This window comes from Achromobacter sp. ACM05, assembly GCF_019218915.1.
GTDB classification, from domain to species: domain Bacteria; phylum Pseudomonadota; class Gammaproteobacteria; order Burkholderiales; family Burkholderiaceae_B; genus Achromobacter; species Achromobacter animicus.
This window is the reverse complement of record NZ_JAHUWQ010000003.1, coordinates 1-56,268: the sequence shown is the minus strand read 5'-3', so window position 1 is coordinate 56,268 and position 56,268 is coordinate 1. Positions and strand designations below refer to the sequence as shown.

Annotated in this window: 54 protein-coding genes and 1 rRNA gene (1 of these 55 only partly in view); 28 read left to right on the top strand and 27 right to left on the bottom strand. The window is 66.5% G+C overall.

Features of this window, described 5'->3' with window-relative positions; genetic code table 11:
* From KW836_RS18580 to KW836_RS18520, 13 genes are all read right to left on the bottom strand, one after another.
* Positions 1-1,095 carry the 5' portion of a glycine betaine/L-proline ABC transporter ATP-binding protein gene (locus tag KW836_RS18580; RefSeq protein ID WP_254595051.1) on the bottom strand. 189 nt of this gene lie to the left of the window's left edge, so only the first 1,095 of its 1,284 coding nucleotides appear in the window; the start codon lies at positions 1,093-1,095; its stop codon lies off the left edge, out of view.
* Positions 1,092-1,949: a proline/glycine betaine ABC transporter permease gene (locus tag KW836_RS18575; protein ID WP_218344358.1), complete on the bottom strand. Its 858-nt coding sequence runs from the start codon at positions 1,947-1,949 to the stop codon at positions 1,092-1,094. The genes KW836_RS18580 and KW836_RS18575 overlap by 4 nt, the downstream gene beginning before the upstream one ends.
* A 292-nt stretch (positions 1,950-2,241) precedes the next feature.
* Positions 2,242-3,243, bottom strand: a complete 1,002-nt coding sequence (locus KW836_RS18570; protein WP_175125229.1) for an ABC transporter substrate-binding protein — start codon at positions 3,241-3,243, stop codon at positions 2,242-2,244.
* A gap of 466 nt (positions 3,244-3,709) precedes the next feature.
* Positions 3,710-4,702 carry an ABC transporter substrate-binding protein gene (locus KW836_RS18565; protein ID WP_218344357.1) on the bottom strand — a complete coding sequence of 331 codons (993 nt, stop codon included), beginning with the start codon at positions 4,700-4,702 and terminating at the stop codon, positions 3,710-3,712.
* 136 nt (positions 4,703-4,838) lie between these two features.
* Positions 4,839-5,621 carry an ABC transporter permease gene (locus KW836_RS18560; RefSeq protein ID WP_218344356.1) on the bottom strand — a complete coding sequence of 261 codons (783 nt, stop codon included), beginning with the start codon at positions 5,619-5,621 and terminating at the stop codon, positions 4,839-4,841.
* Positions 5,622-5,625: 4 nt separating this feature from the next.
* Positions 5,626-6,387, bottom strand: a complete 762-nt coding sequence (locus tag KW836_RS18555; protein WP_218344355.1) for an ABC transporter ATP-binding protein — start codon at positions 6,385-6,387, stop codon at positions 5,626-5,628.
* On the bottom strand, positions 6,384-7,469 hold the full coding sequence (locus KW836_RS18550) for an ABC transporter substrate-binding protein (protein WP_218344354.1): 1,086 nt from the start codon (positions 7,467-7,469) through the stop codon (positions 6,384-6,386). Before KW836_RS18550 ends, KW836_RS18555 begins: the two co-directional genes overlap by 4 nt.
* Positions 7,466-9,022 carry a class I adenylate-forming enzyme family protein gene (locus tag KW836_RS18545; RefSeq protein ID WP_218344353.1) on the bottom strand — a complete coding sequence of 519 codons (1,557 nt, stop codon included), beginning with the start codon at positions 9,020-9,022 and terminating at the stop codon, positions 7,466-7,468. Before KW836_RS18545 ends, KW836_RS18550 begins: the two co-directional genes overlap by 4 nt.
* Positions 9,012-9,866, bottom strand: a complete 855-nt coding sequence (locus tag KW836_RS18540) for a VOC family protein (protein ID WP_218344352.1) — start codon at positions 9,864-9,866, stop codon at positions 9,012-9,014. The genes KW836_RS18545 and KW836_RS18540 overlap by 11 nt, the downstream gene beginning before the upstream one ends.
* A 12-nt stretch (positions 9,867-9,878) precedes the next feature.
* Positions 9,879-10,304, bottom strand: coding sequence for a PaaI family thioesterase (locus KW836_RS18535; protein ID WP_175125222.1), 426 nt, complete (start codon positions 10,302-10,304; stop codon positions 9,879-9,881).
* Positions 10,305-10,326: 22 nt separating this feature from the next.
* Complete coding sequence (locus KW836_RS18530) at positions 10,327-11,331, bottom strand: zinc-binding dehydrogenase (RefSeq protein WP_218344769.1); 1,005 nt, start codon at positions 11,329-11,331, stop codon at positions 10,327-10,329.
* Between the two features lie 51 nt (positions 11,332-11,382).
* Positions 11,383-12,186 (bottom strand): ABC transporter permease, encoded by an 804-nt coding sequence (locus tag KW836_RS18525; protein ID WP_218344351.1) that lies wholly within the window; start codon positions 12,184-12,186, stop codon positions 11,383-11,385.
* Between the two features lie 4 nt (positions 12,187-12,190).
* A complete protein-coding gene (locus tag KW836_RS18520; RefSeq protein ID WP_218344350.1) occupies positions 12,191-12,997 on the bottom strand; it encodes an ABC transporter ATP-binding protein in 807 nt (268 codons plus the stop codon).
* Between the two features lie 231 nt (positions 12,998-13,228).
* Between KW836_RS18520 and KW836_RS18515 the strand changes: the two genes are divergently transcribed.
* Both KW836_RS18515 and KW836_RS18510 read left to right on the top strand, forming a co-directional pair.
* Entirely contained in the window at positions 13,229-14,551 is a 1,323-nt protein-coding gene (locus KW836_RS18515) for an acyl-CoA thioester hydrolase/BAAT C-terminal domain-containing protein (protein ID WP_218344349.1), read from the top strand.
* Positions 14,548-15,717 (top strand): CaiB/BaiF CoA-transferase family protein, encoded by a 1,170-nt coding sequence (locus tag KW836_RS18510; RefSeq protein ID WP_218344348.1) that lies wholly within the window; start codon positions 14,548-14,550, stop codon positions 15,715-15,717. Before KW836_RS18515 ends, KW836_RS18510 begins: the two co-directional genes overlap by 4 nt.
* Before the next feature lie 4 nt (positions 15,718-15,721).
* Here the strand turns inward: KW836_RS18510 and KW836_RS18505 are convergent, their stop codons facing one another.
* On the bottom strand, positions 15,722-16,747 hold the full coding sequence (locus KW836_RS18505) for an ABC transporter substrate-binding protein (protein ID WP_218344347.1): 1,026 nt from the start codon (positions 16,745-16,747) through the stop codon (positions 15,722-15,724).
* Positions 16,748-17,041: 294 nt separating this feature from the next.
* Here KW836_RS18505 and KW836_RS18500 point away from each other — a divergent pair, with 294 nt between their 5' ends.
* The 5 genes from KW836_RS18500 to KW836_RS18480 all read left to right on the top strand — a co-directional run bounded on the left by KW836_RS18500 (position 17,042) and on the right by KW836_RS18480 (position 22,933).
* The gene (locus tag KW836_RS18500) at positions 17,042-18,082 is read left to right on the top strand and encodes an ABC transporter substrate-binding protein (RefSeq protein ID WP_218344346.1); all 1,041 of its coding nucleotides are present in this window, start codon (positions 17,042-17,044) and stop codon (positions 18,080-18,082) included.
* A gap of 4 nt (positions 18,083-18,086) precedes the next feature.
* Entirely contained in the window at positions 18,087-18,857 is a 771-nt protein-coding gene (locus tag KW836_RS18495) for an ABC transporter ATP-binding protein (protein ID WP_218344345.1), read from the top strand.
* Positions 18,854-19,768 carry an ABC transporter permease gene (locus tag KW836_RS18490; RefSeq protein WP_218344344.1) on the top strand — a complete coding sequence of 305 codons (915 nt, stop codon included), beginning with the start codon at positions 18,854-18,856 and terminating at the stop codon, positions 19,766-19,768. Before KW836_RS18495 ends, KW836_RS18490 begins: the two co-directional genes overlap by 4 nt.
* Position 19,769: 1 nt before the next feature.
* Positions 19,770-21,467 carry an amidohydrolase gene (locus tag KW836_RS18485; RefSeq protein WP_218344343.1) on the top strand — a complete coding sequence of 566 codons (1,698 nt, stop codon included), beginning with the start codon at positions 19,770-19,772 and terminating at the stop codon, positions 21,465-21,467.
* Between the two features lie 68 nt (positions 21,468-21,535).
* Entirely contained in the window at positions 21,536-22,933 is a 1,398-nt protein-coding gene (locus tag KW836_RS18480; protein WP_218344342.1) for an FAD/NAD(P)-binding protein, read from the top strand.
* A 52-nt stretch (positions 22,934-22,985) separates the two neighbouring features.
* On the opposite strand, the gene KW836_RS18475 is transcribed toward KW836_RS18480, so the two are convergent.
* The 3 genes from KW836_RS18475 to KW836_RS18465 all read right to left on the bottom strand — a co-directional run bounded on the left by KW836_RS18475 (position 22,986) and on the right by KW836_RS18465 (position 26,358).
* Complete coding sequence (locus KW836_RS18475) at positions 22,986-23,321, bottom strand: 4Fe-4S dicluster domain-containing protein (protein ID WP_218344341.1); 336 nt, start codon at positions 23,319-23,321, stop codon at positions 22,986-22,988.
* Positions 23,318-24,970: an FAD-dependent oxidoreductase gene (locus KW836_RS18470; protein WP_218344340.1), complete on the bottom strand. Its 1,653-nt coding sequence runs from the start codon at positions 24,968-24,970 to the stop codon at positions 23,318-23,320. The genes KW836_RS18475 and KW836_RS18470 overlap by 4 nt, the downstream gene beginning before the upstream one ends.
* A 119-nt stretch (positions 24,971-25,089) precedes the next feature.
* Positions 25,090-26,358: a class I SAM-dependent methyltransferase gene (locus KW836_RS18465; protein ID WP_218344339.1), complete on the bottom strand. Its 1,269-nt coding sequence runs from the start codon at positions 26,356-26,358 to the stop codon at positions 25,090-25,092.
* A 157-nt stretch (positions 26,359-26,515) separates the two neighbouring features.
* Between KW836_RS18465 and KW836_RS18460 the strand changes: the two genes are divergently transcribed.
* The 6 genes from KW836_RS18460 (at position 26,516) to KW836_RS18435 (ending at position 32,545) form a co-directional block, all read left to right on the top strand.
* Entirely contained in the window at positions 26,516-27,715 is a 1,200-nt protein-coding gene (locus KW836_RS18460; protein ID WP_218344338.1) for a Bcr/CflA family multidrug efflux MFS transporter, read from the top strand.
* 326 nt (positions 27,716-28,041) lie between these two features.
* Complete coding sequence (gene rpmB, locus KW836_RS18455; RefSeq protein ID WP_076515521.1) at positions 28,042-28,278, top strand: 50S ribosomal protein L28; 237 nt, start codon at positions 28,042-28,044, stop codon at positions 28,276-28,278.
* Positions 28,279-28,315: 37 nt separating this feature from the next.
* Positions 28,316-28,483: a 50S ribosomal protein L33 gene (rpmG, locus tag KW836_RS18450; protein ID WP_003810296.1), complete on the top strand. Its 168-nt coding sequence runs from the start codon at positions 28,316-28,318 to the stop codon at positions 28,481-28,483.
* A 185-nt stretch (positions 28,484-28,668) separates the two neighbouring features.
* Positions 28,669-29,904 (top strand): ABC transporter substrate-binding protein, encoded by a 1,236-nt coding sequence (locus KW836_RS18445; RefSeq protein WP_175139356.1) that lies wholly within the window; start codon positions 28,669-28,671, stop codon positions 29,902-29,904.
* Entirely contained in the window at positions 29,904-31,781 is a 1,878-nt protein-coding gene (locus KW836_RS18440) for an ABC transporter permease (RefSeq protein WP_175139357.1), read from the top strand. Before KW836_RS18445 ends, KW836_RS18440 begins: the two co-directional genes overlap by 1 nt.
* The gene (locus KW836_RS18435) at positions 31,778-32,545 is read left to right on the top strand and encodes an ABC transporter ATP-binding protein (RefSeq protein WP_218344337.1); all 768 of its coding nucleotides are present in this window, start codon (positions 31,778-31,780) and stop codon (positions 32,543-32,545) included. Before KW836_RS18440 ends, KW836_RS18435 begins: the two co-directional genes overlap by 4 nt.
* 71 nt (positions 32,546-32,616) lie before the next feature.
* Here the strand turns inward: KW836_RS18435 and KW836_RS18430 are convergent, their stop codons facing one another.
* The 4 genes from KW836_RS18430 to KW836_RS27940 form a co-directional block, all read right to left on the bottom strand.
* Positions 32,617-34,386 carry a SulP family inorganic anion transporter gene (locus KW836_RS18430; protein WP_218344336.1) on the bottom strand — a complete coding sequence of 590 codons (1,770 nt, stop codon included), beginning with the start codon at positions 34,384-34,386 and terminating at the stop codon, positions 32,617-32,619.
* Between the two features lie 103 nt (positions 34,387-34,489).
* Positions 34,490-35,038: a hemerythrin domain-containing protein gene (locus KW836_RS18425; RefSeq protein ID WP_218344335.1), complete on the bottom strand. Its 549-nt coding sequence runs from the start codon at positions 35,036-35,038 to the stop codon at positions 34,490-34,492.
* Positions 35,039-35,063: 25 nt separating this feature from the next.
* Positions 35,064-36,164 carry a D-alanyl-D-alanine carboxypeptidase family protein gene (locus KW836_RS18420; protein WP_255596073.1) on the bottom strand — a complete coding sequence of 367 codons (1,101 nt, stop codon included), beginning with the start codon at positions 36,162-36,164 and terminating at the stop codon, positions 35,064-35,066.
* Positions 36,106-36,243, bottom strand: a complete 138-nt coding sequence (locus tag KW836_RS27940; RefSeq protein WP_255596125.1) for a hypothetical protein — start codon at positions 36,241-36,243, stop codon at positions 36,106-36,108. Before KW836_RS27940 ends, KW836_RS18420 begins: the two co-directional genes overlap by 59 nt.
* Positions 36,244-36,643: 400 nt before the next feature.
* Here KW836_RS27940 and KW836_RS18415 point away from each other — a divergent pair, with 400 nt between their 5' ends.
* The 9 genes from KW836_RS18415 to KW836_RS18375 all read left to right on the top strand — a co-directional run bounded on the left by KW836_RS18415 (position 36,644) and on the right by KW836_RS18375 (position 46,245).
* On the top strand, positions 36,644-37,102 hold the full coding sequence (locus KW836_RS18415) for an HU family DNA-binding protein (RefSeq protein ID WP_063954526.1): 459 nt from the start codon (positions 36,644-36,646) through the stop codon (positions 37,100-37,102).
* Positions 37,103-37,279: 177 nt separating this feature from the next.
* The gene (locus KW836_RS18410; protein ID WP_175125202.1) at positions 37,280-37,792 is read left to right on the top strand and encodes a MarR family winged helix-turn-helix transcriptional regulator; all 513 of its coding nucleotides are present in this window, start codon (positions 37,280-37,282) and stop codon (positions 37,790-37,792) included.
* A 100-nt stretch (positions 37,793-37,892) separates the two neighbouring features.
* A complete protein-coding gene (locus KW836_RS18405; protein ID WP_191578798.1) occupies positions 37,893-39,053 on the top strand; it encodes an MFS transporter in 1,161 nt (386 codons plus the stop codon).
* A gap of 87 nt (positions 39,054-39,140) precedes the next feature.
* Complete coding sequence (gene leuS, locus KW836_RS18400; RefSeq protein ID WP_175125201.1) at positions 39,141-41,798, top strand: leucine--tRNA ligase; 2,658 nt, start codon at positions 39,141-39,143, stop codon at positions 41,796-41,798.
* Between the two features lie 11 nt (positions 41,799-41,809).
* Positions 41,810-42,469 carry an LPS assembly lipoprotein LptE gene (gene lptE / locus KW836_RS18395; protein ID WP_175125200.1) on the top strand — a complete coding sequence of 220 codons (660 nt, stop codon included), beginning with the start codon at positions 41,810-41,812 and terminating at the stop codon, positions 42,467-42,469.
* Between the two features lie 3 nt (positions 42,470-42,472).
* The gene (gene holA / locus KW836_RS18390; protein WP_218344333.1) at positions 42,473-43,528 is read left to right on the top strand and encodes a DNA polymerase III subunit delta; all 1,056 of its coding nucleotides are present in this window, start codon (positions 42,473-42,475) and stop codon (positions 43,526-43,528) included.
* Positions 43,529-43,658: 130 nt separating this feature from the next.
* A complete protein-coding gene (locus tag KW836_RS18385; protein WP_218344332.1) occupies positions 43,659-44,939 on the top strand; it encodes a glutamate-5-semialdehyde dehydrogenase in 1,281 nt (426 codons plus the stop codon).
* 135 nt (positions 44,940-45,074) lie between these two features.
* Positions 45,075-45,455, top strand: coding sequence for a hypothetical protein (locus KW836_RS18380; RefSeq protein ID WP_175185805.1), 381 nt, complete (start codon positions 45,075-45,077; stop codon positions 45,453-45,455).
* A gap of 4 nt (positions 45,456-45,459) precedes the next feature.
* Complete coding sequence (locus tag KW836_RS18375; protein WP_218344331.1) at positions 45,460-46,245, top strand: 2-keto-4-pentenoate hydratase; 786 nt, start codon at positions 45,460-45,462, stop codon at positions 46,243-46,245.
* Positions 46,246-46,385: 140 nt separating this feature from the next.
* On the opposite strand, the gene KW836_RS18370 is transcribed toward KW836_RS18375, so the two are convergent.
* Together KW836_RS18370 and KW836_RS18365 are read right to left on the bottom strand one after the other, a co-directional pair.
* Positions 46,386-47,801 (bottom strand): amidase family protein, encoded by a 1,416-nt coding sequence (locus tag KW836_RS18370; RefSeq protein ID WP_218344330.1) that lies wholly within the window; start codon positions 47,799-47,801, stop codon positions 46,386-46,388.
* 84 nt (positions 47,802-47,885) lie between these two features.
* Complete coding sequence (locus KW836_RS18365; RefSeq protein WP_218344329.1) at positions 47,886-48,755, bottom strand: LysR family transcriptional regulator; 870 nt, start codon at positions 48,753-48,755, stop codon at positions 47,886-47,888.
* A gap of 118 nt (positions 48,756-48,873) precedes the next feature.
* On the opposite strand from KW836_RS18365, the gene KW836_RS18360 reads away from it, so the two are divergent.
* Positions 48,874-50,271: an MFS transporter gene (locus tag KW836_RS18360; RefSeq protein WP_218344328.1), complete on the top strand. Its 1,398-nt coding sequence runs from the start codon at positions 48,874-48,876 to the stop codon at positions 50,269-50,271.
* Between the two features lie 20 nt (positions 50,272-50,291).
* Here KW836_RS18360 and KW836_RS18355 read toward each other — a convergent pair whose 3' ends face one another.
* Positions 50,292-50,918 carry a hypothetical protein gene (locus KW836_RS18355; RefSeq protein ID WP_218344327.1) on the bottom strand — a complete coding sequence of 209 codons (627 nt, stop codon included), beginning with the start codon at positions 50,916-50,918 and terminating at the stop codon, positions 50,292-50,294.
* A gap of 75 nt (positions 50,919-50,993) precedes the next feature.
* Complete coding sequence (locus KW836_RS18350) at positions 50,994-51,260, bottom strand: hypothetical protein (RefSeq protein ID WP_218344801.1); 267 nt, start codon at positions 51,258-51,260, stop codon at positions 50,994-50,996.
* Between KW836_RS18350 and KW836_RS18345 the strand changes: the two genes are divergently transcribed.
* From KW836_RS18345 to KW836_RS18335, 3 genes are all read left to right on the top strand, one after another.
* Positions 51,220-52,158, top strand: a complete 939-nt coding sequence (locus tag KW836_RS18345) for a 3-hydroxyacyl-CoA dehydrogenase NAD-binding domain-containing protein (protein WP_218344768.1) — start codon at positions 51,220-51,222, stop codon at positions 52,156-52,158. The genes KW836_RS18350 and KW836_RS18345 overlap by 41 nt on opposite strands.
* Positions 52,159-52,637: 479 nt before the next feature.
* A complete protein-coding gene (locus KW836_RS18340) occupies positions 52,638-52,910 on the top strand; it encodes a GNAT family N-acetyltransferase (protein WP_218344326.1) in 273 nt (90 codons plus the stop codon).
* Between the two features lie 38 nt (positions 52,911-52,948).
* Positions 52,949-53,353 (top strand): YchJ family metal-binding protein, encoded by a 405-nt coding sequence (locus KW836_RS18335; RefSeq protein ID WP_218344767.1) that lies wholly within the window; start codon positions 52,949-52,951, stop codon positions 53,351-53,353.
* Positions 53,354-53,377: 24 nt separating this feature from the next.
* On the opposite strand, the gene KW836_RS18330 is transcribed toward KW836_RS18335, so the two are convergent.
* Entirely contained in the window at positions 53,378-54,247 is an 870-nt protein-coding gene (locus KW836_RS18330; protein ID WP_218344325.1) for a LysR substrate-binding domain-containing protein, read from the bottom strand.
* Positions 54,248-54,398: 151 nt separating this feature from the next.
* Between KW836_RS18330 and KW836_RS18325 the strand changes: the two genes are divergently transcribed.
* A complete protein-coding gene (locus KW836_RS18325; protein ID WP_218344324.1) occupies positions 54,399-55,109 on the top strand; it encodes a haloacid dehalogenase type II in 711 nt (236 codons plus the stop codon).
* Positions 55,110-55,139: 30 nt separating this feature from the next.
* Complete coding sequence (locus KW836_RS18320; protein WP_175125186.1) at positions 55,140-55,880, top strand: aldolase; 741 nt, start codon at positions 55,140-55,142, stop codon at positions 55,878-55,880.
* 270 nt (positions 55,881-56,150) lie between these two features.
* On the opposite strand, the gene rrf is transcribed toward KW836_RS18320, so the two are convergent.
* Positions 56,151-56,263, bottom strand: a 5S ribosomal RNA gene (gene rrf / locus KW836_RS18315).
* Between the last annotated feature and the right edge of the window lie 5 nt (positions 56,264-56,268).

Here is a 56,268-nt window from a genome sequence, read left to right as displayed (position 1 = left end):
GACCGGCTGATCGCTGTGAACAAGTTGCGCCAGCACTTCGCCCAGGCCCGCGGTGGCAGGCACCGACGCCAGGTCCTCGACAAAGCGGGACACATCGCGTGCGCCTTCCTGCATCGCCTTCGCGGCTGCCTCGGCGGTCAACACGCCGGCGAGGCGCTTGCCGTCCAGCACCGGCGCGTACTCGTAGTTCAGCGCGCTCATGCGGTCTACGGCATGCGCGGGGCGCGAGCGCATGGTCAGCGTCAGGCGCGCCGGATTCACTGCGTGCGTGGCGTTGAGCACCTTGGTGCGGTTCACGTCCTGCAGGAACGACTGCACGTAATCGTTGGCCGGGTTCAGCAAAATGTCTTCCGGCGTGCCTTCCTGCACCAGCTCGCCATCCTTCAGGATGGCGATGCGGTTGCCCAGGCGCAGCGCTTCGTCCAGATCGTGCGTGATGAAGACGATGGTCTTGTTGAGCTTGGCCTGCAGTTGCAGCAGCTGATCCTGCATTTCGCGGCGGATCAGCGGATCCAGCGCGGAGAACGCCTCGTCCATCAGCAGGATTTCGGCGTCGGTCGCCAGCGCGCGCGCCAGGCCGACACGCTGCTGCATGCCGCCGGAAAGCTGATGCGGGTACTGGTTCTCGAAGCCCGACAGGCCCACCTGTTCCAGCCATTCGCGGGCGCGCTGCTCACGCTCGGCCTTGCCCACGCCTTGCACGGTCAGGCCGTACGCGGCGTTGTCCAGCACCGTGCGGTGCGGAAACAGGCCAAAGCGCTGGAACACCATGCTCATCTTCTTTTGGCGGAAGACTTCCAGATCGCGCTTGTTCAGGCTGACCACGTCCACGCCATCGACCAGGATGTGGCCCGCGCTGGGCTCGATCAGGCGGTTGAAGTGGCGGATCAGGGTCGACTTGCCCGATCCGGACAAGCCCATGATGACGTAGATGCTGCCTTCTTCGATGGACAGGCTGATGTCGCGCAGACCCAGCGTGTGGCCGCTTTTGGCCAGCAGCTCTTCCTTGCTCATGCCGCCCTGCGCGGCTTCCAGCCACTTCTTCGGATGCGCTCCGAAGATCTTGTAGATGTTCTTGACTTCGATCTTGCTCATCGCTGGCCTCCCATGCGCATGCGCTGTCCATACGATTGCGTGATCCGGTCGAACAGCACGGCCAGCACCACGATACCCAGGCCTGCCAACAGGCCCCGGCCCACTTCCAGGCGGTTGATGCCCAGCAGCACTTCATAACCCAGGCCGCGCGCGCCGATCATCGACGCGATCACGACCATCGACAGCGCCATCATCGTGGTCTGGTTGATGCCGGCCATGATGTTGGGCAGCGCCAGGGGCAACTGCACGCCGAACAGCTGCTGGCGCGGATTGGCGCCAAAGGCGCGCGACGCTTCCAGCACTTCGCGGTCGACCAGGCGGATGCCCAGGTCGGTCAGGCGGATAAGCGGCGGCACGGCGTAGATGACGGTCGCGATGATGGCGGGGATCTTGCCCAGGCCGAACAGCATGACGACGGGAATCAGGTACACGAAGCTGGGCATCGTCTGCATCACGTCCAGCACGGGCAGCATGCCGGAACGCAGCCAGTTCACCCGCGCCATCAGCACGCCCAGCGGGATGCCGATCAGCACCGACAGGCCGGCGGCCATGATCATCAGCGCCAGCGTCTGCATGCCGGCGTCCCACAGGCCCAACACGCCGATCACGCACAGCAGCGCGCCCATCGCCAGGCTCAGCCCGACGCGGCGGCTCACGCCATAGGCGATCGCAATGGTGACCGCGACAACCGCCCACCAGGGCGAGCTGCGCAAGAGTTGCTCCAACCACACCAACGCATGCAGCACGGGCTGGGACAACGTCTCCAGCGTGTCGGCATAGTTGGTGACCAGATGATCGACAAAGCCGTCGATCGCCCCCCGTACCTGACGGGCGGGAATAATTTCAGGAAACATCGTTTTGACTCCATTCTGGCGCGCTCGCCGCCCGTGTCGCCACCGGGCGCGCCGGCGCAGCGGAAAACAACGAGACTGAGACGGGTGCCTGGCACCTGGACGGATGATGGATCGCACAGATCACATCCGCATCGGTGCCCTGCACCGGTATCACTGCCACCGCGGGTGGCGGCACAAGCACGCTTGCCGGGCCGGACGCTTGCGCCCGGCCGGCGGCCATCCCGGCAAAGAGGTCCGGTCCCTCAAGGGGCCGGTACGCGCCACCGCGGCGCGCAGCCAGGATCACAGTGCTTTACAGCGCGCTTTGGACGCGCCCGGCGACGTCGGCGGGGACCCACTTGGTCCAGACGTCGGGTTTGTTCTTCAGGAACCACTTGGCCACGGCGGTGGATTCATCGCCGGACTCTTCCATGTGGGCCAGGGTTTCGTTGATGACCGGCAGCGGCACCGAGACCTTGGACAGGAATTCGGTCAGCTTGGGCGCATCTTCGGAGAACTTGGTGTTCACCGCGGTAAAGACGGGATTGTCGGGATAGGCGCTGGGCTCAGGCTTGGCGCACTTGGGCGACGTCAGGCACTTGTGCTTTTCGGCGTCGTAGGGCGGCAGGTCCAGCTTGACCAGATCCATGGCGCCGACCAGCGGCGTGGGGGACCAGTAGTAGAAGACAACGTTCTGCTTGCGCTTGTAGGCCGACATCAGGGCCGCCTTCTGCGCCGCGCCCGTGCCGGGCGAATACAGCGTGTAGGAGTCGTCAAGCTTCAGGGCATGGAACAGGTTGTTGCTGGTGACTTCGCAACCCCAGCCTGCCGGGCAGCCGTAGAAACGGCCCTTGCCGGGCTCTTCCGGATCCTTGAACTGGTCCTTGAACTTGGGCAGGTCGGCGGCGGACTTCAGTTCCGGCAGGCGCTCGGCCGTGTACTTGGGGATGTACCAGCCTTCGGCGCCCATGTACAGGTCACCGATGCGCTTGACCTTGCCGGTCTTCTCGGCGCGGGCCCAGGGGTCGGCCACGCTGTTCAGCCAGATTTCGGTATTGATGTCCAGATCGCCGCGCTCGAGGGCAGCCAGGGCGGGCAGCGTTTCAGTCGGCAGGGTTTCGGTCTTGCAACCGTAGCCCTTTTCCATGATGAAACGTTCGACGTCAACCAGGACCAGATTGGATTCCCAGTTCATGGCGCCGAAGGTGACCGGCCGCTTGATTTCGCATTGCGGCGCGTCGGCGGCTTGGGCCGAACCGGCAAACGCAAACAGAACGGCCGCGGCGGCCAGGGTCTTGACAGGGGTAAAACGCATTGGCTTTTGCCTCCATAGGTTCAGGCACGCACGCCGGGAACAAGCCCGGGAGGCACCGTGGAGCTAAGGGGGTTGTGCGGAAGACGGGCAGAACCGCCAATACAAACCGACACTAGCAACAAGACGGCCCGCGAGGGACGCGGCGTCTTGCAAGACAGGGAGCTTCAAAAACGGGTTTTTGAGAACTCAGAGAAAGAGAACAAACTGAACGAAGAAGGCGGCATCTTAAACGAAATTGAGATGCCGACCAACCCCGAGGGTGAATGAAACAGATACATTCGCCACGAAAAACGTCAGGGAAAACCCGGTATGCACTTGGGTAGATGGCCGTTTTCCCCAGGGGAAATTCGTCCGGGGATGTCCGATACATTTAGTTAACAATATGTTCGGATAAACACATATAGGGCGTTCCAAAACGGGCTTGGGAAGCCCGAAATGGCCGGTTTGCGCGGCCAGTTCGGCATCCTTACTTGCGGGCCAGCGACTGCTGGTACGGCCCGGCGTCCAACGCCCCCGCCGGCAAATCCCCCTTCAGCGTCCCGTTATCCTTGAAGATCTGGAACTCGCGCTCGAGCGTATCCAGATCCGCCGCGTTCAGCGACACCCGGTAATTTTCATCCCACAGGTCCGCGAACACCTGCGCATCCGCCTGCGGCAGATTGCCCGCTTTCTGCACCGCGCTCACCACCTGCGCGGGATTGGCCTGGCCGTATTCCAGCGCCTTGCGCAGCGCCACGATCGCCCGCACAACGGCGTCCGGATTCTTCTGCTGGTACTCCGCGCGGACCAGGCCCACGGCGTTGTAGGGCACGCTGTCGCTTTTGGTCAGCGTCTTCCACTGATCGCCAAACGTGGACAACGTGCGCACCTTCAGATCCTTCAACTGCGCGGTCGTGACATTGCGCAGCGCGGCGGCGTCCACTTCCTTTTGCGCCAGGAACTGCACCAGGCGCGGCTCATTGCCCGGCACCAGCGTGAAATCCTTCTCCTTGATCCCGTGGTTGCCGGCGAGCACGGCGCTGGCGATGGTCGCGGTGGAGCTGCCTGCGGGCGACATGCCGATCTTCTTGCCCTTCAGGTCGGCCAGCGTCTTGATCGGCGAATCTTGCAGCACCACGAAGGAAACGTTCGACGGCTGCGTCGCCAGCACGATCTTCACCGGGACGCCATCGGTCGCCAGCGCAAACGCGCCCGCGGCAGGAGATCCGAAGGCCAGGTCGATAGCGTTTGCGGCGATGGCGCGGGTCGGGCCATTGACGTCCGAGAAGTGCACGTACTCCACCTCCAGGCCTTGGTCCTTGAAGAAGGTGCCCGCTTCCAGCACCGCGCCGTAACCCAGCGTCAGCCCGCTGGGCCAGTAGCCGACGCGGATCTTTTCGGCATGCGCGGGCGCCGCGGCCAGGCCGCCGGCCAGTACCGCAAAGAGCGCGGCGCGTTTGATCAATTGCAAGGCTTTCATAAGTGCTCCAGGTGTGAGTCCTGCCCGGTCAACGCGCCGGCGGCAGGTGTCGGTAAGTGGAATCGGTGCGCGCGCCGCCAGCCGATGGCAGGCGGCGAGGTCGATGCGCGTCTGCGCGCGCGCGGCCGCCAACGTGTCAGGATCGGGCTTGGGTGTCTGCGCCACCGGCGGCCTCCCAGAAGACGATCTTGCGATGCAGCCAGCGCACCGTCTGCGCGCCGGCTACGCCGAATGCGGCCAGCAGGATCACGCCGGCGAACATGGTGCTGACGTTCAGATTGACCGCGGCCGATCCGATCAGGTAACCCAGCCCTGCCTCCGACGACACCAGCTCGCCCACCACGGTGCCGATCAGCGCGAGCGACACGCCGATCTGCAAGCCGGCAAAAATGTCGCCGGACGCCGCCGGCAGCTTCACGTGCCGGAAGATGTACCAGCGCGACGCCGAGAACGCGCGGCACGCGTCGATCAGGTCCGGGTCCACACGCCGGATGCCGACGATGGTGTTGATGAACAGCGGGAAAAAGCAGATCAGCACCACCAGCACCACCTTGGACGCCAGCCCGAAGCCGAACCACACCAGGATCAGCGGCGCCAATGCCACCTTGGGCGTGGCCTGGATGGCGACCAGCAGCGGATACACAAATTTCTCGAACGTGCGCGATTCCGCCAGCAACGCCCCCAGCACCAGCGCCAGCGCACTGCCGATGGCGTAGCCGATGAGCGTCGCGGCCACGGTATAGCCGATGTGGCGCCAGATCGTGCCGTCCTGGAATACCGACACCAGGGTGCGGAAGACGGCGCCGGGCGTGGTCAGGATGTAGTCGGGCACCTTGAAGTACGTCACGGAAAAATGCCAGGCCAGCAGCACCACGGCCAGCGTGGCCAGCGGGTACAGGACAGCGGTCAGTCGTTGCATGGATTCATCCGATGAAGTGGCGCCGAAGATGATCGGCAGCGGCGGTGAACGCGGGCTCGGCCAGCGTCGCCATCGTTCGCGGGCGCGGGATATCGACCTTGAAGTCCTCGACCACCCTGCCCGGCCGGGCCGACATGACCAGCACGCGGTCCGACAGCATCACGGCCTCGGGAATGCTGTGCGTGATGAACAGCACGGATTTGCGGTCGCGCATCCAGATCCGCTGCAACTCCAGCGTCAGCGCCTCCCGCGTCATCGCGTCCAGCGCGGCGAATGGTTCGTCCATCAGCAGCAGCCGCGGATCACGCTGCAGCATCCGCGCCAGCCCGACCCGCTGCTGCATGCCGCCGGACAGTTCGTTGGGATAGTTGCCGGCAAAGTCGCGCAGCCCCACGAGGTCCAGCAGTTCCCGCGCGCGGCGCTCGGCTTCGGCGCCGCTCGCGCCCGCGGTTTCGCTCGGCAGCAAGACGTTGTCCAGCACCGTGCGCCACGGCAGCAGCGTTGGCTTCTGGAAGGCAACGCCGATGTCGCGGCTGGGCCCCTCAACCGGCACGCCGCCGACTTCGACCTGGCCGAGCGTAGGGGTGAGCAGCCCCGCGGCAAGCTTGAGCAGCGTGGACTTGCCGCAGCCCGACGGCCCGAGAATCGTGACGAACTCGCCCTCGCCCACCGCCAGATCCACTTCGCGCAGCGCATCGATGCTGCCGCGCCGCGTCTGGTAGGACACCGACACCGCGCGCGCCTGCAGCAAGGGCGCTGCTGTCATTGGACCGCCTTCGCCTGCGCGCGCACGGCGGCGGCATCGAACGCCGAGAACTTCGGCACGAGCTGGTTGCTGAAGATCTTGTCGACGGGAATGTCGGCGGTGTTGAACTCGCCGGCCTCGTGCATCGCGCCCACGAACGACCGGATCACCCCCAGATCGAATTCGCCCGCCACGCGTTCAGTGCCATCGGGACGGCGCAACGTGCTGTCCATGCGCTTCTTGACCAGCACGATGGCTTCGTCCAGGTTCTTCTGATAGTCGCCATCCTTGGGCTTGGCCTCGGGTTGGTACTTCCAGAACGTCTCGGCGCACAACCGCGGATTGGCGTCGCACGCCAGCACTGCCTTGGTGTAGGCGCGCCCGAAGCGGGCCAGCAGCTCGGGCTGGTCGCGCAGCGTGTCTTCATGCGCGATGAAGCCGTTGCTGTTGATCTTCTGGAAAATCGGCGGGTACGGCAGGCGGCGGACCTTGGTGCCGGTCAGCTCCAGCATCGCGGTCCACGAGCTGTTGTAGTTCAGGGCGTCCACCCGGCCTTCCTTCAGCGCCAGAAAGCCGGACCCCAGCACGCCCACCGCCACGATGTCGACATCCTTGCCGGGCACCAGCGATTCCTGCCGCAGCAGCGCACGCGTCGACGGAATGGTGCCCCAGGTCAGCGCGCCGACCCCGATCTTCTTGCCCTTCAGGTCCTTGATCGTCTTGATCGGACCATCGGCCAGCACCGCCAGCTCCAGCTCGTTCGACGGGATGGTGTTGTAGAAGTAGCGCACCGGCAGCGGCGTCTTGCCGGTCTCGTAGCTGGCCAGAACGGGCTCGGGCAGCGGCAGCCCGATGGTGACCTTCTTGGACGCCACCTGGGGCAGCAAGGCGCCTGCGCCCTGGAACACGATCGTCTTGACCTCGATGTACTCCTGGTCGAAGTAGCCCAGGTCCTTGCCCAGCCCGTATACGCCGCCGCTGGCGACGGTGAGCGGAATGCCCAGGGCCACGGTGACGGTGTCGGCGGCCTGCGCGGCCGGAAAGGCCGCCAGCGCCACGGCAGCGGCAGCGAGGCGCGCAAGGGTTTGTGCGGGTTTGGTCATTGCAGTGCTCCGTTGTTGTTGGGGTGTCTTTCGGGGTGCGCCAGCGCGTCCCGCGCCCGCTGCTTGAGCAGGTTGCGGTCGACCTTGTTGGTGGAAGCCAGCGGCAACGCGTCCAGAAACCAGACGCGGCGCGGGTGCTGGTAGGCCGGCGCGTGCGTCAGCACGTGCTGCTTGACGGCGTCTTCGGTCAGCGCGCCGGGCGCGGCGGACACGACAAACGCCACCGGCTTGTGGCCCTTGATGTCGTCCGGCACCGGCACCACGCAGGCCTGCTGCACGCCAGGCAGCGTTTCCAGCACTTTCTCGACCTCGCCGGGAAAGATGTTTTCGCCGCCGGACACGAACATGTCGTCGTCGCGGCCCACGAAGTAATAGAAACCCTGCGCATCGCGGCGCAGCACGTCGCCCGTGACGTAATAGCCGTCGGCGGTGATGGCGGCGCGGATGTCGGGTCGGTTGTGATAGCCCAGCATGATGCCGGGGCTCTTGACGTGCAGCACGCCTTGATCGCTCTCGTTGCCCGCGGCGTCCACCAGCCGCACCTGCACCTGCGGATGCGCATGGCCGATCGACATGTCGGGCTGCGGCAGCCCGGCCGGGTGCGGGCCGAAGGTGACGGGGCCGGCCTCGGTGGTGCCATACGAATTGATCACGCGCGCTTGCGGCAGCGCGCGGCGGATCGCGGCCTGCAAGGCTTCGCTGACGGGCGCCGAACCCATGCGCACGACCTCCACGCTGCTCAGGTCGGCGCGGGCAAGCAGATCCTCTTCGCGCAGCACCATCGCCATCATCGGCGGCACGGACGTGAGCCAGGTGGGGCGATAGCGCGCGATGGCCTCGATGTAGGGCCGCGGCTTGAACTGCGGCAGCAGCACGATGGTCGCCTGCCCGGCCAGCGCAAGCTGGCACAGCGCCAGCGCGTTCATGTGATACATCGGCGCGGCGATCAGATAGCGCTGCCCGGCCAGGCTTTGGCCCGCGAGCCGCGTGCGCACCACCCACAGATGGCTGCGGTGCGACAGCACCACACCCTTGGGCTTGCCGGTGGATCCGGACGTGTACAGGAAGAACGCGGCTTCGTCCGGCGCCGGCGTCACGGCCTCGAACGGACCCGGGTCGAGCAAGGCATCCAGACCGGCCTCGCCCGGCGCGCCGAACTCCACGACGGGCAGATCCGACGGTGTCTGCGCGCGCCGCGCGGCATCGCAGAAGACCAGCCGCGCGCCGCTGTCCTGGATGACGAAGTCCGACAAGGCGCGCGGAAACTTGTAGTTCACCGGCACGACAACCAGGCCCGCCCGCTGCGCGCCCAACAGCACGGCCAGGAACTGCGCGCTGTTGGCGGCCAGCACCGCGACGCGATCGCCGCGTTGCAGCCCGCGACGCAGAAGCCCGCGCGCGACGGCATTGCACAGACCATCAAGCTCCCCGACCGTCAGGCGCGTCTCGTTCTGCGCATCGTCCAGCGCGATCACCGCCACATCGTCGGGATTGGCGCCCGGCGGGGTGAGCCCGCCCAGGTTGTAGGCATGAAAGCCGGGATCAGTGCTCATAGACGAAGTCCAGTAAGGTGTTCAAGCCCGGCAAAGCCACGGCCAGGCCGCTCAATCCGTCGCATTGCCAGGGCCGCGCGCGCAGGTCGTCGCCCAGCGCGGCGACGTGTCGTTCCAGCGCATCGGGATTACCGGCGCGCAAGGCGATGGCGCCGAAGAAGCTGTCGCGGCCCAGCGCATCGCACGCAAGATCGCCGTAGCGCTGGGCATAGGCGTCGGCATCCAGCAGATCGACCGAGAAGCCGGGGCTGGGGATCGAAAAGCCGCGCCCGTCCAGATGGACCTGGCCGAACGCCGCCTGCGCGTAGGCCTGCGCATCGGCCTGCGGGTGTGCGGACACCAGCGTCAGGCCCGCCAGGCCACGCACGCCATTGGCGTGCGACTGCCATTCGGGACGCCACACCAGTTCCGGCGTCAGGTGCTGGCAGTAATAGACGCGGCCGGCCTCGAAGGCGCCGGGCTGGTAGCGCACGGTGCGAAAGCTGGCTTCGTGCTGCACGCCGTCCAGTTCAAGCGGACGGGTGAAGGCGTGCAGCGGCGCCACCGCCGCGCCGGCGCGCGTCAGCGCGGCATGCACGGCGTCGGCCGAGGCCGGCTTGTAGACCAGCCCGTCGATGCCCGTCGGGTTGTCCAGGATCTCCTGGCGCAAGGTGCCGCCGTCGGTCGGCAGGCCGATCAGCTCCAGGTAATCGTCCTGGAACACCATCAGATGATTCACCGACCCGAACGCGTGGCGGCCTTGCGGCGTCAGCGTGAACCCCAGCGCCGCGAACAGGCGCGCGGCCGCATCGGTGCCAAAGCGCGTATTGATCACCAGGTGATCGAGCGGCAGAGCGCTGTTCATGCCCCTCTCCCCTCAGCCCTTGGGCGGCGCGGTCAGATACACGCCGCGCCCGCTGGCCAGCAGCGCGCCTTGGGCGTCCTCGATGCGCGCTTCAGCCACCGACAACTGCTTGCCGGCCTTGACGACCTTGCCGCGGATGGTGAGGTCGCCCTGGATCGCCGGCCGGTGATAGTCCACCCGCAGGTCCACCGTCGGCACGCCACGACCCGTGTGGGAGACGAGCGCCCAGTCCGCGGTCAGGTCGATCAGCGCGGCCAGAATGCCGCCGTGCGTGTAGGGGTTGTCGGGGTTGACCGACCATTCCTCGCGCCACGTGGCCTGCAGCACGATCTCGCCGTCGCCGACCGACAGCACTTTCAGGCCAAGCCACTGGTGATAGGGGCTGCGCAGGAGACGCGCCTGGATATCGGCCGCGGCGGGCAGGTTCTGTTCAGACATGTTCAAAGGTTCCGATTGGGATTCAGGGAGCGACGATGATCTTGCCGATGACCTTGCGGTCGCGGATGGCGGCCAGGCCTTCGGCCGCTTCTTCAAGCGGCACCACGCGGTCGATCAGCGGCGCGATCTCACCGCGGTCGACCTGGTCCAGCAGCGCGAGCAGGTTCTCGTCGTAGAAGCTGTTGGAACCCTTGACGGTCAGTTCAAAGCTCCAGATGTAGCGCAGGTCTTCCTTGGGGTCGTAGCCCGCGGTGGCCCCGCACGTCAGCAGGATTCCGCCTCGACGAATGCAGCGCAGCGACGGCACCCAGGTGTCGCCGCCCGTGAAGTTCACCACCACGTCCACCCCGCCTTCCGTGCCGCGGCGCTGCGGCTTGCCATACTGCTGGATCGCCCATTTGGAGAAGTCGGTCTCGCGGTAGTCGACAACGTGGTCCGCGCCGATCTCGCGCAGCCGCGTCAGCTTGTCCGCGCCGCTGGCGCAGGCAATCACCTCGGCGCCCAGGCGCTTGGCCAGGATGACGCTGGCCGTGCCGACGCCGCCGCTGGCGCCCAGGATCAACACCTTGTCGCCGGCCTGCACGGTGCGGTGCGTGACGAGCATCCGGTGGGCGGTGCCATAGGCCACCGGCAAGGCGGCCGCCTGTTCATACGTGACGTTGGCCGGCAACGGCAGAAGCTGCGCCGCCGACACCAGGCAGTACTGCGCCATGCCGCCGTCCAGCATTTCGCCCATCAGGCCCTTCTCGCGATTCAGCGGATTGACCAGCACGCGGTCGCCCGCCTTCCAGCCTTCGACGTCCGCGCCGACCTCGGCGATGTCGCCGGCCAGATCCAGGCCGATGATCACCGGCAGCGGCACCTTGATGCCGGGCATGCCCTGCACCGTGAAGACATCGTGGTAGTTGAAGGACGAGGCGCGCACGCGCACCACGACGTGGCCGGGAGTCGCCTGGGGCACAGGCTTGTCATGGACGACCGACAGTTGGTCCAGGCCGCCGTGCGCGTTGAGCACGAGCGCCTTCATGGTTTGGGACATGTGATTGGATCCGTGAGGGGAAAAAAAGCGGGAAGAAGATCAGTCCGCCGCGGCGCGGCGCCAGCGGAACAGGTGCGTCTCAAGCGGCTTGAGCACGCAGAACTCGATCAGCACCATCAGGCCGACCAGCGTGATCGTCCATGCAAACACCTGATCGGTCTGCACGAGATCGGCCGCCTGCCGCAGCCGATAGCCCACGCCGTTGGACGCGCCGATGGTTTCGGCCACCAGCGACACCCGCCAGCCGAAGCCGAACGCCAGGCGCGCGCCGGAAAAGAAGTCGGGCAGGATGGAGGGCAGATAGATCGTGCGCAGGATGCGCAGCGGCGGCATGCGGAAGCTGCGCGCCAGCTCGACCAGGTCGGCGCGCACCGAGCGGGCGCCCTGCCAGACGTTGGTCAGGATCAGCGGCAGCGCGGTCATGAACACCACGAAGATGGTCGTGGCGTTGGAGATGCCGAACCAGATGATGGCGAAGATGGCCCAGATGGCCGAAGAAATTGTGTTGGTGACGGCCAGCACGGGTTCAAAGAACTCGCCCAGCTTGCGGCGGCTGCCGAACAGCAGCCCCAGCGCCGTGCCCGCCACGGCGGCCAACGAGAAGCCCGCGATGACCCGCCAGAACGTCACGCCCAGGTCGCGCCAGAACGTATCGCTGGAAACCAGCCGTCCCAGCGCGTCGGCCACGCGTGCCGGACCCGGCAGGATGTACGCGGGCACGCCGCGCGCGGCGAACGCCCACGCCGCCAACAGCAGCGCCACCAGCAGCAGGCGCCGCCCCGCATTGCCGCCCAGGACACGCCATGCCGACGCGCGTTCGGCCGAAATCGAAGTCTGGGTCATGACGCTACACCCGCACGCGCAACTGACGGATCAGCTCGGCGACCTCGGGTTGCGACGGCGCGCGCGGCCTGGTCAGCGTCACGGGCGCGATCTCGCGGATGCGGCCGGGCCGCGGCCGCAGAATTACCACCTGATCGGCCAGCACCACCGCTTCCTCGACGTCATGCGTCACAAACACCACGGTCATGCCGCGGCTTGCCTGGATTTCCAGCAGCTCGGCGTGCATCTGCGCGCGGGTGCCGGGGTCCAGCTTGGAGAACGGTTCATCCAGCAGCAGAATGCGCGGCTCGTTCACCAGACTGCGCGCCAGGGCCACGCGGCTGCGCATGCCGCCGGACAACTCATGCGGGTAGGCCGACCCAAAACCGGCCAGCCCCACTGATTCCAGCGCGGCCAGCGCCCGCGCCTGGCGTTCGGCGCGTGGCAAGCGCGTGGCCTCCAGGCCGAAGCAGACGTTGTCCCGCGCGGTGCGCCACGGCAGCAGCCGGTCGTCCTGGAACAGATAGCCCACCGCGCGCCAGTCGGCGTACGCCGCCGTGCTGGCGCCTTCCACCAGGATGTTGCCCTCGTCAGGATGAGCCAGCCCCGCAATCAGATTGAGCAGCGTGCTCTTGCCGCAGCCTGACGCACCCAGTATGGCGACCACCTGGCCATGCGGTATGTCCAGGTCGATGCCCTCGAGCACCTGCAGCGGCGTGTCGTTGCGGCGCGCAAAGCGCTTGGACACCTTACGCAGCGAGATGGCGGCGGACGCGGGCTGGCGCTCGGGAGATATGCGATGGACGTGATGGATGGCGGACAGATCGGTCATGAAAGGCACGGTTGATGACGATGCCTTGCACGCCGGGCTTGGGGCGAAACGACATCATGCCTCGCAGCTTATGCGTCATGCACATGCATGGGAACGAACGATTTCCCATCTGCAAATGGCGTGCAGTCCTTAGGTGAAAACCGGCTATCGGCATGCGGAAATCTTCGTAGCCAGCGGAATGTTGCGCACCTATGTTCAGGGGCTTTCACGCCCCAATTGGATACTCGAAGCATGCCAGCCCGTCTTGCCGTCACCCCCGCCGCCGCGTTGATCGACGTGCCCCGCGTTTTCTCGCTGGATGGCTTTCAGCCGCACTCCGCCGTGACCCTGACGCTGACTTCGCGCCAGCTTGACGGCGCGGTCTGGCGCAGCCGCAACACTTACCTTGCCGATGCGGCGGGGACCGTCGACGTGTCCGGCCAAGCGCCCGTATCCGGCGGCTACCGCATCGCCGACGGCCAGGGTCCGATCTGGTCGCAGTCCCCGGCGCATGCCGGCGATGCTGGCGACACCGAGGACCTGCCCGCTCCCGAGGGCGCGGACGGCGTCATCCCTGTACGCGCCTCGGCCAGCGACACGCACGGCAATCACGCGGCAGCCCATTTCGGACAGCGCCACGTCGACAGCGGCGTCACGCGGCAGCCCTTGAACGAGGACGGGCTGGTGGGCGTGCTGTATACCCCCGCCGGTCCCGGCCCGCATCCGGCCATCGTCGTGCTGAACGGATCAGGCGGCGGCATCAACGAAGCACGGGCCGCGCTCTTTGCGTCGCGCGGCTATGCCGCGCTGGCGCTGGGCTACTTCGGCGCGCCCGGCTTGCCTGACTACCTTTCCGAAATTCCGCTGGAATACTTCGAGCGCGCGCTGCAATGGCTGCGCGCGACGGTCAGGCCTGTTGAAAACTTCATCGCCGTCAGTGGCCATTCGCGCGGCGGCGAACTGGCGCTGCTGCTGGGCAGCCTGTATCCGCAGGCCGTATCGGCGGTGATCGCCTACGTACCCAGCTCGGTCGTACATGGCGTGTTGAACGCGGGCAAGCCGGGCACGGGCCGCTTCGGTCCCGCCTGGACGCAGGCGGGCCAGCCGCTGGCGCACGTCTGGGAGAACAACGCCGCGCAGGATTGGGGCCTCGTCGACAGCCTGCCCGAGCCCCGCCGCCAGGCGCAGGCGTTCGTGAACGCCCAGCAGGATGCGGCCGCCGTCGCGCGCGCCCGCATTCCGGTGGAACGGATAGCGGGTCCGGTCCTGGTGCTGTCCGCGGGCGACGACGGCTATTGGCCATCGACCCGGTACGCCGCCGACGTGGCACAAGCCCTGCAAGCGGCCGGCCATCCGCACGCCGTGGCGCACCTGGACTATCCCGACGCCGGGCACGCCCTGCAGGCGCCCGGCGTGCCCACCACCGAGATTTCGCGCGCGCATGCGGTGTCCAGCATCGTGTTGACCGGCGGCGGCGACGCGGCCGCCAACGCGCGCGCCAACGCGGACTCGTGGGCGGCGGTGCAGCGCTTTCTGGCGGCCGCGGTCGCTGAACGCACCGCAGCCACCGCATGAGCGCGCAGCAGGCGCCCGGCGCGGGCGCACTGGCGGGCGTGACCGTCATTGAATTGGAAGGCATCGGTCCGGCGCCGATGGCGGCGATGCTGCTGGCCGACATGGGCGCGACGGTCCTGCGCATCCAGCGTCGGGATCCCGTCGAGCAAGGCATCCAGCGCGAACCGCGCTTCAACCTGCTGCTGCGAAACCGCACGTCGATTGAACTGGACCTCAAGCGGCCGGCATCCGCGGCGCTGGTGCTGGACCTCGTGGAAAGCGCCGACGCCCTCATCGAAGGCTTCCGTCCCGGCGTGATGGAACGGCTGGGCTTGGGGCCGGACGCGTGCCTCGCGCGCAATCCACGCCTGGTCTATGGCCGGGTCACGGGCTGGGGACAGTCCGGGCCGCTCGCCCAGTCGGCGGGACACGACATCAACTACCTGGCCATCACCGGCGCCCTTGACGCGATCGGCCGGCAGGGCCAGCCGCCCACGCCGCCGCTGGCGCTCCTTGGCGACTTCGCGGGCGGCGGGTTGTATCTGGCGCTGGGCATCCTGGCCGCGCTGATCGAACGCGCGCGCAGCGGTCTGGGACAAGTCGTGGACGCGGCCATGGTCGACGGCGTGGCGTCCCTGTCCACCGCTTTTCACGGGCTGGCTGCGGCGGGCGTGTGGCGGGCCGAACGCGGCACCAACCTGATCGACTCGGGCGCGCCCTTCTACGACGTGTACGCCTGCCGTGATGGCCGCTATGTTTCCATTGGCCCGTTGGAGGCCAAGTTCTTCAAGCAACTACTGACGCTGTTGGAACTGCCGCCGGAGCTGGCCGGTTGGCAATCCGACCGCGCCCGCTGGCCGGCGTTGCGCGAGCAGCTGGCGCAAGCCTTTGCCGCCCGCTCGCGCGACGAATGGACCGCGCGGCTGGAAGGAGCCGATGCGTGCTTTGCGCCGGTGCTGAATTTTGACGAAGCCCCGAATCACCCGCACTTGCGCGCGCGCGGCACGTTTATCGAGGTTGACGGCATTGCCCAACCTGCGCCCGCGCCGCGCTTGAGCCGCAACAAGGCGCCGCCGATCGCGCCGGTCGCGGCGCCATTGCGCGGCACGTCGGCGCTGGCTGCGCTGGGCCGCTGGCTGCCGCCCGCCGCGCTTGAGCGCGCGCAGGCGCAGGGCTTGCTCGACTAGACCCTCAGCTACCCGCCGTGGCGTGGGCCGGCGCGAAGAAGTAATCCTTCCAGCTGTCGGCCTGCCCTTGCAGCACGCCGATCTCGCGCAGCTTGTCGGCATACACCTTGGTCTGCTGCGGCGTGATCGTGAACTGGTTTTCGGGATCGTCCAGGATCTTCTTCACAAAATCGACCGGGAGCTTGGAATTCTGCTGGCGGATGAAGATCGCGGCGGCCTCGTCCTTGTGGCCGGGAATCCACGCCGCAGCCTCCGCCAGCGCAGCGTAGAACGCCTGATAGGTCTTGGGATTGGCGTCGTGGAATTTCTGGGTGGTGTACAGCACGTTGAACGTCGCGGGTCCGCCCAGGATGTCGTACGAACTGATCACCTTGTGCACCGCCGGATTGCGCTCCAGCGCCTGGTAGTAGAACGGCGCGCTGGAAAAATGCGCGTTCACTTCCAGGCCGCCGGAGATCAGCGCGGTGGTCGCATCCGGATGCGGCAGGCTGATGGAAATATCGTCGAAGCGCTTGAAGTTGTCCTTGCCATAACGCTTGGCCGCTTCGATCTGCAGGGTGCGCGACTGGAATCCGACGCCCGCGGCCGGCACTGCGATGCGATCCTTGGCGCCAAAGTCATCCAGCGTCTTCACTGCCGGATTGTTGCTCAGCAAATAGTTGGGCAACGACCCCAGCGCCGCCACCAGCTTCACGTTCTGCTTGCCGCGCGTGCGATCCCACAGCACCAGCGCAGGCGGCACGCCGGCCGACACCATGTCCAGCGCGCCCGCCAGCAGCGCCTCGTTCATGGCCGACGCACCGGAAATCTGCGCCCATTCCACCTTGATATCCACGCCGGCCTGCCTGCCGTGCTTCTCGATCAGCTTCTGGTCTTTGACTACATCAAGGATCAGATACGCGATGCCGAACTGCTGCGCCACGCGCAATGTGCCTTCGGCATGCGCCGGTGCAGCGGCCGCGACTAGCGTTGCGAAGGCCAGCGCCGAGGTCGCTGCAAAGCGCCGCAGGGGAAAGGGATTGATGGACATGAGGTCGCGGGCTCCTTGGGCCAATGGGTTCGCCACACCGCGCCATTCGCGATGTAGGGTGGCAACGTAGGTTGACCGGCGATCCTAGCAACGCGCGCGCGGCGGAGGAACGAACTATTTCTGCTATCCAAATAGCGTCGATGGCACGCCGTTCAGCGCAGCCGCAAAGCCCATGCCGCAAGCCCCAGCGCGGCCGAAGGAAACAAGCATATGTCCAGATATTCTTTGTCGGCGCAGCCTTCGCTCCGTAGCATGACCCCAAGCTATTTCACATGCATATCGGGGTTTGGAATCATGAGTTCGTACAAGAAGCTGCCTTCCATCGACGCCGCGCGCCGGCGTCTGTTGTTCCATATCGGCTCGGTGGCGGCCGCTGGCGCGCTGCCCGGCGTGACGTTCGCCCAATCCCGCGAGCAGGCCACGCTGGCCTCCGGCAGCGCGGGCTACACATGGGCCCTGCCGTTCGTCGCCGAAAGCGCGGGCTACTGGAAGGCGCGCAACGTGGATCTGAAGGTGCTGGATTTTCCGACCGGACGGGACTCGATGCAGGCCCTGCTGGCCGGCTCGGCGAACTTCTCCACCACCACGGATACGCCGCTGGTCTTTGCCGTGTTGCAGGGACTCAAGCCCGGCATCCTGGCCAACTTCAGCCGCTACTCGTACGACATGAAGATCGTTGCGCGTGAAGGCAGCGGCATCGCCGCCGACAAGCCCGCCAGCCTGAAGGGCAAGAAGATCGGCACGCCCGCCGGCACGTCGGGCCAGTATGCGCTGGCCAAATACCTGGAGTTCGCAAAGCTGTCCGCCAGCGACATCACGCAGGTGAATCTGGCGCCCACCGATCTCATCGGCGCGCTGGTGCGCGGCGACATCGACGCGTTTTCCTGGACCGCGCAGGCCGGCAACGCGGCGCTGCGCCAAAGCGGCGGCAAGGCGTTCTTCCTGACGCAGGACGGCTACGAGAAATTCTTCCGCAGCCACCAGTTGCTGCTGGTCAACCAGAACACGCTGGATACGCGCCAGGCGCTGATCAAGGACGCCATCGGCGCGCTGCTCGATGCCGAAAAGCGCATTGCGCAGGATCCGGCGTGGCCAGATCTGATCGCCACGCGCATCCGCAGCACGCCCGCGGAGGTCAAGCAGGCCACCTCGGTGTTCGAGTTCAAGGTGGGATTCGACGACAGCTTTGTGGACGATCTGGTGAACCAGGCCAAGTGGGCCATCGACGCCAAGCTGGCGCCCGCGCCCGCCGGCGACCTGCGCGCGCTGTTCCGCGCCGCGATCAAGGACGCGCCGCTGTCGGCCGCCGCGCCCGACCGCGTCAAACTGGCCTGATGGCATGGGCGCCCTGATCGAATTCCAGCGCGTGTCGCAGTTCTTTGCCACGCGCGGCAAGGCGCCCGCGCAGGCGCTGCACGAGGTGTCGCTGGACCTGGCGGCCGGCGAATTCACGTGCCTGATCGGCCCGTCGGGCTGCGGCAAGACGACGCTGCTGCACCTACTGGCAGGCTTTCTGCAGCCCACCGACGGCGCGGTCCGGTTCCATGGCGAACAGGTCGAACGCCCCGGTCCCGAACGCGGCGTGGTGTTCCAGGAATATGCCCTCTTTCCGTGGATGACCGCCCGGCAGAACGTGGAATTCGGCCTGCGCGCACAATCGGTGGCCGCACCGCAGCGCCGCCACCGCGCGCTGGCGGCGCTGGAGCGCGTGGGTTTGGCCGCGTCCGCGGACCGCTATCCGCACGAACTATCCGGCGGCATGCGCCAGCGCATTGCGGTGGCGCGGTCCCTGGTTGTCGAACCGAAAGTCCTGCTGATGGACGAGCCGTTCGCCGCCGTCGACGCGATGACCCGCGCCGCGCTGCAAAAGGACCTGCTGCGGCTGTGGCAGGAGACCGGCGTGTCGGTGGTGTTCGTCACCCACAACATCGACGAAGCGATCTTCCTGGCGCAACGCGTCGTCGTCATGGCGCCGCATCCGGGCACGATCAGCGACGACATCCGCATTGGCCTGGACTACCCGCGGCAGCGCGGGTCCATTGAATTCGCTCAACACTACAACCGGATCGAGGTCGCGCTGGCGGCCGGCGCCCAAAGGCAGGCAGCATGACTTCATTGACCCTGCGCCGCGAGTCCGTGGCCGAAATTACCGCCGATGTTCCCGTGCGAGGCGATCACACGGCCAGCGGCGATGCGCCGCCCGCGCGTGCCGAACTGGCCGACCGCTTTCAACAGGCGCATGCGCGATCCGAACGCGCCCGGCGCCGCCGCCGGCTGCTGTTGAACCTGGCCGGCATCGCGCTGTTCCTGTTGGGGTGGGAAGCCATCCCGCACGTCTTCTCGTGGATGAACCCGGCGCTCTTTCCACCGCCGTCACGCGTGCTGCAGGCCGCGTTGCCGCTGATCGAATCGGGCGAGTTGGCCGGGCACATCACCGCCAGCCTCACGCGGGCCGCGGCAGGATTTGCCATCGCGCTGGTCCTCGGCATCACCGCCGGCATCCTGACGGCGCGCATCGCGTTCCTGCATCACCTGAGCGAACCCGTGCTGCATGGCTTTCGCTCAGTGCCGTCGCTGGCGGTCGTTCCGCTGGCGGTGCTGTGGTTCGGCATCGGCGAGCTGCCCAAGATCGCGCTGATCGCCTGGGGTGCGTTCTTTCCCATCTGGATCACCACCTTCATCGGCGTGCGCGACACCAACATCGTCTACCTGCGTTCCGCGGCGGCGTTGGGCGCGGGCAGGCTGCGCACGCTCTTTCTCGTCATCCTGCCCGCCGCCCTGCCCTTCATCCTGGCCGGGGTGCGGCAGGCCATCGCCGTGTCGCTGATCGTGCTGGTGGCGGCCGAGCTATCGGGTTCGACCCGAGGCATCGCCTACATGATGTCGCTGGGCCATCAGCTATTTCAGGTGGAGATCATGTTCATTGGCCTGGTGCTGCTGGGCACGTTCGGCTTCCTGGCCGATCGACTGTTCGTGTGGGCGGCGCGGCGGCTCTTTCCCTGGTATCAAAGCGCCTCCTGACATGAGCCTTCCACACAAGCGGGCCGAACCCCGGACGGTGGTGCTGCGCAATGCGCGCATCCACACGTTTCATGACGCCCGCCCGTCGGCCCATGCCATCGCGCTGTCAAACGGCCGGGTCGCCGCCTATGACGAGGACGCCCTCGCGCTGGCCGACGGCAATACGCAGGTGCTGGACCTGCAGGGCGCGACCGTAATCCCCGGCATCAACGACAGCCATGCCCACATGGAGCGCGAGGGGCTAAAGACCCTGCGCCCCTCGCTGGCGCACGCGCGCAGCGTGGCAGACGTGTTGCAGGTGGTGCGCGAGCACGCGCGGTCGACGCCGCGCGGCGACTACATCGTCACCATGCCGGTGGGCACGCCGCCCTATTTCTTCGGCGGCGCGGCGCAGTTGGCGGAAGGCCGGCTGCCCAGCCGGCAGGAACTGGACGCCGCGGCGCCCGACCACCCCGTCTACATCCCCGCGCCCTTCGGCAATTGGGGCAAGCCGCCCGGCAGCGGCGCGCTCAACAGCCTTGCGCTGGCGCGCAATGGCCTGACGCCGGCATCGCAGCCGCGCTGCAGCGGCATCGAACTGGGCCGCGATGCCGCCGGAGAACTGGATGGCAGCATCGTCGAGCGCAATGCCCGCCCCGCCGTCGAATTCGACCTGCTGCCCGACGTGCCGCGCTTTGGCTTTGCAGATCGACTGAAGGGCCTGCGCATCTCGCAGCGGCTTTATCACGCCAAGGGAACCACCAGCATCTATGAAGGCCACGGCTGCGCGCCCGAGACCATCTCGGTCTATCGCAAGCTGTGGGAAGACGGCGAGCTGACCATGCGATCCACGCTGGTCGTCAGCCCGGCGTGGAGCGACCTGGCCGAAGCGGCGCGCGCCATGCGCGACTGGCTGGCCACCGCGCGCGGGCGCGGACTGGGCGACCCGTGGTTTCGGGTCAGCGGCATCCATATCGCGTATGGCGGCGATCCCGTCGTGGCCTGCTGCGCACGTGCCAACCTGCCCGACACCGGCTGGTCCGGCTTCGTCGAACAGGCGGTCACGCCATCGGATTTCCGGGCGCTGTGCCTGCTGGCTGCCGAACATGACCTGCGCGTCAACGTCATCGTCTCCGACAAGCTGCACGAGGTCGTTCCAGTGCTGCGCGAGGTCAATGCCCGGTTCCCGCTGGCCGGCCGCCGCTGGGTCGTCCAGCACATCGCCCGCTCGCGCATCGACGACCTGAAGGCGCTCAAGGCGCTGGACGTGCTGGTCACGACCATTCCCACGTATTTCCTGTGGAAAGGCGGTGCGGCGTACCTGGACGAACCAGATGGCGGTGAAAGCGTGGTGCCGCATGCCGAGATGCTGGCGCTGGGGCTGGACGTGTCGCTGGCGACCGACAACATTCCCTATGATCCGTTTCACACGCTGTGGGTCGCCGGCGTTCGGCAGGAGCGGTTGACGGGGCGCGTCATTGGCGCCGGGCAGACGCTGACGGCCCGCGCGGCGCTGCGCGCGTTCACCATGGCCGGCGCCCGGCTGAGTTTCGACGAAGACTGGAAGGGCCCGCTCGCGCCGGGATTTGCCGCGGACCTGGCGGTGCTGGATCAGGACCCGATCGAGTTGCCGGCCGCGGCGTGGCGGGAAGTTCGCTGCACGATGACCATCGTGGGCGGGCACATCGTGCACGGCGGGCCGGACGCGGTTTCATCGTGATGCCGGCATCGGGGTTACCGGCTTTGATCGCGATGGCTTCAATTTCGTCGGCTTCGATTCGATCCTCTTTGACTTCGCCTGCCTCGACTTCGCCGGTGGCGATCGTCGGCGGCGGCGCTGCGGGCACGCTGCTCGCCCTGCACCTGACCCGTTTGCACGGCATCCGCGTGACGCTCTACGACGGCGCGGGCGCTTTCGGCCGCGGCGCGGCCTATAGCGCCACCTCGCCCTGGCACCGCCTGAACGTGCCGGCGCACAAGATGGGCGGCTGGCATGCGGACGACGCCGACGGCTTTCTGCAATGGCTGGCCGACCGTGATGGCGGCACGGTGCAGTCGCATGGCCACCGGTATGTCGAGCGCGCCGTATACGGCGAATGGCTGTCGTCGCACCTGTTCGACGCAGTGCGCGCCGGCCATGTCCAGCTTGTGACCGCCCAAATACAAGGGCTTCGGGTCAAGCCGGGCGGCGTCGCGCGCTGGGAGCTGCTGCTGGACAACGGCCAACGGCACGACGCCCACGCCGTGGCGCTGTGCCAGGGCAACGCGCTGCCGCGTGCGCTGCCGGGCTTGGCGAACCATCCGCGCAGCATCGGCAATCCGTGGCTTGCACGGTCGCTGTCTCGCATCGGCAAGCACGATGCGGTCCTGGTGGCCGGATCGGGCGCCAGCGGTGTGGACGTCGTGCTGGAACTGCTGCACACGGGCCATTGCGGCCGCATCCATCTGGTTTCACGTCGCGCCTTGCTTCCGCAGCCCGAGACCATGCCCACTCACCCGGCCGCGCCGCGCCCCTTCCTGTTCGATCCGTCCCGCGATCCACCAGCCCTTCACGACCTCTACCGCACGGTGCGCGGCGCCATCGGGACCGATCTGGCCGCTTCCCGCCCGTGGCAGCCCACCATGGATGCCGTGCTGCGCCAGGCGGACGTGCTGTGGGACGGCCTGACACTTGTCGACCGTGCGCGCTTTCTGCGGCATGTACGCCCGTACTGGATGGTGTTCCGGCAACGCGCAGATCCGGCGGCCCTTGCGCATCTGCAGGCCTCGCAAGACAGCGGCCAGCTGCGCCGGACGGCGGCGCGCATCGCGTCGGCCGCCGCGCGGGACGAGCGGCTGCACGTCACGCTGCAACGCGCAGGCCAGCCGTCAGCAACCATTTCGGCGGACTGGGTCATCAACGCGACCGGTCCCGACGAACGCATCGCGCTGCGCGACGACCCATTGATCGCGAACCTGCTGCGCGACGGCCACGCTCGGATCAACGATCTGGGATTGGGGCTGCACGTGACGGCAGAAGGAGAAGTCCCGGCCACAAAGGGACGACAGACCCCAGCCCTGTTCGCGCTGGGACTGCCTACGCGTGGCGTGTTCTGGGAAGTGACCTCGGTGCCGGCCCTGCGCGCGCGGGCGGCGCCCCTGGCTGCGCGTCTGGCGGAACGCCTGCTGCGGGATGGACCGCGTTGATGACAACGGCCTGACTTGCGGGACTACCGGCCCAAGCCTCCGGGCCAGCGCGCTATCGTCCCGGCCCGCCCCCCAGCAGCTTGAACGACTGGTCAGCCGCGCGCAGATCGCGCGATTCGCGGTTCCAGCCGATCTGACGCCGATAGCTGCCCAGCAGGCCCGCGCGAACCAGTTCGTCTTCGGCCACCGGCGCAGGCGCATCGGCCTGGGGCGACACGTACATGGCGTCCTCGGGGCACCAGGCTTCGCACATGAAGCAGGTCTGACAGGCATCCTGGCGCGCGATGACCGGCGCGGCGCCTTCCACGATGTCGAACACATTGACCGGGCACACGCGGACGCAGATGTTGCAGCCCGTGCAACGGCTGTCGCTGATGAGTTCGATCATGCCGCCAGCCTCGTCTGCGGTGCGGATTGCGGCACAAACTGCGTCGCGGATTGGCCCCCGGCCCCGTCCAACGCACGAGGCTGCACCCACACCTCGTCCAGCCCGCCGGCGCTCAAGTGATGGTATTGCGCGGCGTCCTGCTCCAGGAAGTCGTAGCGCTTGTGCATGCCGCGTGTCTCGCGGCGGGCCAGCGCGCTGCGGTACATCCAGCGCGAGGTGGCCAGCATGGCCGCCGCTTCCCGCGTGGCCAGCAGATCCGCCGCAGCCACAGGCGCCGCCGAACGCAAGGCGTGCCACTGCGTGTCCAGTCGGGCGACCGAAGGCTCCAGCACGTCCGCCGTCCTGAAGTAGTTCCGCTCAAACGGCATGACCTCGTCCTGCACCGCCTTGACCAGCGCGGCCGCATCCACGGCGCGCGCGCCGTTTCCGCGCAGGCCCGCGGCGCCGGCGGCGATGGCGGTGCGTCCGCGGCCGCGCGCGGCCATCGCGTGGATGGCGGCGCCGGCGCCCGCCCAGGATCCGGACGAGATGGCCCAGGCGGCGTTATGGCTGCCGCCCCCGGTGAAGCCGCCGCAGATAAGCTCGCGCGTCGCCGCGTCGCCGGCGGCATACAGCCCCGGCACAGTGGTCGAGCAATCCGGCCCTGCCAGCCGCAGGCCGCCCGTGCCGCGCACGGTGCCCTCCAGCCGAAGCGTCACGGGAAAACGCTGCGTAAACGGGTCGATGCCGCTGCGGTCGAACGGCAGGAAGAAATTCGGTTGCGCTGCGCGCATCGCCTGCCGCGTGGGCTCGTCCGCCTGATCCAGGCGTGCGTAGACCTTCTGACGCAGCAGTTCGCGCGCGATGACCGAGCGCCCGCCCTTGGACGCCGCGCCGGGTATCGGCACGCCATCAATGTCGGTGAAGGTCGCCCAGTTGTAGAACAGCGTCTTGGTCACCGAGCCGAATTCCGGCGCGATGCCGTAGGCGTTGGAGAACTCCATGCCCGACAGCTCCGCGCCCAGTTCGGCCGCCATCAGCAGGCCGTCGCCGGTCAGCACGTTGCAGCCCAGCGCCCGGCTCAGAAAGGCGCAACCGCCGGTGGCGATGACGACCGCTCCCGCTCGCACGGTCCACGCGCCGCCCCGCTGCCGGTCCACGCCCGCCGCGCCAGCGACCGCGCCGTGCTCATCGCGCAGCAGCTCCAGCACTGGGTGATGATCGAGAATTTTGCCGCCGGCCTGCTTGACCTGCTTGCGCATTAGCCGCATGTATTCCGGGCCTTGCAGCGAATTGCGCCGCGACACGCCGTCGGCATCCACCGGAAAGGGATAGCCCCAGTCCGCCAGGGTATTGATGCCGTCCCACGTCCGGTCCAGCACACGGCCCATCCAGCCATGGTCCGCGAGGCGGCCGCCCATGTCGTAGCGGCTGGCCATCGCGGCGGCGCGCTTCTGCGGATCCGGATCAACATACCAGACCGCGGTGCCGGCCGCCGCCGTGGCGCCGGACGAACCGCAATAGCCTTTGTCCGCCAGGATGACGCTTGCGCCGGCCTGGGCGGCGCAGACCGCGGCCCACGTCCCGGCGGGGCCGCCGCCGATGACCAGCACATCCGCCTCGTAGCCCGAATTGGCGCTGCCTTGCGGCGCCGCGTGTTTGCCGGACATGGAACCCCCTGCTGTGATTGCTTGCAATAGGAAGGTTCGATGGTATGCCGCCAGTCCGCCGTCACGAACGACGGATCGGCGATTTGCAAATCACCGGGGTGATGCGCTTTGTCCGGCCATCACTGCCCGGGCGGGTCTCCGTACATATAGTCCCGCCGCCACGGATATGACAGATCGGCGGGAAAATCCAGTTCATCCGCGCGCCCCGTCGCGGGATGCTGCGCAAGAATCTGATGCAGCGCGATCCACCCATGCTCGAAGGCCATCGCGCAACCGGCCAGATACAGCCGGTAGGCGCGCAGTGAGCGCTCGCCCTGGTCCGCGCCCAGAATGCGCGCCGCGTCCGGCAACCGCGCTTCCAGCCGATCGCTCCACGCCCACAGCGTGCGCGCATAGTGCGGACGCAGGTTCTCCACGTCCAGGTCTTCCAAGCCGCCGTTGGCCAATGTCTGCATCACGACGCTGACGTGCGTCAGCTCGCCGCCCGGGAAGATGTACTTCTCGATGAACTCGCCCATGCCGTTGCCGAGTTCCGCGTTATCCACGCCGGCGGCGGTGATGCCGTGGTTCATGATGAGCCCGCCCGGCTTGAGCAGGCGGCGCAGCGTGGCGAAGTAGCTTTCCAGTTGCGCGCGGCCCACGTGCTCGAACATGCCCACCGACGCAATCTTGTCGTAGGGCTGCGACGCGTCCAGCTTGCGGTAGTCCAGCAGTTCGATGCGCACGCGATCTGACAGGCCTTTTTCCCCGATCAGCCGGCTGACGTGCGCATGCTGGTTGCGCGACAGCGTGATGCCGGTGGCGTCCACGCCATAGTGTTCGGCCGCCCACAGCAGCAGCCCGCCCCACCCCGCGCCCACATCCAGGAAGCGCTCGCCCGACGCCAGGCGCAGCTTGCGGCAGATGAGATCCAGTTTGGCTTCCTGCGCCTGCGCGAGCGTCATGCCCGGTTCGCGGAAGTATGCGCAGGAATACACGCGGCGCGGATCCAGCCACAGCGCGTAGAAGTCGTCGGACAGGTCGTAGTGAAATTCGATCTGCCGGGCGTCGCGCTCGATGGAATGGCGCCACACCGACATCACCTTGCGCACCAGGTCCGTCAGCCAGCCGCCGCGCGCCGCGTCCATCGGAGAGCCGGGCAGCAGCGCCGCGGCCGCCGCCATCACATCGCGCATGCTACCCTCGATATCGATGCGGCCTTCGACATAGTCCTGGCCCAGCACGCCAACGGCCCCTTCGGCCAGATGCGCCAACGCGGTCTTGTCATGCGTCACGAACCGCACGCGCGGGTCGGATGGGCCGAGCACGGCGCCATCGGGCAGCACAAGCTGAACGGAAACAGGCAAGGCCTGAAGTTTGCGCTCCACGACAGATAGCAAAGGATTCACGGCTTATCCTCCGGATGCATAGGGACACCAGGGACGCTAACGGAAAATGCCAGCAATCTTCCTGTAAGCCCGCCCATGATAAAGTCCCCGGCTTGGCGCGGCCAATACAGCCTCTGCACTGCCACGCGCCCTGTCCCTGCGTTTTACCGCGATCTACATGCCCCCAATGCAAACATCCCGCAGCAGCCTGCCCGGTTGGCTCATTCTCATGGGCGCGCTGACGGCCATCGGCCCGTTCGCCATCGACATGTATCTGCCCGCGTTCCCCACGATCGCGGCGAACCTTGGCGTGGCCCGCGGCGATGTCGAACGCACGCTGGCGGCGTACCTGATCGGCCTGGCGCTGGCGCAGGTGTTCTACGGCCCGATGGCGGACCGCTACGGCCGCAAGCCGCCGCTGCTGGTGGGCCTGACGCTGTTCATGATCGCCTCGCTGGGGTGCGCGCTGTCGGGTTCGGTCGAAGCCCTGACCGGCTGGCGCGTCGTGCAGGCCATGGGCGGCGCGGCCGGCATCGTGATCCCGCGCGCGGTCATCCGCGACCATTACGAAACCCATGAAGCCGCGCGCGCGATGTCGCTGCTGATGCTCATCATGGGCCTCGCACCCATCCTCGCGCCGCTGATCGGCGGCCAGCTGCTGGCCATCACCTCGTGGCGCAGCCTGTTCTGGGTGATGCTGGCGGGCGGTGCGATGCTGATGGCCGCAGTCATCATGATCATGAAGGAATCGCTCACGCCGGACCGCGTGGTGCCGCTGCGCTGGAGCACCATCCTGCAGAACTACCGCGGCCTCTTCGCGCACCGCGGCTTCATGGCGCACAGCCTGGCGGGCGGGTTCGGGCAGGCGGGCATGTTTGCGTACATCATCGGTTCGCCGCGCGTCTTCATCGAACTCTACGGCGTGCCGCCGCAGTACTACGGCCTGCTGTTCGGCACCAATGCGCTGTCGCTCATCATCTGCTCGCAGATCAGCGCCCGCCTGCTGCGCACCCACACGCCGCGACAACTGCAGCGCCGCGCGCTGGTGACGCTGGCCTGCGCCAGCCTCGCCGCCGTCGCCCTGACACTGGCCGGTCTGATGACGCTGCCGCTGCTGATGCTGTGCCTGATCGCCTACATGGGCAGCCAGGGCTTCGTGAACCCCAACTCGGCGGCGCTCGCGCTGTCCGACCAAGGCAAGCGCCTGGGCGCGGCGTCGGCGCTATTGGGGACGCTTCAATTGTCGTGCGGCGCCCTGGCGGGTTTTGCCGTCAGCGCCTGGCAGGCCGACACCGCCCTGCCCCTGACGACCACCCTGGCGGCCTGCGCCTGCCTGTCCTGGACGGCCGGCCGTGTGGCGCGTTCGCACACGTCCTAGCCCCTTTGGCTTGATTTATTTAAGAATTCCGTATTAGAATCGCGGTCTTCACATGAAGTTTCCCGTGCCGGACTACTATGCTTTGTAGTTCAGCACTCTGACCCCCAACCGCGTGTTGTGAATAAAAGCGTGAATTCAAGCGTGAATTCAAGCGGGTGGCAGGCAGCGGGTATAAGCACTGGGGTGAAATCACTTTCCCCCTCATCCACTAAGACTGGGTGGCCGGCCAAGGCAGCGCACAGCGCAGCCCACACAGCCCGGCGGCTAAACCCCCGTCTACCCCCCGAAGCGATGCGCGGCAAGAACGACACTAAAGAGGTGCATCCATGGCACGCGTATGCCAAGTGACCGGCAAAGGCCCGATGGTGGGCAACAATGTTTCGCACGCGAACAACAAGACCAAGCGCCGCTTCCTGCCCAACCTGCAATCGCGCCGGTTCTGGGTTGAAAGCGAAAACCGCTGGGTTCGCCTGCGTGTTTCGGCCAAGGCCATCCGCACGATCGACAAGAACGGCATCGAAGCCGTGCTGGCCGACATGCGTGCCCGCGGCGAACTGGCCTAATCGGCCGCCCCGCCAATCTACATACTAGGAGCACGACATGGCCAAAGGTATCCGCGAAAAGATCAAACTCGAGTCGACCGCCGGCACGGGTCATTTCTACACGACCACCAAGAACAAGCGCAACATGCCCGAGAAGATGCTGATCAAGAAATTTGATCCGGTCGCTCGCAAGCACGTCGACTACAAGGAAACCAAGCTGAAGTAATTCAGCCGGTATCCCGCAAAAAAGGCCCTGTCATGCAGGGCCTTTTTTATTGCCGTTATTTTCGTGCCATTCGTTTTCCACCGCCATTTGCCGCCGCGCTGAAGGCCATGTTTCAATTAGGCCGCACCCGCGGCGCCCCAGGCGCGCGCAGGGGCCCGATTCATTCAACGCTGCGATAACCCGCCATGATCCGTCCCTGCCTCACCCTGCTGCGCCGCGCCGTTGCGCCCGCCCTCATCGCCCTGGCGCTGGCGCCGGCCGCCCCCGCCGCCGCGAAAGACAAGGAACCGCCCATCCGCATCGGCGAGATCAACAGCTACAAGGCCATTCCCGCCTTTCTGGGCCCGTACAAGAAGGGTTGGCAGTTGGCGCTTGAAGAAGTCAACGCCGCGGGCGGCGTGCTGGGCAGAAAGCTTGAGGTCATCTCGCGCGACGATAACGGCAACCCCGGCGACTCGGTCCGCGCCGCGCAGGAACTGCTGGCGCGCGAAAAAGTCGAGCTGCTGTTCGGCGGCTTTCTTTCCAACACGGGTCTCGCACTGACCGACTTCGCCAAGCAGCAAGAGGTGTTCTTCCTGGCCGCTGAGCCGTTGACCGACAAGATCACCTGGCAGGAAGGCAACCGCTATACCTACCGCCTGCGTCCATCCACCTGGATGCACGTGGCGGCGCTGGCCCCTAAGGCGCTCGCGCTGCGCAAGAAGCGCTGGGCCATCGTCTATCCCAATTACGAATACGGCCAATCCGCCGTGGCCACGTTCAAGGCCATGATGCAGTCGTTCCAGTCCGACGTCGAATTCGTCGCCGAACAGGCCGTGCCGCTGGGCAAGGTGGATGCCGGCGCGGTCGTGCAGGCATTGGCCGACGCCAAGCCCGACGCCATCTTCAACGTGCTGTTCGCCGCCGATCTGACCCGCTTCGTGCGCGAAGGCAACACGCGCGGCCTGTTTGAAAACATGCCCGTCGTGTCGCTCTTGTCCGGCGAACCCGAGTACCTGGAACCGCTGGGCGCCGACACGCCTACCGGCTGGATCGTCACCGGCTACCCCTGGTACGCCATCGACACCCCGGCCAACAAGACCTTCGTCGAAGCCTACAAAAAGCGCTTCAACGAGACGCCCAAGGTCGGTTCCGTCGTCGGCTATGCGTCGCTGATGTCCATTGCGCAGGGCCTGAAGGCCGCCGGTTCCGTCGACACGGAAAAGCTCGTCGACGCCTTTGCCGGCCTGAAGGTGGACACGCCCTATGGTCCCATCCAGTACCGCAAGATCGACCATCAATCGACGATGGGCGTCTATGTGGGCGTGACGGCGGTCGAAGACGGCAAGGGCATCATGAAGGATTTCGCCTACATCGACGGCGCCCGCCTGCAACCGCCTGACGAGCAGGTGCGCAAGATGCGGCCGGCGCCTGCCCGCTGATGAATGTATCCGGGCTGCTGCTGCAGCTACTCAATGGCCTGGCCGACGCCAGCGCGCTGTTTCTGGTCGCCGCCGGGCTGTCGCTGATCTTTGGCGTGACGCGCGTGGTCAACTTCGCGCACGGCTCGTTCTACATGCTGGGCGTGTATCTGGCCTGGACCTTCACCAGCCACTTCGGCGGCGGCGCGGGCTACTGGTTCGGGCTGCTGCTGGCGGCGCTGGCCACCGGCCTGATCGGCGCCGCGGCCGAATTGCTGGTGCTCAAGCGCCTGTACCGCGCCCCCGAACTCTTCCAGTTGCTGGCCACTTTCGCGCTGGTCCTCATCATCGGCGACGTGGCCCTGGCGGTCTGGGGTCCCGAAGACCTCTTCTCCGCCCGCGCGCCAGGCCTGTCGGGCGCCGTGCAAATTCTGGGCCGGCGCTACCCCGAATACGACCTGCTGCTGATCGCCGCCGGTCCCATCGTGCTGGGCCTGCTGTGGCTGCTGCTCATGCGCACGCGCTGGGGCCGGTTGCTGCGCGCCGCCGCTGAAAACCGCACGATGCTCGCGGCCCTTGGCGTGAACCAGGCCTGGCTGTTCACGTCGGCCTTCACGCTGGGCGCCTTCCTTGCCGGCCTGGGCGGCGCGCTGGCCGCGCCGCGCGTGCCCGCCACGCTGGGCCTGGACCTGGAGATCATCGCCAGCGCCTTCGTGGTGGTGGTCGTGGGCGGGCTCGGATCGATACCGGGCGCGTTCCTGGCGGCCGTCCTGATCTGCTCGGTCAAGGCGCTGTTCGTGTTCCTGGGCCAGGTCGCCATCGGCCCCTGGGTATTCAACCTGTCCAAGCTCACGCTGCTGGCTGAATTCGCGGTGATGGCCGTGGTGCTGGTCGTGCGGCCTTGGGGCCTGATGGGCAAGCCGCCCGCGCCGGCCTCGCACGCCGGTCCGCCCGAACGCCCCATCGCCCCCGCTGGGCCTCGGCTGCGTCTGGCCTACGCCGTGCTGCTGGTTCTGTTGGCGCTGGTGCCCGTCGCCACGCTGTACTGGCCCTATCTCAGCATCCTGATGACCGAGATCCTGATCGCCGCGCTGTTTGCCGCCAGCCTGCACTTTCTGACCGGACTGGCGGGCATGACCTCGTTCGGCCACGCCGCGTGGTTCGGGCTGGGCGCCTACGGCGCCGCGTTGCTGCTGAAACTGGCCGCCATCCCCATGGAAGCGGCGCTGCTGCTCGGCCCGTTCGCCGCAGCCCTTGGCGCGCTGGTGTTCGGCTGGTTCTGTGTGCGCCTGTCCGGCGTGTACCTGGCCATGCTGACGCTGGCCGTCGCGCAGATCCTGTGGGCACTCACCTATCAATGGGATGACGTGACCGGCGGCAGCAACGGGCTGACCGGCTTGTGGCCCTCGGCATGGCTCTCGCAAGGACCGTGGTTCTATTACCTGTCGCTGGTGCTGTGCGCGGCCGGGGTCTGGTGGCTGCGGCGGCTGGCGTTTTCCCCGCTGGGCTTTGCGCTGCGCGGCGTGCGCGATTCGGCCTTGCGCGCCGAAGCGCTTGGCATGGACACGCGCCGCATCCAGTGGGCCGGATTTGTGGCCGCCTCGTTCGCGGCGGGCCTGGCCGGATCGCTCTACGCATTTTCCAAGGGCAGCATCGCGCCCGACGTGCTGGCGGTGAGCCGCTCGGTGGACGGGCTGGTCATGGTGCTGCTGGGCGGCATCCAGACGCTGGCCGGTCCGCTCGTTGGCGCGGCGTCGTACACCTGGCTGCAGGATGCTGCGGCGCGCAGCACCGAATACTGGCACGCGGTGCTGGGCCTGGCCATCCTGGCGCTGGTCATGGCCTTCCCCGAAGGGCTGGCCGGCGCGGCGGCCCGCCTGCGCAGGAGGTCCGCATGACGACGGCAGTTCCCCTGCTGCAGGTGCGCAACCTGCGCAAATCCTTCGGCGGCATCGACGCGCTGGCCGACGTGTCGTTCGACCTGCACGCCGGACACATGCTGGCCTTGATCGGCCCGAACGGCGCGGGCAAGTCGACATGCTTCAACGTGCTGGGCGGGCAGCTGCGCCCGGATTCGGGTTCGGTTCGGCTGGACGGGCAGGAGCTTGTTGGCCTGTCGGCCGGCAAGATCTGCCGGCTGGGCGTGGGCCGCAGCTTCCAGACCGCGGCCACGTTCCGGTCCATGACCGTGCTTGAAAACGTGCAGACGGCCCTACTGTCCCGCGACCGGCTGCTTTTTAACCCTTGGCGGCGCGCCGCCCGCCATGCCGTTGATGAAGCCAGGACCCTGCTGTCGCAAGTGCAGATGGCGGACAAGGCTGACGACGCCTGCGGCACGCTGGCCTATGGCGACGTCAAACGAGTGGAGCTTGCGATGGCGTTGGCGCACCAGCCGCGTCTGTTGCTGATGGACGAGCCCACAGCCGGCATGGCCACCAACGAGCGCCACGCGCTAATGCGCCTGACCCGCCAACTGGCGGACACGCAACGCCTTGCCGTCCTGTTCACGGAACACAGCCTGGACGTCGTGTTCAAGCACGCAGATCGCATCGCGGTGCTGGTGCGCGGCGGCCTGCTGGCCGAAGGCGCTCCCGCCGCCATCGCGGCTGACGAGCGGGTCAAGGCCGCTTATCTGGGCACCGAGGCGCCGCAAGGCGCCTGACGTCAACGCGGGCCGCGGACCGTCAGGGCCGCGACGGCGCCTGCGTCAACAAGCCCGCCGCAATCATCGCATCACCCATCTCGCTGCGGGCTGTCCGGCTGGCATTCCCAGAAGATCCGGGCCGTGCATCCCGCGCAAATGTTCCGGTCCAGCTTCGCGTAGATCGCATGCAATGCCGTCGCCTTGTCCGGAAAGATGTGATCGGCGCCCAGCCGCTCCAGAAATCCTGTGCGGCTCCACATGTCCATGACCTCTGGCCGAGGCCGGTGGAAATAAAGGTCGCCGCCCATCGCGCGCCGGGCCGCCAGTTCGTCGTCCCAGACCTGCGCGCCGGCCAGGTCGATGAAATTCATGCTCTTGGCCATGACCAGCAGATGGCGCGGCGCGCCGGGCGCCGAGCGCAGGTCATGCAGCCGCTGCGCCACGTGCGCCGCCGCGCCGAAATAGACCGACCCTTCCATGCGCAGCAGCTTCAGTTGGGGACATTCCGGCAACGCGTCCGGCTGATGCTCCAGCACGACGAAGCGGCGATCCAGCCCGCGCGAATCAAATCCCATCGTGCGCATCGCCGGCCGCGACGTGCGGTGCAGATACACCATCAGCGACAGCACCGTGCCCAGCAGGATTGCCACTTCCATGCGGATGGCGATCGTCGCGGCCAGCGTGGCGCCGGCGATGGCGCATTCGCCAGGCTGTGTGCGCAGCAGGTGCCGCCAGCGCGGCACGTCCAGCAGCGTCCAGGCCACCAGCAACAGCAACCCCGCGATCGCGGCATGCGGAATCAACGCCAGCAACGGGGCGGACACCGCCACCAGCAGCATCAGCAACAACGCGGAAAACACTGACGCCAGCGGCGTCTTCGCGCCGGCCTCGAAGTTGGGAATGGACCGATTGAGCGATCCGCACGACAGATAACAGGAAAAGAACCCGCCGACGACGTTGGACAGACCCTGCCCCACAAACTCGCGGTTCGCGTCGATGCGCTGCCCGGAACGCGTCGCCACCGCCTTGGCGATGGAAATGGACTGCGCCAGCGCCACGATGGTCAGCGCGAACGCCAGGCTCAGCAGATCGGGAAGCGCGCGCCAGTCGACGCTGGGCACATGAAACGGCGGCCACGGTTGCGCGATCGCGCCCAGCACGGGAACCGGCGCGTCCCCGGGGGCCAGGATCCACGTATTGAAAACCCATGCCGCGAACGTCCCCGCAGCCAGGCCGAGGAGCATGTAAGGTTTGCGCTTGTCGAACCTGCGTGCCAGCAATGCCGTGACCAGGGTGACCAGCGTCACCAGCAAGGCGCCGGGATGCACCTGCCCGAGATGCGTGGCGACGCTTTCCAGCACCGCCCCCGCGCCGTGCGCTTCTGGCGACGGCAGGCCCAGCGCGTCCTTCAACGCATGCACCGCGATCAGCACGGCCGCGCCGCTGGTAAAGCCGAACAACGCCGACGGTGATATGAAGTGCGCCAGAGATCCCAGCCGCAAGACACCCACCAGCCACTGCATGACGCCGACCAGCACGGTCACGGCAAGCGCAAGCTGGATATAGGCGGGGCTGCCCGCAGCCGCCAGCGGCGCCAGCACGGCAAACAGCGCCAGCGAATTCGCGTTGGTCGGGCCCGACATCACATGGCGGCTGGAGCCGAACAACGCCGCCACGATACAGGGCACGATGGCCGAATACAGGCCGTACTCCGGCGGCAGGCCCGCCAGCGTGGCAAACGCAACGCCCTGCGGCAGCACCAGCAACGCCCCCAACAGGCCCGCCGCCAGATCGGCGCGCAGCGTCAACCGGTTGACGTCGTCCACCCACGAGCCGAAAAGCCGGCGCGCGACGTTCATTCCCCCCTGCATCATCCTGTCTTGTTCCCTGGGCATCGGCGTTCACGCCGGTCCGGCTAGGGTAAACGCTCGACCTTGACCACGCAACGCGGCAATCAGCGGATCAGCCCGCTTCACCGCCGCGGCGCGCCTTCATGGCCTGGCCGATCGCGGCCAGCGCATCGTCGGGAATCAGCCGCGCCGCCATCGGCAGCAGCTCGTCCTCTTCGCGCCGGATGTGCGCGTTGTAGGCGTCGGTGAAAGCCTGGACCTGCTCCGCCGGCAATTGCGCCGGCCGACCCGCCGCGATCTCGGACAGCGTCTCGCGCAAGGGTTCCCACAGTCCGGCCAAATGCCGATGATCAGCCATCAGACCGTCTACCAGCGCGTGCAGGCACACCGCGTCGGACCCCGCCATGGAATCGATCAGGGCGGGAAACAGGTCCTCTTCTTCGTCTTCGTGGTGATGGGCTGCGGCGGTGTCGAAATACCGGCGCACACTGGTGGCGGCGGTTTGCGCCGCAGCGTCGCTGCCATGCGCGGGCAGGTGCGCCGCCAGCCGCGCCAGCGTGGCGCATTGGCGCGCGATGCGTCCGTGACAGGCTGACAGCAGCGCCAGCGGATCGTCAGGGCCCGGCGCCGCGGCCGGTCCGCCTGGAAAGCTCACTGCCATCGCCTACCTCCGAAATCGTGTTGCGTTATCCCTGCGTGCCGCGCCACCACAAACGGATGGAATCCCACGCGCGGCCGGCAATGCCTGCCTCGGCCACCGGCTCCAGCGCGACAACCGGGAAGTGCATGGCGGGCTTGCCATCGACCGTCACCCGCAGTTCGCCCACCGTCGATTGCGCGGCGATTGGCGCAACCAGCGGCGCCTGCGGCGCCCAGACCGATTCGACCTTCGCGCCGGCGGGCACGGTGACGTACGCGTCCCGCGAGAAGCCGACCTTCATGCTGTCCGCCTCGCCCTTCCAGACCTCCGGCGTCGCGACGGTTTGCCCGCTCGCGTAGAGCTTGATGGTATTGAACCCCTGGAAGCCCCATTCCAGCAACTCGCGGCTTTCCTGCGTGCGCAGCTTGTCGGACGCGGTGCCGACCACCACCGTGATCAGCCGCCGCTGATCGCTGCCATTGGGCCGGCGCGCCGAGGCGATGATGCAATAGCCGGCCGATGCCGTATGTCCGGTCTTCAACCCATCAACGCTGGGATCCAGCCACAGCAGCCGGTTGCGGTTGGGCTGCGTGATCTTGTTGAAGGTGAACTGTTTGGCCGAATCGTAGGTCTTGTAGAGCTGAGGAAAATCGCGGATGAAGCGCGTGGCCAGGATCGACAGGTCGCTCGCGGTGGAGTACGTATTCGGATCCGGCAGCCCGTGCGGACTGGCGAAACGCGTAGCGTGCAAGCCCAGACGCGCGGCGGTGTCGTTCATGCGTTCGACAAAGGCTTCGACGCTGCCCGACACGGCCTCGGCCAGCGCGACGGCCGCGTCATTGCCCGATTGGATCATCAACCCGCGCAGCAGGTCGTCCACCGACACCTTGGTGTTTGGCTCCAGGAACATCTTCGAGCTTCCCGCCGGCACCTTCCAGGCCCGCGCCGAGATCGTGACGAGCTGGTTCGCCGTCAGCTCTTTCTTGGTCAACGCCTCGAACACCACATAGGCCGTCATGATCTTGGTCAAGGACGCCGGCTCGATGCGCGTCGTGGCCGCGTGCGACGCGATGACCTGGCCGCTGGTTTCATCCAGCAGCAGCCAGGCCTTGGCCGACAGCGCTGGCGCGGGCATCGATTGCGCCATTGCGCTGGATATACAAGCGGTCGCAACGAGCAGGCTCGCCGCCAACTTCTTCATCAACATATAGCTGCTTCACTTCCATGTTCTGGTTTTCTTCGGGTGCGCGCGATTGCAAGGGAAAGGCCTGATTTCAGGCACTTTCCGCGCCTGCCTGCCGCGCGCGCCGCCCGCAATTGGAACATGCGCCGCCAGATAGGTTCATCCGCATGCCTCGCGACGGCGTCTGACCGCGCGCCTTCGCAGCGTTTTCCATCGCGCGCGCGGCCTGCGGCTATGGCCCGCGAAAACGCCGGCGAATGTCACGACATCTTGCGAAACCCCTTGCAGAAAGCACTTTTCTGCGTCGAAAACAACAAACAGTGGCTTAAAACCCGTTGGAAAGCCGCTTTTACCGCCACTCTTCCGCTATCATCGGGCGCGTAGCGTCAAATGCCGATATCCGGCACGCGCTGCTCCATGTCCTCAACATACGGATTTTGACCATGGCCACGAAAGCTAAAGCTCCTGCCAAGAAAGTCACCAAGACCGCCGTCAAGGCGCCCGCAAAGAAGGCAACTGCCGCCAAGCCCGCCGTGAAGCCGGCTGCCAAGAAGGCCGTCGCCGCCAAGAAGGTCGCTGCCGCCCCCAAGGCCATCAAGGCCGCGATGAACAAGACCCAGCTCATCGCCTACATCGTTGAGCAATCGGGCGTCGAAGCCAAGTCGGTCAAGGCCGTCCTGGCCAGCCTGGAAACCTCGGTGCTGGGTTCCGTGGACAAGAAGGGCGCTGGCGAATTCACGCTGCCCGGCCTGTTCAAGGTTGCCGTGCAAAAGGTTCCCGCCAAGGCCAAGCGCTTCGGCAAGGATCCGTTCACGGGCGAAGAGCGCTGGTTCCCCGCCAAGCCGGCTTCGGTCAAGGTGAAGGTTCGCCCGCTCAAGAAGCTGAAGGACGCCGCGCAGTAATTTCATTACGCGCAGTCTCCGGTCAAGCCGGAAAGGCCCGCCTCGCAAGAGGCGGGCCTTTCTTTTTTTCGCGCGCGCTTTGCGTTGTGCCGCCCACGCTTTGCGTTGATCCCGAGCCGCTGCTAGAATTTTGTCTTTACGTGAAGATACTTCACATTAAAACAACAGCCACTCGCCATGAATGACCTCGTCGATCTCGTGATTTCGCAGTGGGCCAAAGAGTGCCCGTCGCAAGACTTCTCCGCCATGTCGGTCGTTGCGCGTCTCTTCCGCCTGAATGCCTTCGCGGCCCGCAACGTCAACCGCACCTTTCGCCAATACAACCTGCACCAAGGCGAATTCGACGTGCTCGCCACGCTCTACCGCACCGGCGCCCCCCACGCCATGAATCCGCAAAAGCTTGTCGAAGCCCTGTTGCTCACGTCCGGCGCCATGACCAATCGCCTGGACAGACTGGAACAGGCCGGGCTGCTCGTGCGCAGCCCCAATCCCGAGGACCGGCGCGGCGTCATCGTGTCGCTCACCGCCGAAGGACTGCGCGTCATCAAGGTCGTGCTCAAGGACTATCTGGCCGATCTGAATGAATTTCTCGAACCGCTGTCGGCGGCCGAGCGCCGCCAATTGGCCGGTCTGCTGAAGAAACTGCTGCTCAAGCAGGACCAGGACACGCCCGGCAGCGTCGGTGCGTAACCCGAAGCGACCGCTCCATCTTCAATACCACTTGCGCTTCAGATCAGTGACTTCCCCCGAACAAACCACCCCGACCCTCACCGCCCCCATCATCCTCCTGATGTCGGTGGCGACCGGCCTGGCCGTCGCCAGCAACTATTACGCGCAGCCCCTCTTGCACACCATCGGCCAGCAGTTCTCGATTTCGAACGCCACGGCCGGCACGATCGTCACCACCGCGCAGCTCAGCTACGCCGTGGGGCTGATGCTGCTGGTGCCGCTGGGCGACATGTTCGAGCGCCGTTCGCTGATCGTGCTGATGAACCTGCTGTCGGCGGGCGGCCTGCTGATTTCCGCCTTCTCCACCAGCATCTCGATGCTCATCATCGGCACCGCGCTGACCGGCATGCTGTCAGTCGTCGCCCAGATCCTCGTGCCGTTCGCGGCCACGCTGGCGGCGCCCCACGAGCGCGGCAAGGCCGTGGGCACGGTCATGAGCGGGCTGCTGCTGGGCATCCTGCTGGCCCGCACCGCGGCGGGCGCGCTGGCCGACGTGGGCAGCTGGCGCACGGTGTATTGGGTCGCCGCCATCCTGATGCTGTGCATGTCCGCCGTCCTGTGGCGCGTATTGCCTCGCTACCAGAGCCCCACGGCAATGAGCTATCCGCAGCTGCTGGGCTCCATCCTGCGCATGTTCGTCGAGGAACCCCTGTTCCGCGCCCGGTCCCTCATCGGCGGGCTGCTGTTCGCCGCCTTCAGCATGCTGTGGACGCCGCTGACCTTCCTTCTGGCTGGCCCGCCCTATGAATACAGCAACACCACCATCGGCCTCTTCGGCCTGGCGGGCGCTGCCGGGGCCTACGCCGCCAACCGCTTCGGACGCCTCGCCGACCGCGGTCTGGGCAATCTCGCCACCCGAGTGGGTCTGCTGCTTCTGCTGGGCTCCTGGGGACTGATGGCCTTCGGGCAGGTGTCGGTGCTTGCTCTGCTGGCCGGCATCCTGGTGCAGGATCTGGCGATTCAGGGCGTACACGTCACCAACACCAGCTCCATCTACCGCCTGCGGCCCGAGGCGCGCAGCCGCCTGACCGCCGGTTACGTCACCTGCTACTTCATCGGCGGCGCGTCGGGTTCGCTGGTTTCGTCCTGGTTGTACGCCCATTTCGGCTGGCCCGCGGTGGTGATCGCGGGCGCCGTTCTGGCAACCCTCACGCTGGCTTATGGCGCGCTTGCGCCCAGTGCGCGCATCCCCGAAATGCCCTCGCCCCCTGCCAGCGCCTAGCACCTCCTATAATCAGGGGTTTTGACCGCCACCGCGCCCCGGCGCGATGGGGCGGCTCACCCCTTTTTTGCCACCGCGCACGAGCCCATGCAGGAACGCTACCTCCCCACTACCGTCGAAGCGGCCGCCCAACAAGACTGGCAGGCCCGCGACGTCTATCTGGTCCACGAACACGCCAAGAACCCCGACGGCTCCGAAAAGCCCAAGTTCTACGCCTGCTCCATGCTGCCCTATCCCAGCGGCAAGCTGCACATGGGCCACGTGCGCAACTACACCATCAACGACATGATGGCCCGCCAGCTGCGCATGCGCGGTTACAACGTGCTCATGCCCATGGGCTGGGACGCCTTCGGCATGCCGGCCGAAAACGCCGCCATCAAGTCCAAGGTGCCGCCCGCCAAGTGGACCTACGACAACATCGCCTACATGAAGAAGCAGATGAAGGCGATGGGTCTGGCGATCGACTGGACGCGCGAAATGTGCGCCTGCGATCCGCAGTACTACAAGTGGAACCAGTGGCTGTTCCTGAAGATGCTCGAAAAGGGCGTGGCCTACCGCAAGACCCAGGTCGTCAACTGGGATCCGGTCGACCAGACCGTGCTGGCCAACGAACAGGTCATCGACGGCCGCGGCTGGCGATCCGGCGCCCTCGTTGAAAAGCGCGAGATCCCCGGTTACTACCTGCGCATCACCGATTACGCCGACGAACTGCTGGGCGCCGTTCAGAACGACCTGCCCGGCTGGCCCGAGCGCGTGCGCCTGATGCAGGAAAACTGGATCGGCAAGTCCGAAGGCCTGCGCTTTGCCTTCCCGCACCAGATCGCCGGCCAGGACGGCCAGCTGATCCAGGACGGCAAGCTGTACGTCTTCACCACCCGCGCCGACACGATCATGGGCGTGACGTTCTGCGCCGTGGCGCCCGAACACCCGCTGGCCTCGCACGCGGCGGCCAACAATGCGCCGCTGGCCGCGTTCATCGAACAATGCAAGCTTGGCGGCACCACCGAGGCCGAAATGGCCACGCGTGAAAAAGAAGGCATGCCCACGGGCCTGTTCGTCACGCACCCCATCACGGGCGCGCAGGTCGAAGTCTGGGTCGGCAACTACGTGCTCATGACCTACGGCGACGGCGCCGTCATGGGCGTGCCGTCGCACGACGAGCGCGACTTCGCCTTCGCCAAGAAATACAACCTGCCCATCGTGCAGGTCGTGGACGTGCCCGGCAAGGACTACTCCACCGACGCCTGGCAGGAATGGTACGGCGACAAGCAATCGGGCCGCACCATCAATTCCGGCAAGTACGACGGCCTGTCCTACAAGGAAGCCGTGGACGCCATCGCGGCCGACCTCGGCGAAAAGGGCCTGGGCGAAAAGCAGACCACGTGGCGCCTGCGCGACTGGGGCATTTCGCGCCAGCGCTACTGGGGCACCCCGATCCCGATCATCCACTGCGAAGACTGCGGCCCGGTGCCGGTCCCGGAAAAGGACCTGCCCGTGGTCCTGCCCGACGACCTCATCCCCGATGGCAGCGGCAATCCGCTGGCCAAGAACGAGGCATTCCTGTCCTGCGCCTGCCCCAAGTGCGGCAAGCCCGCGCGCCGCGAAACGGACACAATGGACACGTTCGTGGACTCGTCCTGGTACTTCATGCGCTACACCTCGCCCGGCAACGACAACGCCATGGTCGACCAGCGCAATGACTACTGGATGCCGATGGACCAGTACATCGGCGGCATCGAGCACGCCGTGCTGCACCTGCTGTATGCGCGCTTCTGGACCAAGGTCATGCGCGACATGGGCCTGCTCAACTTCGACGAACCCTTCACCAAGCTGCTGTGCCAGGGCATGGTGCTGAACCACATCTACTCGCGCAAGACGCCCCAGGGCGGCATCGAGTATTTCTGGCCTGAAGACGTCGACAACGTCTACGACGATCGCGGCGCCATCGTCGGCGCCAAGCTGAAGTCGGACGGCTCGGCCATCAACTACGGCGGCGTGGGCACGATGTCCAAGTCCAAGAACAACGGCGTCGATCCGCAATCCCTGATCGACACGCTGGGCGCCGACACGGCCCGCCTGTTCGTCATGTTCGCCAGCCCGCCCGAGCAGACCCTCGAATGGTCCGACTCCGGCGTCGAAGGTTCCAACCGCTTCCTGCGCCGCCTCTGGTCCATCAGCTACGGCCATCGCGAAGCCATCGCCCGTGGCCTGGCCCAAGGTACGGACTGGACGCAGGCGCCCGCCGCCGTCAAGGATCTGCGCCGCGAGGTCTACGGATTGCTCAAGCAGGCCGACTACGACTACCAGCGCATCCAGTACAACACCGTCGTGTCCGCCTGCATGAAGATGCTGAACGCCATCGACGACGCCAAGCTGCCGGAAGGCGCCGAGGCCGACGCAGCCTATGCCGAAACCGTCGGCGTCCTGCTGCGCGTGCTGTACCCGGTCGTGCCGCACGTCACCTGGCACCTGTGGCAGGATCTGGGCTACGCCAAGGAACTGGGCGACCTGCTCGATGCGCCGTGGCCGCACGTGGACGAAGCCGCCCTCGTCGCCGACGAGATCGAACTGATGCTCCAGGTCAACGGCAAGCTGCGCGGCTCCATCCGCGTGGCCGCCAAGGCCCCCAAGGAAGACATCGAAAAACTGGCCGCCAGCCAGGAAGAGGTCGCCCGATTCCTGGAAGGCCGTCCGCCCAAGCGTGTCATCGTGGTTCCGGGCAAACTGGTCAACGTCGTAGGCTGATGAGGTCAAGCATGTACTTCGCCGGGCAACAATCGCAACTCTCCCGCCAATCCTGGCTGCTGCGCGGCGCCTGCCTGGCGCTGTTCATGCTGCTCACCGCCTGCGGTTTCGCGCTGCGCGGCGTGACCCCGATGCCGTTCGAACGCCTGTACGTGGGCATCCCCGATACCACCCAGTTCGGCGCGGACGTGCGCCGCGCGCTGCGCGCGGCCTCGCCCGACACCAAGCTGGTCGACACGCCCAAGGAAGCGCAGGCGATCCTCCAGCAGGTCAATGACTCGCGCACGCTGCGCGAGGTCTCGCTCAACGCTCAGGGCCGTGTGGAATCCTACGAACTCGGCATCAACTACACGTTCCGCCTGATCGACGCCCAGGGCCGCGCGCTGGTCCCGGACACGACGCTGTCCATCTACCGGGAAATGCCGTACGACGATCAGGTCGTGCAGGCCAAGCAGGGCCAGATCGACACCCTGTTCAAGGCCATGCAACGCGATCTGGTCTCGCGCGTGCTGCGCCGCATCACCGCGCCTGACGTGCACAAGGCATTCGAAGCCGCGCAGGAAGGCGACGACGAAAACACGCCGCTGTTCAACCCGAACGAACCGCAGCGGCCGCGCGTGCCCACCCCCTGGCAGACGCCGTCCGTCACCGACCCGACCAACGTCCGCTAGCCCATGGCACAGCCTCTGGACGCGGATCGGCTGGCCGAACACCTGCAGCGGCCCGGCAATCGGCTGGCGCCGCTGTACACGGTCTCCGGCGACGAACCGCTGCTGGTGACCGAAGCCGTCGACGCGTTGCGCGCTGCCGCGCGCAACGCCGGCTACACCGAGCGCCTGTCCATGGTGATGGACGCGCGAAGCGACTGGAGCGCGGTCCTTGCCGCCACCCAGAGCGTGTCGCTGTTCGGCGACCGCCGCATCCTTGAAATCAAGATCCCCACCGGCAAGCCGGGCAAATCCGGCGCCGACACCCTGACCAAGCTGGCCGAACAGGCCGAAAAGCAGCCCGAGGCCGATACGCTCGTCTTGATCGCCTTGCCGCGCCTGGACAAGGCCACCCGCGAAAGCCGCTGGATGCAAGCGCTGGTGCGCGCCGGCGTGGCCGTCGACATCGCCAACATCGAACGCGGCCGCCTGCCCGCCTGGGTCGGCATGCGCTTGGCGCGTCAGAACCAGCGCGCCGACAGCGCCACCCTGCAATGGATGGCGGACAAGGTCGAAGGCAATCTGCTGGCCGCCCACCAGGAAATCCAGAAGCTCGGTCTGCTCTACCCCGAGGGCCAGCTCGCCCCCGAGGACGTGGAGCGCGCCGTGCTGAACGTCGCCCGCTACGACGTCTTCGGCCTGCGCGACGCCATGCTGGCCGGCGACATCGGCCGCACCATCCGCATGATCGACGGCCTGCGCGCCGAAGGCGAAGCCCTGCCGCTGGTGCTGTGGGCGGTCGGCGAAGAAATCCGCCTGCTTGCCCGTATTGCCGAGGCGCGCTCGCTAGGACAGGACGCCAACGGCCTCATGCGCCGCCTGCGCATCTTCGGCGCCCACGAACGCTTGGCGCTGCAGGCCCTGAACCGGGTCCAGCCCGGCGTCTGGCCCGCCGCCGTGCAGCACGCCCACGAAGTCGACCGCCTCATCAAGGGCCTCTCGGTGCCCGGCCGCCTCTCGGATCCCTGGGAAGAAATGACCCGGCTGGCCCTGCGCGTGGCCGCCGCCGGCGGACGACCGTGAAGGCGGCCTCGCCGCCGCCTTTGCCTCGTCCCCCTTGCGCTCCCACACCCGGTCCCCAGACCGGATCTCGCCCGGCCCGACAGCCGGATATACACTGAATCTCCAGGCGGCGCCCGCGCCGCCCCATCACATGATCGACGCCGCCATGTCCTCGTCCTCCATCGAACAAGCCATGCTCACCCTGGGCGAAAACGCCCGCCGCGCCTCGCGCGCCATGATGCGCGCAGACAGCGCCGCAAAAAACCAGGCGCTGATCGCCATGGCCGACGCCCTGGCCGCCAGCCACGACGAACTGAAAGCCGCCAACGAAAAAGACGTGGCCGCTGCCCGCGCCAATGGGCTGGAACCCGCGCTGCTGGACCGCCTGACGCTGTCGGACAAGACGCTGGCGCACATGGCAGAAGGCCTGCGCCAGATCGCCGCGCTGCCCGATCCGATCGGCAGCCTCACCGCCACCACCGTCCGGCCAAATGGCATGCGCGTCGCCCAGATGCGCGTGCCATTAGGCGTGATCGGCATCATTTACGAATCGCGCCCCAACGTCACCATCGACGCCGCTGCCCTGTGCCTGAAGTCCGGCAATGCCGCCATCCTGCGTGGCGGCAGCGAGGCCCTGCACTCCAACGTGGCGCTCGGCCGCATCGTGCAAACGGGCCTGGCCGCCGCAGGCCTGCCGCAGGATGCGGTGCAGGTCGTCGCCACCGCCGACCGCGCGGCCGTGGGCGCGCTCATCACCATGACCGAACACATCGACGTGATCGTGCCGCGCGGCGGCAAAGGCCTCATCGCCCGCCTGTCCCAAGAGGCGCGCGTGCCGCTCATCAAGCACCTGGACGGCAACTGCCATATCTACATCGACGCCGCGGCGGATCCGGACAAGGCCCACGCCATCGCCCTGAACGCCAAGACCTACCGCTACGGCATCTGCGGCGCCATGGAGACGCTGCTGATCGACGCCGTGGCCGCCGTGTCCATCCTGCCCAGCCTGGCCGCCGCCTTCACCGAACACGGCGTGGAACTGCGGGGCTGCCCGCGCACACTGGCGCTGCTGCCCCACGCCACGCCCGCCACGGAAGAAGACTGGGCCACCGAATACCTGGCGCCCATCCTGGCCGTGCGCATCGTAGACACGCTGGACGACGCCATCGAACACATCGCACGCTACGGCTCGGGTCACACCGACGCGATCGTCACGCAAGACCTGTCGGCGGCGCAGCGCTTTCAGCGCGAGGTCGACTCCAGCTCGGTCTACGTCAACCTTCCGACATGCTTTGCGGACGGCTTCGAATACGGCCTGGGCGCCGAGATCGGCATCTCCACGAACCGTCTGCATGCGCGCGGCCCCGTGGGCCTGGAAGGCCTGACCACGCTCAAGTGGGTGCTGAACGGCGAAGGCCAGACCCGCGGCTGACAGCCCGGGCGCGCCCGCGCTCGTACTGACGCGGCCCTGAACACGGGGCCGCGCCAAGCCCTCTACAATAGGGCCAGCTTTTTTGCCTGAATTTGTCCATCCCACGCGGCCCGGCCGCGCATCGTTGAGATCCCCATGCATTCACCCGTCATGGCCATGGCCTTCAGCCTTTTCGTGCTCTGTTTCATCACCTGCACGATCAGCGGCATCGTGCTGTTCTTCGTCAAGACCAAGCAGGTCAATGCGGCGCTCAAGCACCCGTACCTGCAGCACCGGCCGTTCAAGCAGTTTCCGCTGGCGATCCAGGCCGCGATCATGCTGGATTACTTCTTCCGCCTGATGTTTCCGGGCACGCGCTTCTGGCTGATCGGCAACGCCAACGACCTGCTGTCCCACGTCGAACCCAAGAAGATCCCGCTCGCCCTGAAATGGCCGATCGTCGGTTTCTGGGGCTCGTGCTGGCTGGGTCTGATTGCCATGATCGTGTTGTGGATCATGCTGTTCCTAGGAGTCTGAACGCATGCAGATCAAGTTTGAAGACTATCCCGGCAGCGTCGATGCGGCGCGCTTCCTGATTGCCGCGCGCCAGTCGGGCATCGCCGGCCCGCGCCTGCCCGCCGAATGCCGCCCGCAGTCCTTGGGCCAGGCATTTGCGGTGCAGCAGCGCACGGCCGAACTGCTGCGCGAGACTCGCCAAGACAGCATCGCCGCCTGGAAAAGCGCGCTGCCGTCTCCGGAAAAAACCGTCGTGGCGCCCATCTACGCATCAGGCACGGCGGACGCCGCGGCCGGCCCCATCGCCGCCGGCAGCGACATCGTGCGCATTGAGCCCGAGATCGCATTTGAGCTTGCCCGCGACCTGCCGCCGCGCGACACGCCGTACACCGAAGCCGAGATCGACGCCGCGGTGGGCGGCGCCCGCCTGGCGCTGGAAGTCCTGGGCTGTCGCTACGCGTCCCCGGAACACGCTAGCCTGCCCGAACTGCTGGCGGACCACATGTTCAATCAGGGACTGGTGCTTGGCCCCCGCATCTCGTCGCCCGATGCGGCGCCGGGCTGCATGACCATCACGCTCAAGGTCGACGGCGTCGAAGTCGAGCAGCACGCCGGCATCCACCCCAACGATCGTCCCAAAGCCGGACTGTATTGGCTGGCCAACTTCCTGCGAGAGCAAGGTCTGGGTCTGACGGCCGGCCAGCATGTCATCACCGGATCGTACGCGGGATTCCTGGACGTCCCTGCGAACAAGGATGTCGAACTGACGTACGGTGACCTAGGCGTGCTGAAGGTGCGTTTCGGCGGCTGAACACGCACGCCGGAGGATGAGGCGGGGCCAGCCCTGGCGCAACCCACGATTCACTGCGACGGTCGCGGGTCACAGCTACCGGCCAAAAGCAAAGCCACGGTCACCGACCACCGCCCCCCGGCCCGTCGCCGTTGACGCTGTTATCGAAGCGCCGGCTCCGCGATGCCGACCGCCTCGCCGCCCGCCTCGATGATTTCACCGGCTGCCAGGCACAGGTCCTCTCGGAAGCGCCCCGCCACCACCTGCACACCCACCGGACTGGGCCCCGCGCTGCTCATCGCGCTGCCCATGGCCACGGACAGTCCGGGCAGGCCCATGAACGGCAGCCCGATCTGGGTCATCTGCGCGCGCCAGACCCGCGCGTAGGCCGCGTCGCCCTGCAGGTCGAGGTTGTCGGGGAACGGCAATTCGGCCGACACCGGCAGCAATAGCACCGGATACTCGGCAAAAAACACCTCCCACAGGCGCGTGAGCGTCGCACGGCGCGTCAACACCGCCGAAAAGCTTGTCAGATCGGCGCTTGCCGCCTTGTCGCGCTGCCCGGCCAGCGCCACCAACGCGCCTCGGTCGCCCTCTTTTTCCGCTGCCGCCACCATGGCGTCATAGCCGTCGGCCATCCACATGCGGATCTGCAGGTCGGCGGCCTCCTGCATCGGGGGTATCGCTTCCAGCGTATCGACCGTCCAGCCTGCTTCACTCAGCCGTCGCGCCGCTTCCTGCAATGCCTTCACGATGGCCGGATCGGTGTCCATGCCGTCGGGGTTCAAACACAGCGCGGCGCGCTTCGGCACTTCCGGGCCGGTCAGCGGCGCCGGCACCCACCACGGATCACGCGGATCCGGCGCGGCCAGCGCGGCCAGCCCCAACCGGATATCGGCAATGGTGCGCCCCAACGGACCCGACACCGCCGTGATCTGCCCGCCAATCGACCGCTCCGGCAGCGCGGCGTTATACGCCGCCACCCGGCCCAGCGACGGACGCAGGCCATGCACGCCGCACGCATACGCCGGATAACGGATCGAACCGGCGATGTCCGTGCCATGCGCCAGATGCCCGATGCCGGCCGCCACCGCAGACGCGGCGCCGCCGGACGAGCCGCCGGGCGTCAACGCCGGATTACGGGTATTGCGCGTATCGCCATGCAGCGCGTTGCCGGTAAACCAGCGCAGCGAAAACGCCGGCGTATTGGTCCTGCCCACGATCACCGCACCGGCGCGCCGCAAGTTGTCGACGACGGGACTGTTCCGTTCGGCGATCAGGTCCTTCTGCAGGCGCACGCCGTTGGTCGTGGCAAAGCCCGCCTGATCCACGTTGACCTTCACGGTGACGGGCACACCCGCCAGCAGGCCGGGATCTTCCCCGCGCGCGACCGCCGCGTCCACCTCTGCGGCCTGCGCCAGCACGTCCTCAGGCCGGTGATCCACCACCGCGTTGATCGCGGGATTGACGGCATCGAGCCGTTGCAGCGCGCTTTGCGCAGCCTGCACGGCGGACACCTCACGCTTGCGGACAAGGGTGGCAAGCTCAACTGCGGACAAACGCCAAAGATCGGACACGCGCGACTCCTGAAAATGTGGATTTTTCTGCGGGCCAGCAAACCTTAGCGCCAGTCTCGCCGCTCCACAACCCTCGGCTTGCCGCTAATTGCTCTCTTCGAAGACGTCGACAATCGCGTCCGCCACCGCCCTCACGCGCGCGGTGCGGTTCAGGTCGCCATGCATCACCAGCCACAGGTCATAGGCCTCGCTGCGGGCTGGCCAGATCCGCACCAGTTCGGGATGGTCCGGCGCCATGTGGGTCGGCAACTCGCCGATGCCCAGTCCCGCCACCACCGCGTCGATGATCATCAGCCCGGAATTCACCTCGACGCCGATGCGGCCGTTGCGGGTGGGCTCGCCGCATAGCGAGTCCGACCAGCCGGGCAGCACGGCCTGCTGATACGCGATCAAGGTGTGCCCCGCGAACGCGGTGCCGGGCCTGGGTTCACCATGCGCGGCCAGGTACGCCCGCGACGCGTACAACCCCACCTCCTTGCGCGCCAGATGGCGATGGATCAGGTCGGGGTTGTCGGGCTTGATGTTGCGGATGGCCAGATCGGCCTCGCGGCGCGTCAGATTGCTGATCTGAATGCCGGTGGACAGCACCACGCGGATATCCGGGTGCTCGGCATGGACCCGCTTGATGGCTTCCATGATGAAGTAGCGGGCCACGGTTTCCGAAGTCGCTACCCGGACAACGCCGGACAGTCGGTGATCCAGCCCCTGCATCTGGCGCTGAAGCTGGTCAGCCGCCTGCTCCATGCGCTCGGCGGCGGCAAAGGCCAGCTCGCCCGCCGCCGTCGGCACGTACCCGCCGGGCGTGCGCAGGAAAAGACGCGCGTCCAACGACGCTTCCAATGCGGCCAAACGCCGGCCGGCAGTGGCCTGGTCGATCTGCAGAACCGCCGCAGCGCCGCGCAGCGTCCCCACGCGGTGGATCGCCAGAAATATCCGTGCGTTATCCCAATCCATTTCAAGCCTTTGATGCAATTCTGCATGACTATAAAGCAGTAATTCGGCTTTTTTGCATCAAAGGAACCGCCTAAGCTTTGCCCTCTCCGCGCGTTGCGCCAACAGAAAGAAACTTGCCATGTCCTCCGCCTGCCGCCCCGTCATTTCAATGGACGTGCCGCCCGCTTCCTCCACGGGATGGGTGCCTTTGCTCACCCTGGCCGTCGGCTTCGTCATGGCCATGCTCGACGTGACGGTGGTCAATGTCGCAATCCCCAGCATCGCGCTCCAGTTCACCGTGCCGCTCACGGACCTCGTCTGGATCGTCGACGGCTACACCCTGACCTTCGCCGCGTTGCTTCTGGTTGCCGGCGCGCTGGCGGACCGCTATGGCGCCAAGACCCTCTACCTGACCGGGCTGGGCGTGTTCACCGCCGCGTCCCTGCTTTGCGGGCTGGCGCCGAACGCCGACATGCTGATCGCGGCGCGGATGCTGCAGGGCGTTGGCGCGGCGCTCTTCATGCCCAGCTCGCTCAGCCTGCTCACGCACGCCTATGCCGACGAAAACGTGCGCAACCGCATGCTGGCCGCATGGTCAGCCATTGTGGCCGTCGCTGGCGCATCCGGCCCGTTGCTTGGCGGCGCGCTCATCCACCAGTTCGGCTGGCGCAGCATCTTCCTCATCAACATCCCGCTGGGTCTGGCCGGCCTGTGGCTCGCCCGCCGCCACATCGCAACCGCGCCGCGGCGTCCCCGCGCGCTCAACCCCTTGAGCCACCTGCTCGGCGTCGTCGCGCTGTCTTCCCTGTGCTTCGTCCTGATCCAGGGCAACGCGTATGGCTGGACCTCCCCGTCGATCGCTGCCACGGCGCTGCTGAGCCTCTCCGCTACGGCGCTGCTCGTGCACCGCGAACGCCGGCACGCCCAGCCCATCATCCCGCGTGCGCTCTTCGCCACCCGTCAATTCGCCGCCGCCAACGGCGTGGGCTTTCTCATCAACCTCGCTTCATATGGCCAGTTGTTCCTGCTGAGCCTGTTCCTGCAACACGCGCGCGGCGCCGATGCGTTGCAGACGGGCATCGAACTCGTGCCGATGCTGGCGGTGTTCTCCATCGGCAATCTCATCTCGGGCCGCGTGTCGTCGCGGTGGAGCGTGTCGGCTTCGCTGCTGGGCGGCGTCACGCTCGCGGCGCTGATGAGCGCCATCGGCATCGCCACCTTTACACCCGGCGTCGCCTACTGGCCCTTCGCCGTTGTCGTCGCCCTGGCCAACCTGGGCGTTGGCATCGCCGTGCCTGCGATGACCAGCATCGTCATGCAGGTCTCCGGCAGCCAGCACGCTAACAGCGCGGCCGCAGCCCTTAATGCCAATCGCCAATCCGGCGCGTTGGTCGGCGTTGCAGTCATGGGCACCATCCTGCATCTCTTGCCGGACTGGCATGCCAGCCTGCCTGCGGCCTACAGCGTGATCACGGTCAGCTACGTCATCACCGTCGTGCTGACCGTGCGCTTCCTGCGCCGCGCCCGCAACGCCTGAGCGCACGGCGGTATCTTGCTTCAACCGCCCGCCAGAATCGCGACGCCGCGCCCAGCGTAGAACCTGTCGAAATCAGCCAGCGGCAGCTCCACATGCGCTTGCGATCCCGGCTCGCCCGACGGGTTGTGAAACCTCACAGACGTGGGCGTGGCGCGCGTCACCAGCACCAGATGTCCGCCTTTTTTCTGTGGTTCCCTGTCGGGCCATCGAATCCAGGGGTGGACCGACGCCATGAAGAAATCCGACTGCGCCATCAGACCCGGCAGGTCCGACGCGGGCAGATCGACGCACACCTGCGCATGCAAACCGAAAACGTCGGCGACATATCGCACGAACGGCGCATAGATCAGGCCCTTGATGTTTCCGTCCGCTTCCTCGATGTAGGCGCCATACGGCAAGCTGCCGCGGGCGAGCGCCAAAGTCGGATGGACGCGCCCCGTCCGTGTCGCCAACACCATCTTCAGACACGCCATTCCGCAGACATGGCCGGCCCAGCGCACATACTCGTCCAAATCTCGTGCGCCGGAATCGCGCCATGCGGGGTCGTGCGCCAGATCCAGCTCCTTGCGAATGATTTCGCCTGCCCGATGCGCAGACTCCCATTGGCAGAAATACGGAACGGTTTCGCGCGCGGGCGTCGGACTCATGCAAGGCTCCCGAGAGGTCGGAAAGCCCTTATGTTGCCGCCGCACTGCTCGCGTGGCAACGGCCCTTGCTTTGCTTCACAATGCAGCAAACACAACAAAGGAGACCTGCATGTCCAGCATTGCGCCGTCTAGTTCTGCTTCGTCCGGTTCTGTTTCGTCCGGTTCTGTTTCGTCCGGTTCTGTTTCGTCCGGTCCTGTTTCGTCCGGTTCTGTTTCGTCCGGTTCTGCTTCGTCCGGTCTTGCTTCGTCCAGCTCTGTCTCGCCCGGTCCTGTTTCGTCCAGTTCCAATCCATCCAGTTCTATTTCGTCCAGCCCCGGCCCAATCCGCCGCGTCGCCATCATCGGCGCCGGCACCATCGGCGCCAGTTGGGCCGCGTTGTTTCTCGCGCACGGACTGGAAGTCGTCGTCAGCGACCCCGGCCCGCATGCACAGGCCCAGACCCTTGCCCGCGTGCAGGCGGCATGGCCGGTCCTGGCCGAGCTCGGCCACGTGCGCCCCGGCGCCACCGCCGACGCGTTGCGCTTCGACCCCGACCTGCAAACCGCCCTGGCTGGCGTCGACTTCGTCCAGGAAAACGCGCCCGAGCGCGAAGATTTCAAAACCGACCTCTTCGCCCGCATCGACGCCATCCTGCCCCCGCACGTCATCGTCGCCTCCAGTTCGTCCGGCCTCATCATGAGCCGTCTGCAATCGCGCTGCCGCCATCCCCAGCGTTTCGTGATCGGCCACCCCTTCAATCCGCCCCACCTCATCCCGCTGGTCGAAGTCGTCGGCGGCGATCAGACTTCCGTCGACACCATTGACCGCGCTATCGACTTCTACCGCAGCATGGGCAAACACCCCATCCGGCTGAACAAGGAAGTCCCGGGCCACATCGCCAACCGCCTGCAAGCCGCCCTATGGCGAGAGGCCATCCACCTGGCCGCCGAAAACGTCGCCAGCGTCGCGGACATCGACGCCGCCGTCTCCCAAGGGCCCGGCCTGCGCTGGGCCCTTTTCGGCCCACACATGACGTTCAACCTGGGCGGCGGCGAAGGCGGCCTCGCCCACTTCATGCACCACTTGCTAGGCCCCGTGCAGACCTGGTGGGATGACCTCGGCACCCCCGAGGTCACGCCAGCACTGCAACAACGCTTGATAGAAGGCGTCAACGCCGAGGCCGGCCACCAAAGCATCGCAGACCTCGTCGAAGCCCGCGACGCGCAACTCACTGCGTTGATCAAGGTGTTGCGCCGGTGAGACCCTCGGAAAGGGACGCCGGGGAGTTCAGTTCGGCGGCGCTAACATCGGGGAGTTCCGACATCGAACGTCGGCAGCCAAAGCCAATCCAAGCGCCGCACGGCGGGGCCATTGAGGGTGCGCCGCGATTTATGTACGAAGCCGATATTGGAAAATCTTGCTCAAACTTCATGCGCAAGGGGCTGGCGCGCTTTTGCGCCGGCATGCTTTTCCGCCGGCATGCTTTTCCGCCGGCATGCTTTTCCACCGACATGCTTTGCCACCGACATGCTTTTCCACCGGCAAGCTTCTCCACCGGCGACGCTATTCCTCAGGCGACGCCTCTCCACCAGCGACGCTTTGCGCAGGTCCGAAACTTGCTCCGCTTTTAAGTGCCTGATCGCGAGACGGGTGCCTGGTCGTGAGACGGGGATCGGCTCTCGGCAAGAAGTGCATTCTCTATCCGACCGTCTTCGTCACCAACGAAGGAGTTTTCTCGAATGATTTCCGTAATTCACGACACCGACCGTTCCCGCTTCACCGCCACTGTCGACGGCGTACTCTGCGTCCTGGACTATCAGCTCGAAAACGGCGCCATGGCCATCACGCACACGGGCGTGCCCAGTGCGGTCGGCGGCCGCGGCATCGCCGCCGAACTGACCCGCCAGGCACTGTTCACCGCGCGCGAAAACGGCTGGAAGGTCCGCCCCTACTGCTCCTACGCCGACGCCTACATCCGCCGACATCCCGAATACACTGACCTGTTGGCGTGATCCCCTCTCGCAAGACAACTTACTTCAACTACCCCGCCGTGCCGAAGCAACCAAGCCTCACCAAAACGCCTTGCCCCTGCGGCAGTCCTCGTTCCTACGCCGACTGCTGCGGCCGCTGGCACGACGGCCCGCAATCGCTTCAAGCCCCCACTGCCGAAGCCCTCATGCGCTCGCGATACAGCGCCTTCGTGCTGGACAAGCTGCCCTACCTGCTGGCCACTTGGCATCCCACCACGCGCCCCGCGTCACTCGAGTCCAATTCGCCCGGTTTGAAATGGCTTGGCCTGCAGATCAAGGCCGCAGCCGACCAGGACGCCGAACACGCCACCGTCGAATTCGTAGCCAGAAGCCGCCTGGACGGCCGCGCCAGCCGTATGCACGAGACCAGCCGCTTCGTGCGCGAGAACGGACAATGGTTCTACCTCGACGGCGACGTGCGCTGATCCTAGCGCAGCCAATTGCCAGCGTTAAGACGCGCCCGGTGCCAAGTCCCCGTCAATGGCCTGCTTCAGCGCATCCAGCAGATCGATCCCGACGGCGCCAAGCCCGCGCGCGTCGCCCACGATCGCCAGCTCGGTCGGCGGCACATCGGCAAATCCGTCTGCAGCGGCCAGTTCAACGTGCGTCTCCAGCCGTGCCGAGATCGGCAACAGACTTATCCCCAACCCCGCCGCGACCGCTGCCTGCACGCCGGCCAGACTATGGCTGTGGTACGCGATATGCCACGGCTGCCCCGCGCTTTCCAGCGCATAGATCATCCGCTTGCGATACACACATCCCTGCGGAAATAGGACCAACGGCACCACCGCTGCCTTCTCATTGCGCTGTCGACCGCCCACCCACACCAGGCGTTCCGGCCATGCCGCAAGGCAAGGACCATCGCCAGGCTCCCGCTTGACCAGCGCCAGCTCCAGCTCGCCGGCCGCCAGCCCGGCGCGAAGATCCGAGCTCATGCCGCTAAGCGTTTCCAACCGCACCTGCGCGTGGCGCGCGGCAAATTCCGCCAGCAGCACCGTCAACCGCGACACATCGAAGTCCTCCGGCACACCCAGCCGTATCACCCGCGCGGTCCGCGGCGCCGACAACACGTGCTCCGCCTCCCCTGCGATCGCCAGCAAGCGTCGCGCATAGGCCAACATCAGCTCGCCGTCCTCGGTCGCCGACACATTGCCGCCGGCACGGTCCCGAAGCAGCAACGTCTTGCCCACGCTCTGCTCAAGCTTGCGCACCTGCTGACTGACGGTCGATTGCGTGCGATGCACCCGGCTGGCGGCACGGGTGAAACTGCCTTCGTCCACGACGCAGACCAGCGTCTTCAATAGTTCAAGATCCAGCATCCGGTTCAACTCGTATTGGACAGCGCCCGCCATGACCTTCACACAGGATAGGCTTATTTAGCAATCAACTGAGTGCGCAATTTTTATTAATTTTACAACTGCGCCACCAGAATCTTACGCTGTAGATTCCACCATTGCTGAAGGAACCGACATGCCCCTCGATCACACTCGACCCCAATGGCTCACCTTTGACTGCTACGGCACGCTCATTCAATGGGACGAAGGCCTGCAGGCCGCAGTGGCAAAGATCCTCGAGGCCCACCCCGGGTCCACGCCACGGCCCTCCGCTGCGCAGTTCCTGCATGAATACGACGATCACGAGCACCGCCTCGAGCGCACCCCGCCCTACCGCAACTTCGCTGACGTAACCCGCGAATCGTTGCGGCTCACCATGGCGCATTTTGGCCTTCCGTACCGGCCCGAAGACGCAACGATGCTCACGAGCAGCATCTCCCGCATGCCACCGTTTCCCGAAGTCGTCGACATGCTCGTCAAGCTCAAGCAAGCCGGTTTCCGCCTTTGCATCATTTCCAACACGGACGACGACATCATCGCCGGCAACGTCGCCCAACTGGGCGGCCATATCGACCGCGTCATCACGGCCGAGCAGGCCCACGCCTACAAACCGTCACGCGCCATCTTCGCTCACGCCCATCAAGCGCTGGGGGTCACCCCAGCAGACGTCGTGCACATCTGCGCCAGCCCACACCTGGACCTCGTCGCGGCCCGGGACATCGGCTTCCGATGCATCTGGATCGACCGCGGCACCGGCCGCAAGCCCTTGCCTGACTACCGCCCTGAAGCTACCGTAGCAACTCTGGATCGTGTGCCTGACCTGTTCCGCGACGCCGGCTGGCTCTGATCCCCCTCTCATCTTTTTTTGAAGGTTGCCATGAACCAGGAACCCGGTTTCGCCGACGCTCTCTTCCATGCCGATCCCGTAACCGCCCTGCGCACGGATCTGGCGCTGGCACTACGTGCGGCGGCAGCTCACGGCTTGGGCGAAGGCGTCTGCAACCACTTCAGCGTCGCGTTGCCCGGCGACCCCGATCATTTCCTTCTCAACCCTCGAGGCCTGATGTGGAACGAGGTCCAGGCGGAAGACATCGTGCTCGTCGACGCGTATGGCAACAAACTCGCCGGCCGGCACGAGGTTGAACCGACAGCCATGTTCATCCACGCTGCGATCCATCGCATCGCGGGCAAGGCCTGTGTGCTGCACACCCACATGCCCTACGCCACCGCGCTCACCCTTACTTCCGATCGCGGCCTGGACACCACCCTGTCCCAAAACGCCATGCGCTTCCATGGCCGGCTTGCCATCGACGCGGAATACAACGGACTCGCGTTGGACGTGACCGAAGGCGAACGCATCGCCCACGCCATGCAGGGCGCCGACATCGTCTTTTTGGGCAATCATGGCGTCGTCGTCTGCGGGGAACGACTCGATTACGCGTACGACGACCTCTTCTTCCTCGAACGCGCCTGTACCGCGCAAGTCCTTGCGCAATCCACCGGGCGTCCGCTCGAACCCGTCAACGCGGAAATCGCAGCGAAGGTCGCCGCACAGATTCAAAGCGAACGCCTGCAGTCCGAGCTGTTCTTCGAAGCCCTGCGCCGCCAGCTCCCCTAACCTCGAAAACATCGAACCCAAACAAAAACCCCTCGCGGCGCCAGCCGCGAGGGGTTTCTTAATTAAAGCGATATACCAAGGAGGTTTTGAGGCCAGCAGCGCATAGCCGCGCCCCGCGCCGACGTATTAGCGCTCCGCGCCCAACCTGCTTCTGTTGTCAGGCAAAGGCACCGCTCGCCACGCGCCGCCGATGCAGCTGGGCACTTCTTATCCCGACGCCACAAAGACAAAACCCCGCAGGGGATACCTGCGGGGTTTTGAGCAATAAAAGCCTGACGATGACCTACTTTCACAGACGTCCGTCCACTATCATCGGCGCAAAGGCGTTTCACTGTCCTGTTCGGGATGGGAAGGAGTGGTACCACCTTGCTATGGTCGTCAGGCGTAA

Bases quoted from the DNA above. Each gene is read 5' to 3' on its own strand.
- leuS (WP_175125201.1), top strand. From the start codon at position 39,141: ATGCAGGAACGCTACCTCCCCACTACCGTCGAAGCGGCCGCCCAACAA.
- KW836_RS18460 (WP_218344338.1), top strand. From the start codon at position 26,516: ATGCCCCCAATGCAAACATCCCGCAGCAGCCTGCCCGGTTGGCTCATT.
- KW836_RS18470 (WP_218344340.1), bottom strand. From the start codon at position 24,970: ATGTCCGGCAAACACGCGGCGCCGCAAGGCAGCGCCAATTCGGGCTAC.
- KW836_RS18360 (WP_218344328.1), top strand. From the start codon at position 48,874: ATGTCCTCCGCCTGCCGCCCCGTCATTTCAATGGACGTGCCGCCCGCT.
- KW836_RS18440 (WP_175139357.1), top strand. From the start codon at position 29,904: ATGAATGTATCCGGGCTGCTGCTGCAGCTACTCAATGGCCTGGCCGAC.
- KW836_RS18520 (WP_218344350.1), bottom strand. From the start codon at position 12,997: ATGACCGATCTGTCCGCCATCCATCACGTCCATCGCATATCTCCCGAG.
- rpmG (WP_003810296.1), top strand. From the start codon at position 28,316: ATGGCCAAAGGTATCCGCGAAAAGATCAAACTCGAGTCGACCGCCGGC.
- KW836_RS18415 (WP_063954526.1), top strand. From the start codon at position 36,644: ATGGCCACGAAAGCTAAAGCTCCTGCCAAGAAAGTCACCAAGACCGCC.
- lptE (WP_175125200.1), top strand. From the start codon at position 41,810: ATGTACTTCGCCGGGCAACAATCGCAACTCTCCCGCCAATCCTGGCTG.
- KW836_RS18485 (WP_218344343.1), top strand. From the start codon at position 19,770: ATGAGCCTTCCACACAAGCGGGCCGAACCCCGGACGGTGGTGCTGCGC.
- KW836_RS18570 (WP_175125229.1), bottom strand. From the start codon at position 3,243: ATGCGTTTTACCCCTGTCAAGACCCTGGCCGCCGCGGCCGTTCTGTTT.
- KW836_RS27940 (WP_255596125.1), bottom strand. From the start codon at position 36,243: ATGGAAGTGAAGCAGCTATATGTTGATGAAGAAGTTGGCGGCGAGCCT.
- KW836_RS18575 (WP_218344358.1), bottom strand. From the start codon at position 1,949: ATGTTTCCTGAAATTATTCCCGCCCGTCAGGTACGGGGGGCGATCGAC.
- KW836_RS18550 (WP_218344354.1), bottom strand. From the start codon at position 7,469: ATGACCAAACCCGCACAAACCCTTGCGCGCCTCGCTGCCGCTGCCGTG.
- KW836_RS18545 (WP_218344353.1), bottom strand. From the start codon at position 9,022: ATGAGCACTGATCCCGGCTTTCATGCCTACAACCTGGGCGGGCTCACC.
- KW836_RS18530 (WP_218344769.1), bottom strand. From the start codon at position 11,331: ATGAAGGCGCTCGTGCTCAACGCGCACGGCGGCCTGGACCAACTGTCG.
- KW836_RS18340 (WP_218344326.1), top strand. From the start codon at position 52,638: ATGATTTCCGTAATTCACGACACCGACCGTTCCCGCTTCACCGCCACT.
- KW836_RS18330 (WP_218344325.1), bottom strand. From the start codon at position 54,247: ATGCTGGATCTTGAACTATTGAAGACGCTGGTCTGCGTCGTGGACGAA.
- holA (WP_218344333.1), top strand. From the start codon at position 42,473: ATGGCACAGCCTCTGGACGCGGATCGGCTGGCCGAACACCTGCAGCGG.
- KW836_RS18525 (WP_218344351.1), bottom strand. From the start codon at position 12,186: ATGACCCAGACTTCGATTTCGGCCGAACGCGCGTCGGCATGGCGTGTC.
- KW836_RS18475 (WP_218344341.1), bottom strand. From the start codon at position 23,321: ATGATCGAACTCATCAGCGACAGCCGTTGCACGGGCTGCAACATCTGC.
- KW836_RS18405 (WP_191578798.1), top strand. From the start codon at position 37,893: ATGTCGGTGGCGACCGGCCTGGCCGTCGCCAGCAACTATTACGCGCAG.
- KW836_RS18560 (WP_218344356.1), bottom strand. From the start codon at position 5,621: ATGCAACGACTGACCGCTGTCCTGTACCCGCTGGCCACGCTGGCCGTG.
- KW836_RS18500 (WP_218344346.1), top strand. From the start codon at position 17,042: ATGAGTTCGTACAAGAAGCTGCCTTCCATCGACGCCGCGCGCCGGCGT.
- KW836_RS18385 (WP_218344332.1), top strand. From the start codon at position 43,659: ATGATCGACGCCGCCATGTCCTCGTCCTCCATCGAACAAGCCATGCTC.
- KW836_RS18435 (WP_218344337.1), top strand. From the start codon at position 31,778: ATGACGACGGCAGTTCCCCTGCTGCAGGTGCGCAACCTGCGCAAATCC.
- KW836_RS18510 (WP_218344348.1), top strand. From the start codon at position 14,548: ATGAGCGCGCAGCAGGCGCCCGGCGCGGGCGCACTGGCGGGCGTGACC.
- KW836_RS18375 (WP_218344331.1), top strand. From the start codon at position 45,460: ATGCAGATCAAGTTTGAAGACTATCCCGGCAGCGTCGATGCGGCGCGC.
- KW836_RS18535 (WP_175125222.1), bottom strand. From the start codon at position 10,304: ATGTCTGAACAGAACCTGCCCGCCGCGGCCGATATCCAGGCGCGTCTC.
- KW836_RS18505 (WP_218344347.1), bottom strand. From the start codon at position 16,747: ATGTCCATCAATCCCTTTCCCCTGCGGCGCTTTGCAGCGACCTCGGCG.
- rpmB (WP_076515521.1), top strand. From the start codon at position 28,042: ATGGCACGCGTATGCCAAGTGACCGGCAAAGGCCCGATGGTGGGCAAC.
- KW836_RS18565 (WP_218344357.1), bottom strand. From the start codon at position 4,702: ATGAAAGCCTTGCAATTGATCAAACGCGCCGCGCTCTTTGCGGTACTG.
- KW836_RS18380 (WP_175185805.1), top strand. From the start codon at position 45,075: ATGCATTCACCCGTCATGGCCATGGCCTTCAGCCTTTTCGTGCTCTGT.
- KW836_RS18365 (WP_218344329.1), bottom strand. From the start codon at position 48,755: ATGGATTGGGATAACGCACGGATATTTCTGGCGATCCACCGCGTGGGG.
- KW836_RS18420 (WP_255596073.1), bottom strand. From the start codon at position 36,164: ATGGCGCAATCGATGCCCGCGCCAGCGCTGTCGGCCAAGGCCTGGCTG.
- KW836_RS18445 (WP_175139356.1), top strand. From the start codon at position 28,669: ATGATCCGTCCCTGCCTCACCCTGCTGCGCCGCGCCGTTGCGCCCGCC.
- KW836_RS18430 (WP_218344336.1), bottom strand. From the start codon at position 34,386: ATGAACGTCGCGCGCCGGCTTTTCGGCTCGTGGGTGGACGACGTCAAC.
- KW836_RS18410 (WP_175125202.1), top strand. From the start codon at position 37,280: ATGAATGACCTCGTCGATCTCGTGATTTCGCAGTGGGCCAAAGAGTGC.
- KW836_RS18490 (WP_218344344.1), top strand. From the start codon at position 18,854: ATGACTTCATTGACCCTGCGCCGCGAGTCCGTGGCCGAAATTACCGCC.
- KW836_RS18350 (WP_218344801.1), bottom strand. From the start codon at position 51,260: ATGATGGCGACGCGGCGGATTGGGCCGGGGCTGGACGAAATAGAACTG.
- KW836_RS18325 (WP_218344324.1), top strand. From the start codon at position 54,399: ATGCCCCTCGATCACACTCGACCCCAATGGCTCACCTTTGACTGCTAC.
- KW836_RS18515 (WP_218344349.1), top strand. From the start codon at position 13,229: ATGCCAGCCCGTCTTGCCGTCACCCCCGCCGCCGCGTTGATCGACGTG.
- KW836_RS18320 (WP_175125186.1), top strand. From the start codon at position 55,140: ATGAACCAGGAACCCGGTTTCGCCGACGCTCTCTTCCATGCCGATCCC.
- KW836_RS18355 (WP_218344327.1), bottom strand. From the start codon at position 50,918: ATGAGTCCGACGCCCGCGCGCGAAACCGTTCCGTATTTCTGCCAATGG.
- KW836_RS18495 (WP_218344345.1), top strand. From the start codon at position 18,087: ATGGGCGCCCTGATCGAATTCCAGCGCGTGTCGCAGTTCTTTGCCACG.
- KW836_RS18425 (WP_218344335.1), bottom strand. From the start codon at position 35,038: ATGGCAGTGAGCTTTCCAGGCGGACCGGCCGCGGCGCCGGGCCCTGAC.
- KW836_RS18555 (WP_218344355.1), bottom strand. From the start codon at position 6,387: ATGACAGCAGCGCCCTTGCTGCAGGCGCGCGCGGTGTCGGTGTCCTAC.
- KW836_RS18540 (WP_218344352.1), bottom strand. From the start codon at position 9,866: ATGAACAGCGCTCTGCCGCTCGATCACCTGGTGATCAATACGCGCTTT.